This window comes from Oceanobacillus senegalensis (genome assembly GCF_900176885.1).
Taxonomy (GTDB): Bacteria; Bacillota; Bacilli; order Bacillales; family Amphibacillaceae; genus Oceanobacillus; species Oceanobacillus senegalensis.
The window spans coordinates 3,380,227-3,437,897 of record NZ_LT839648.1; the positions used below are offsets into that span (position 1 = coordinate 3,380,227).

67 protein-coding genes, 2 rRNA genes and 2 other annotated features (1 of these 71 running past the window's edge) are annotated in these 57,671 nt (G+C 38.3%); all 69 genes read right to left on the reverse strand.

Annotated elements, in window-relative coordinates; translation table 11 throughout:
• Positions 1 to 45: 45 nt before the first annotated feature.
• Entirely contained in the window at positions 46 to 1,266 is a 1,221-nt protein-coding gene (locus tag CAO17_RS16275; protein WP_085991018.1) for an ISL3 family transposase, read from the reverse strand.
• A gap of 202 nt (positions 1,267 to 1,468) precedes the next feature.
• Entirely contained in the window at positions 1,469 to 1,861 is a 393-nt protein-coding gene (gene rpsI, locus CAO17_RS16280) for a 30S ribosomal protein S9 (protein WP_085993653.1), read from the reverse strand.
• A 19-nt stretch (positions 1,862 to 1,880) separates the two neighbouring features.
• The gene (gene rplM, locus CAO17_RS16285; protein WP_085993654.1) at positions 1,881 to 2,318 is read right to left on the reverse strand and encodes a 50S ribosomal protein L13; all 438 of its coding nucleotides are present in this window, start codon (positions 2,316 to 2,318) and stop codon (positions 1,881 to 1,883) included.
• A 164-nt stretch (positions 2,319 to 2,482) separates the two neighbouring features.
• Positions 2,483 to 3,226, reverse strand: a complete 744-nt coding sequence (gene truA / locus CAO17_RS16290) for a tRNA pseudouridine(38-40) synthase TruA (protein WP_085993655.1) — start codon at positions 3,224 to 3,226, stop codon at positions 2,483 to 2,485.
• A gap of 14 nt (positions 3,227 to 3,240) precedes the next feature.
• Complete coding sequence (locus tag CAO17_RS16295; RefSeq protein ID WP_085993656.1) at positions 3,241 to 4,044, reverse strand: energy-coupling factor transporter transmembrane component T family protein; 804 nt, start codon at positions 4,042 to 4,044, stop codon at positions 3,241 to 3,243.
• Positions 4,041 to 4,910, reverse strand: a complete 870-nt coding sequence (locus CAO17_RS16300) for an energy-coupling factor ABC transporter ATP-binding protein (protein WP_085993657.1) — start codon at positions 4,908 to 4,910, stop codon at positions 4,041 to 4,043. Before CAO17_RS16300 ends, CAO17_RS16295 begins: the two co-directional genes overlap by 4 nt.
• Positions 4,886 to 5,725 carry an energy-coupling factor ABC transporter ATP-binding protein gene (locus CAO17_RS16305; RefSeq protein WP_085993658.1) on the reverse strand — a complete coding sequence of 280 codons (840 nt, stop codon included), beginning with the start codon at positions 5,723 to 5,725 and terminating at the stop codon, positions 4,886 to 4,888. The genes CAO17_RS16300 and CAO17_RS16305 overlap by 25 nt, the downstream gene beginning before the upstream one ends.
• Positions 5,726 to 5,866: 141 nt before the next feature.
• A complete protein-coding gene (rplQ, locus tag CAO17_RS16310; RefSeq protein ID WP_085993659.1) occupies positions 5,867 to 6,220 on the reverse strand; it encodes a 50S ribosomal protein L17 in 354 nt (117 codons plus the stop codon).
• Positions 6,221 to 6,266: 46 nt separating this feature from the next.
• Positions 6,267 to 7,211 carry a DNA-directed RNA polymerase subunit alpha gene (locus tag CAO17_RS16315; RefSeq protein ID WP_085993660.1) on the reverse strand — a complete coding sequence of 315 codons (945 nt, stop codon included), beginning with the start codon at positions 7,209 to 7,211 and terminating at the stop codon, positions 6,267 to 6,269.
• Between the two features lie 203 nt (positions 7,212 to 7,414).
• Positions 7,415 to 7,804: a 30S ribosomal protein S11 gene (rpsK, locus tag CAO17_RS16320; protein WP_085993661.1), complete on the reverse strand. Its 390-nt coding sequence runs from the start codon at positions 7,802 to 7,804 to the stop codon at positions 7,415 to 7,417.
• A gap of 18 nt (positions 7,805 to 7,822) precedes the next feature.
• Positions 7,823 to 8,188, reverse strand: a complete 366-nt coding sequence (rpsM, locus tag CAO17_RS16325) for a 30S ribosomal protein S13 (protein WP_085993662.1) — start codon at positions 8,186 to 8,188, stop codon at positions 7,823 to 7,825.
• 21 nt (positions 8,189 to 8,209) lie between these two features.
• Entirely contained in the window at positions 8,210 to 8,323 is a 114-nt protein-coding gene (gene rpmJ, locus CAO17_RS16330; protein WP_010095733.1) for a 50S ribosomal protein L36, read from the reverse strand.
• Positions 8,324 to 8,353: 30 nt separating this feature from the next.
• Positions 8,354 to 8,572, reverse strand: a complete 219-nt coding sequence (gene infA, locus CAO17_RS16335; RefSeq protein WP_085993663.1) for a translation initiation factor IF-1 — start codon at positions 8,570 to 8,572, stop codon at positions 8,354 to 8,356.
• Positions 8,559 to 8,885, reverse strand: coding sequence for a KOW domain-containing RNA-binding protein (locus CAO17_RS16340; RefSeq protein ID WP_085993664.1), 327 nt, complete (start codon positions 8,883 to 8,885; stop codon positions 8,559 to 8,561). Before CAO17_RS16340 ends, infA begins: the two co-directional genes overlap by 14 nt.
• A gap of 168 nt (positions 8,886 to 9,053) precedes the next feature.
• Positions 9,054 to 9,698 (reverse strand): adenylate kinase, encoded by a 645-nt coding sequence (locus CAO17_RS16345; RefSeq protein ID WP_085993665.1) that lies wholly within the window; start codon positions 9,696 to 9,698, stop codon positions 9,054 to 9,056.
• Between the two features lie 33 nt (positions 9,699 to 9,731).
• On the reverse strand, positions 9,732 to 11,024 hold the full coding sequence (secY, locus tag CAO17_RS16350; protein WP_085993666.1) for a preprotein translocase subunit SecY: 1,293 nt from the start codon (positions 11,022 to 11,024) through the stop codon (positions 9,732 to 9,734).
• Positions 11,024 to 11,464 carry a 50S ribosomal protein L15 gene (gene rplO, locus CAO17_RS16355; protein ID WP_085993667.1) on the reverse strand — a complete coding sequence of 147 codons (441 nt, stop codon included), beginning with the start codon at positions 11,462 to 11,464 and terminating at the stop codon, positions 11,024 to 11,026. The genes secY and rplO overlap by 1 nt, the downstream gene beginning before the upstream one ends.
• 31 nt (positions 11,465 to 11,495) lie before the next feature.
• Entirely contained in the window at positions 11,496 to 11,678 is a 183-nt protein-coding gene (gene rpmD, locus CAO17_RS16360) for a 50S ribosomal protein L30 (RefSeq protein WP_085993668.1), read from the reverse strand.
• Between the two features lie 16 nt (positions 11,679 to 11,694).
• The gene (rpsE, locus tag CAO17_RS16365; RefSeq protein WP_085993669.1) at positions 11,695 to 12,198 is read right to left on the reverse strand and encodes a 30S ribosomal protein S5; all 504 of its coding nucleotides are present in this window, start codon (positions 12,196 to 12,198) and stop codon (positions 11,695 to 11,697) included.
• 24 nt (positions 12,199 to 12,222) lie between these two features.
• Positions 12,223 to 12,585 carry a 50S ribosomal protein L18 gene (gene rplR, locus CAO17_RS16370; protein ID WP_085993670.1) on the reverse strand — a complete coding sequence of 121 codons (363 nt, stop codon included), beginning with the start codon at positions 12,583 to 12,585 and terminating at the stop codon, positions 12,223 to 12,225.
• A gap of 32 nt (positions 12,586 to 12,617) precedes the next feature.
• The gene (gene rplF, locus CAO17_RS16375) at positions 12,618 to 13,154 is read right to left on the reverse strand and encodes a 50S ribosomal protein L6 (protein WP_085993671.1); all 537 of its coding nucleotides are present in this window, start codon (positions 13,152 to 13,154) and stop codon (positions 12,618 to 12,620) included.
• 29 nt (positions 13,155 to 13,183) lie between these two features.
• A complete protein-coding gene (gene rpsH, locus CAO17_RS16380) occupies positions 13,184 to 13,582 on the reverse strand; it encodes a 30S ribosomal protein S8 (RefSeq protein ID WP_085993672.1) in 399 nt (132 codons plus the stop codon).
• Between the two features lie 30 nt (positions 13,583 to 13,612).
• Complete coding sequence (locus tag CAO17_RS16385; protein ID WP_047185890.1) at positions 13,613 to 13,798, reverse strand: type Z 30S ribosomal protein S14; 186 nt, start codon at positions 13,796 to 13,798, stop codon at positions 13,613 to 13,615.
• A gap of 28 nt (positions 13,799 to 13,826) precedes the next feature.
• Complete coding sequence (rplE, locus tag CAO17_RS16390) at positions 13,827 to 14,366, reverse strand: 50S ribosomal protein L5 (RefSeq protein WP_085993673.1); 540 nt, start codon at positions 14,364 to 14,366, stop codon at positions 13,827 to 13,829.
• A gap of 26 nt (positions 14,367 to 14,392) precedes the next feature.
• The gene (rplX, locus tag CAO17_RS16395) at positions 14,393 to 14,704 is read right to left on the reverse strand and encodes a 50S ribosomal protein L24 (RefSeq protein WP_085993674.1); all 312 of its coding nucleotides are present in this window, start codon (positions 14,702 to 14,704) and stop codon (positions 14,393 to 14,395) included.
• A gap of 36 nt (positions 14,705 to 14,740) precedes the next feature.
• On the reverse strand, positions 14,741 to 15,109 hold the full coding sequence (gene rplN, locus CAO17_RS16400) for a 50S ribosomal protein L14 (RefSeq protein WP_085993675.1): 369 nt from the start codon (positions 15,107 to 15,109) through the stop codon (positions 14,741 to 14,743).
• A 42-nt stretch (positions 15,110 to 15,151) separates the two neighbouring features.
• A complete protein-coding gene (gene rpsQ / locus CAO17_RS16405; protein ID WP_085993676.1) occupies positions 15,152 to 15,415 on the reverse strand; it encodes a 30S ribosomal protein S17 in 264 nt (87 codons plus the stop codon).
• 28 nt (positions 15,416 to 15,443) lie between these two features.
• Positions 15,444 to 15,641, reverse strand: a complete 198-nt coding sequence (gene rpmC, locus CAO17_RS16410) for a 50S ribosomal protein L29 (RefSeq protein WP_085993677.1) — start codon at positions 15,639 to 15,641, stop codon at positions 15,444 to 15,446.
• Positions 15,631 to 16,065 carry a 50S ribosomal protein L16 gene (gene rplP / locus CAO17_RS16415; RefSeq protein WP_085993678.1) on the reverse strand — a complete coding sequence of 145 codons (435 nt, stop codon included), beginning with the start codon at positions 16,063 to 16,065 and terminating at the stop codon, positions 15,631 to 15,633. Before rplP ends, rpmC begins: the two co-directional genes overlap by 11 nt.
• Before the next feature lie 20 nt (positions 16,066 to 16,085).
• Positions 16,086 to 16,727, reverse strand: coding sequence for a 30S ribosomal protein S3 (rpsC, locus tag CAO17_RS16420; protein ID WP_085993679.1), 642 nt, complete (start codon positions 16,725 to 16,727; stop codon positions 16,086 to 16,088).
• A gap of 3 nt (positions 16,728 to 16,730) precedes the next feature.
• Positions 16,731 to 17,072 carry a 50S ribosomal protein L22 gene (gene rplV / locus CAO17_RS16425; RefSeq protein ID WP_085993680.1) on the reverse strand — a complete coding sequence of 114 codons (342 nt, stop codon included), beginning with the start codon at positions 17,070 to 17,072 and terminating at the stop codon, positions 16,731 to 16,733.
• A gap of 18 nt (positions 17,073 to 17,090) precedes the next feature.
• Complete coding sequence (gene rpsS / locus CAO17_RS16430; RefSeq protein ID WP_085993681.1) at positions 17,091 to 17,369, reverse strand: 30S ribosomal protein S19; 279 nt, start codon at positions 17,367 to 17,369, stop codon at positions 17,091 to 17,093.
• Between the two features lie 57 nt (positions 17,370 to 17,426).
• Positions 17,427 to 18,257: a 50S ribosomal protein L2 gene (rplB, locus tag CAO17_RS16435; protein ID WP_085993682.1), complete on the reverse strand. Its 831-nt coding sequence runs from the start codon at positions 18,255 to 18,257 to the stop codon at positions 17,427 to 17,429.
• Between the two features lie 31 nt (positions 18,258 to 18,288).
• A complete protein-coding gene (rplW, locus tag CAO17_RS16440; protein ID WP_085993683.1) occupies positions 18,289 to 18,576 on the reverse strand; it encodes a 50S ribosomal protein L23 in 288 nt (95 codons plus the stop codon).
• On the reverse strand, positions 18,576 to 19,199 hold the full coding sequence (rplD, locus tag CAO17_RS16445) for a 50S ribosomal protein L4 (protein ID WP_085993684.1): 624 nt from the start codon (positions 19,197 to 19,199) through the stop codon (positions 18,576 to 18,578). The genes rplW and rplD overlap by 1 nt, the downstream gene beginning before the upstream one ends.
• Before the next feature lie 26 nt (positions 19,200 to 19,225).
• Positions 19,226 to 19,855: a 50S ribosomal protein L3 gene (gene rplC / locus CAO17_RS16450; RefSeq protein ID WP_085993685.1), complete on the reverse strand. Its 630-nt coding sequence runs from the start codon at positions 19,853 to 19,855 to the stop codon at positions 19,226 to 19,228.
• Positions 19,856 to 19,883: 28 nt separating this feature from the next.
• On the reverse strand, positions 19,884 to 20,192 hold the full coding sequence (rpsJ, locus tag CAO17_RS16455; RefSeq protein ID WP_085993686.1) for a 30S ribosomal protein S10: 309 nt from the start codon (positions 20,190 to 20,192) through the stop codon (positions 19,884 to 19,886).
• A gap of 429 nt (positions 20,193 to 20,621) precedes the next feature.
• Complete coding sequence (gene tuf, locus CAO17_RS16460) at positions 20,622 to 21,812, reverse strand: elongation factor Tu (RefSeq protein ID WP_085993687.1); 1,191 nt, start codon at positions 21,810 to 21,812, stop codon at positions 20,622 to 20,624.
• 121 nt (positions 21,813 to 21,933) lie between these two features.
• A complete protein-coding gene (gene fusA, locus CAO17_RS16465) occupies positions 21,934 to 24,012 on the reverse strand; it encodes an elongation factor G (RefSeq protein ID WP_085993688.1) in 2,079 nt (692 codons plus the stop codon).
• Positions 24,013 to 24,054: 42 nt separating this feature from the next.
• A complete protein-coding gene (gene rpsG / locus CAO17_RS16470; protein WP_085993689.1) occupies positions 24,055 to 24,525 on the reverse strand; it encodes a 30S ribosomal protein S7 in 471 nt (156 codons plus the stop codon).
• 33 nt (positions 24,526 to 24,558) lie between these two features.
• Positions 24,559 to 24,978 carry a 30S ribosomal protein S12 gene (gene rpsL, locus CAO17_RS16475; RefSeq protein ID WP_085993690.1) on the reverse strand — a complete coding sequence of 140 codons (420 nt, stop codon included), beginning with the start codon at positions 24,976 to 24,978 and terminating at the stop codon, positions 24,559 to 24,561.
• A 135-nt stretch (positions 24,979 to 25,113) separates the two neighbouring features.
• The gene (locus CAO17_RS16480; RefSeq protein ID WP_085993691.1) at positions 25,114 to 25,368 is read right to left on the reverse strand and encodes a ribosomal L7Ae/L30e/S12e/Gadd45 family protein; all 255 of its coding nucleotides are present in this window, start codon (positions 25,366 to 25,368) and stop codon (positions 25,114 to 25,116) included.
• A 119-nt stretch (positions 25,369 to 25,487) separates the two neighbouring features.
• A complete protein-coding gene (gene rpoC, locus CAO17_RS16485; protein ID WP_085993692.1) occupies positions 25,488 to 29,099 on the reverse strand; it encodes a DNA-directed RNA polymerase subunit beta' in 3,612 nt (1,203 codons plus the stop codon).
• A gap of 87 nt (positions 29,100 to 29,186) precedes the next feature.
• The gene (rpoB, locus tag CAO17_RS16490) at positions 29,187 to 32,732 is read right to left on the reverse strand and encodes a DNA-directed RNA polymerase subunit beta (RefSeq protein ID WP_085993693.1); all 3,546 of its coding nucleotides are present in this window, start codon (positions 32,730 to 32,732) and stop codon (positions 29,187 to 29,189) included.
• Between the two features lie 442 nt (positions 32,733 to 33,174).
• The gene (locus CAO17_RS16495) at positions 33,175 to 33,777 is read right to left on the reverse strand and encodes a class I SAM-dependent methyltransferase (protein ID WP_085993694.1); all 603 of its coding nucleotides are present in this window, start codon (positions 33,775 to 33,777) and stop codon (positions 33,175 to 33,177) included.
• 102 nt (positions 33,778 to 33,879) lie between these two features.
• Positions 33,880 to 34,245, reverse strand: coding sequence for a 50S ribosomal protein L7/L12 (gene rplL / locus CAO17_RS16500; RefSeq protein WP_085993695.1), 366 nt, complete (start codon positions 34,243 to 34,245; stop codon positions 33,880 to 33,882).
• 54 nt (positions 34,246 to 34,299) lie between these two features.
• Positions 34,300 to 34,800, reverse strand: coding sequence for a 50S ribosomal protein L10 (rplJ, locus tag CAO17_RS16505; RefSeq protein WP_085993696.1), 501 nt, complete (start codon positions 34,798 to 34,800; stop codon positions 34,300 to 34,302).
• Between the two features lie 88 nt (positions 34,801 to 34,888).
• Positions 34,889 to 35,035, reverse strand: a sequence feature (ribosomal protein L10 leader region).
• A gap of 49 nt (positions 35,036 to 35,084) precedes the next feature.
• The gene (gene rplA, locus CAO17_RS16510; protein WP_085993697.1) at positions 35,085 to 35,777 is read right to left on the reverse strand and encodes a 50S ribosomal protein L1; all 693 of its coding nucleotides are present in this window, start codon (positions 35,775 to 35,777) and stop codon (positions 35,085 to 35,087) included.
• Positions 35,778 to 35,994: 217 nt separating this feature from the next.
• Positions 35,995 to 36,420 carry a 50S ribosomal protein L11 gene (gene rplK, locus CAO17_RS16515; protein WP_143833774.1) on the reverse strand — a complete coding sequence of 142 codons (426 nt, stop codon included), beginning with the start codon at positions 36,418 to 36,420 and terminating at the stop codon, positions 35,995 to 35,997.
• A gap of 205 nt (positions 36,421 to 36,625) precedes the next feature.
• Positions 36,626 to 37,159, reverse strand: coding sequence for a transcription termination/antitermination protein NusG (gene nusG / locus CAO17_RS16520; protein ID WP_085993699.1), 534 nt, complete (start codon positions 37,157 to 37,159; stop codon positions 36,626 to 36,628).
• A gap of 457 nt (positions 37,160 to 37,616) precedes the next feature.
• Positions 37,617 to 37,826, reverse strand: a complete 210-nt coding sequence (gene secE, locus CAO17_RS16525; protein WP_245831861.1) for a preprotein translocase subunit SecE — start codon at positions 37,824 to 37,826, stop codon at positions 37,617 to 37,619.
• Positions 37,827 to 37,976, reverse strand: a complete 150-nt coding sequence (gene rpmG, locus CAO17_RS16530) for a 50S ribosomal protein L33 (RefSeq protein ID WP_179151978.1) — start codon at positions 37,974 to 37,976, stop codon at positions 37,827 to 37,829.
• A gap of 86 nt (positions 37,977 to 38,062) precedes the next feature.
• On the reverse strand, positions 38,063 to 38,713 hold the full coding sequence (gene sigH / locus CAO17_RS16535; RefSeq protein WP_085993701.1) for an RNA polymerase sporulation sigma factor SigH: 651 nt from the start codon (positions 38,711 to 38,713) through the stop codon (positions 38,063 to 38,065).
• 171 nt (positions 38,714 to 38,884) lie between these two features.
• A complete protein-coding gene (locus CAO17_RS16540) occupies positions 38,885 to 39,394 on the reverse strand; it encodes an NYN domain-containing protein (protein WP_085993702.1) in 510 nt (169 codons plus the stop codon).
• Positions 39,394 to 40,140 carry a 23S rRNA (guanosine(2251)-2'-O)-methyltransferase RlmB gene (rlmB, locus tag CAO17_RS16545; protein ID WP_085993703.1) on the reverse strand — a complete coding sequence of 249 codons (747 nt, stop codon included), beginning with the start codon at positions 40,138 to 40,140 and terminating at the stop codon, positions 39,394 to 39,396. The genes CAO17_RS16540 and rlmB overlap by 1 nt, the downstream gene beginning before the upstream one ends.
• 1 nt (position 40,141) lies before the next feature.
• On the reverse strand, positions 40,142 to 40,540 hold the full coding sequence (locus CAO17_RS16550; RefSeq protein ID WP_085993704.1) for a Mini-ribonuclease 3: 399 nt from the start codon (positions 40,538 to 40,540) through the stop codon (positions 40,142 to 40,144).
• Position 40,541: 1 nt separating this feature from the next.
• Entirely contained in the window at positions 40,542 to 41,945 is a 1,404-nt protein-coding gene (gene cysS, locus CAO17_RS16555) for a cysteine--tRNA ligase (RefSeq protein WP_085993705.1), read from the reverse strand.
• On the reverse strand, positions 41,935 to 42,597 hold the full coding sequence (gene cysE, locus CAO17_RS16560; protein WP_085993706.1) for a serine O-acetyltransferase: 663 nt from the start codon (positions 42,595 to 42,597) through the stop codon (positions 41,935 to 41,937). The genes cysS and cysE overlap by 11 nt, the downstream gene beginning before the upstream one ends.
• Before the next feature lie 110 nt (positions 42,598 to 42,707).
• Positions 42,708 to 42,923, reverse strand: a binding site (T-box leader).
• Positions 42,924 to 42,987: 64 nt separating this feature from the next.
• The gene (gene gltX, locus CAO17_RS16565) at positions 42,988 to 44,457 is read right to left on the reverse strand and encodes a glutamate--tRNA ligase (protein ID WP_085993707.1); all 1,470 of its coding nucleotides are present in this window, start codon (positions 44,455 to 44,457) and stop codon (positions 42,988 to 42,990) included.
• A gap of 504 nt (positions 44,458 to 44,961) precedes the next feature.
• Complete coding sequence (locus CAO17_RS16570) at positions 44,962 to 46,053, reverse strand: PIN/TRAM domain-containing protein (RefSeq protein WP_085993708.1); 1,092 nt, start codon at positions 46,051 to 46,053, stop codon at positions 44,962 to 44,964.
• Between the two features lie 161 nt (positions 46,054 to 46,214).
• Positions 46,215 to 47,588, reverse strand: coding sequence for a DNA repair protein RadA (radA, locus tag CAO17_RS16575; RefSeq protein ID WP_085993709.1), 1,374 nt, complete (start codon positions 47,586 to 47,588; stop codon positions 46,215 to 46,217).
• A gap of 163 nt (positions 47,589 to 47,751) precedes the next feature.
• Positions 47,752 to 50,184 (reverse strand): ATP-dependent protease ATP-binding subunit ClpC, encoded by a 2,433-nt coding sequence (gene clpC / locus CAO17_RS16580; protein ID WP_085993710.1) that lies wholly within the window; start codon positions 50,182 to 50,184, stop codon positions 47,752 to 47,754.
• Between the two features lie 13 nt (positions 50,185 to 50,197).
• Positions 50,198 to 51,262 (reverse strand): protein-arginine kinase McsB, encoded by a 1,065-nt coding sequence (mcsB, locus tag CAO17_RS16585; protein WP_085993711.1) that lies wholly within the window; start codon positions 51,260 to 51,262, stop codon positions 50,198 to 50,200.
• A complete protein-coding gene (gene mcsA, locus CAO17_RS16590; protein WP_085993712.1) occupies positions 51,259 to 51,798 on the reverse strand; it encodes a protein-arginine kinase activator protein McsA in 540 nt (179 codons plus the stop codon). The genes mcsB and mcsA overlap by 4 nt, the downstream gene beginning before the upstream one ends.
• A gap of 60 nt (positions 51,799 to 51,858) precedes the next feature.
• Positions 51,859 to 52,320 carry a CtsR family transcriptional regulator gene (locus tag CAO17_RS16595; RefSeq protein ID WP_085993713.1) on the reverse strand — a complete coding sequence of 154 codons (462 nt, stop codon included), beginning with the start codon at positions 52,318 to 52,320 and terminating at the stop codon, positions 51,859 to 51,861.
• Between the two features lie 190 nt (positions 52,321 to 52,510).
• Entirely contained in the window at positions 52,511 to 53,209 is a 699-nt protein-coding gene (locus CAO17_RS16600; RefSeq protein WP_085993714.1) for an MgtC/SapB family protein, read from the reverse strand.
• A gap of 526 nt (positions 53,210 to 53,735) precedes the next feature.
• Positions 53,736 to 54,461 (reverse strand): glucosamine-6-phosphate deaminase, encoded by a 726-nt coding sequence (nagB, locus tag CAO17_RS16605; protein WP_085993715.1) that lies wholly within the window; start codon positions 54,459 to 54,461, stop codon positions 53,736 to 53,738.
• Positions 54,462 to 54,789: 328 nt separating this feature from the next.
• Positions 54,790 to 54,904: ribosomal RNA gene (gene rrf / locus CAO17_RS16610) — 5S ribosomal RNA — on the reverse strand.
• A gap of 113 nt (positions 54,905 to 55,017) precedes the next feature.
• Positions 55,018 to 57,671: ribosomal RNA gene (locus tag CAO17_RS16615) — 23S ribosomal RNA — on the reverse strand (it continues 266 nt past the right edge of the window).

The window sequence follows — 57,671 nt, forward strand, 5'->3', positions numbered from 1 at the left end:
GGTTCTAAGTCAAATGTTGGGGTGGGGCTATTAGCTCCTACCCCTTTAACCTATTGAATTGGCTACGGATTTAAATTGATGGTGTAATAATACCCTTAATCTCAATCGATCATATCTCTTGAATCCAAAGGCATTTCTCTTGATAACCTTTGTTTGATTATTCAATCCTTCAATAAACCCATTACTATACCCAAAGGCAAAGCTGTTCAATATTTCAGGTTGCCAATTTTGTAGCGTCTGTATCGCTTTTTCAAATTCCTCTAAACCCGCATCTTTTACTTGCGTATAAAACTGATACAGCCCTTCTTTAACCTCTTTCATATTATCTTTTCCTATTTTCTTTGCTTCTTCAAACCAAGTTCGATAAGATTCTTTTAACCCATAAGCTGTTCTCAAATCTTCTGATAACCCTAAATATCTTTCTAAGTACCAATGTTGTTTTGCGCTAAGGGCTTCATAATGCTTATAAAATACATGCTTCATTCGCTTGCACTTTTTACGATCATAAGGGTGGAATTCTTTTTGAACTCGTCTTCGCACACGTTCGAGTGCCCAATAAATATAACGACAGAAATGAAATCGATCCGCTATAATAATAGGATTCCCCAATGCTTGTTGAACAGCTGATTTAAAGCTATGACTCATATCCATAATGACTATTTCTACTTTTTCTCCCTTTTCCTGTAGATACTTTTTCACCGTTTTTACGGACCGATCAGGAAGAATATCCAAAGGCTCACCTGTCTCACCATTACCGATAATGGTTTGATATTTACCTTTATTTGTATCGCCCTTATATTCATCGATCGCTATTACCCGTGGCAGAGCTTTAACCTCACGTAATTTACCAGCTGATACGTTATCAAAACGTCGCATAGCTGTATTGGATGACGTATGAAATTGGGCAGCAGTATCCTTGAAATTCTTCCCCTTTATCACTCGAAAACCTAACGCCTGATTCCATTCCACCGTATGTCGCTGATAACGATAGACAATATTATTGTTTTCTACAAACCTCTTTCCACACTCACACCTATAACGACGCTTACGATAAAAAATATAGGTTCTACGTTCAAACAATTTTAAATGCTGAATTTTTTGCACTCGATAATCATGAATACGCTCTGTTATCTCCCCACAAGAAGGGCATTTATGAGGTTTTTTTGGCAACTGAACATGAATATGAAAGGATCCCTCTATCTCCTCTGTTTTCGTTATTTTCATTTCTTCTAATCCAGGTAATTTCATGTTAAAATACATATACACGCAACTCCTATCCACTTGTTTCTCGTCAATTCAAGTTTAAAGGATATAGGAGCTTGCGTGTTTTTTTATGCTTAAATTTTATTAAAACCCCAACACATATTTTAGAGCCATTAAAACCCCACCCTTTATTTTAGAGCCACTTTTTTACCAATTAAAAAGACCCTCTCCACCGAAGTGAAAAGAGTCTTGAAACGTTGAAATCTTAACGTTTTGAGAATTGTGGTGCACGACGAGCGCCTTTAAGACCGTATTTCTTACGCTCTTTCATACGAGCATCACGAGTTAGGAATCCTTCACGCTTCAATGTTAAGCGATATTCAGGATCTGCTTGTAATAACGCGCGAGCAATTCCATGGCGGATAGCACCAGCTTGGCCAGTGAAACCTCCACCATCAACGTTAACTAAAACGTCATATGTTCCTTCTGTTTCAGTAGCAGCTAAAGGCTGGTTTAGAATTAGAAGTTGTGTTTCATATGGGAAATAGTCTCTTGCATCACGACCATTAATTTTAATGTTACCTGTACCTGGTACTAAACGTACACGAGCAGTTGACTTTTTACGACGACCTGTTCCATAATATTGTACTTGTGCCAAAATCATTTACCTCCTTTAATTACCCACGAAGCTCATAAACTTCTGGTTTTTGTGCTTGATGATTATGCTCAGAACCTCTAAATACATGTAGCTTTTTACCCATTCTACGGCCTAAAGGTCCTTTTGGTAGCATACCTTTAATAGTACGTTCAATCATTTCTTCCGTATATTTAGAGCGCATTTCGTTTGCAGAACGCACTCTCATTCCACTTGGATGTCCTGAGTGGTTATAATACATTTTATCGTTTAATTTGTTTCCACTTAATTCAATCTTTTCTGCATTAATGATAATTACATGATCTCCAGTGTCAGCGTGTGGTGTGTAAGTTGGTTTATGCTTTCCGCGAAGGATTGCAGCAACTTCACTCGCTAGACGACCAAGACGTTGGCCTTCCGCATCCACAACAAGCCATTTGCGTTCAATATTGTTTTCATTCGCCATGAAAGTTGTGCGCATGATATATTTCCCTCCATAATTCATAAGTCGTTTCCATTTATTTTTAATTCTTAAACATAATTAGTTTCCGGGGCTAATCATGGTTTTTAAGAAGTAAAATGCCATAAATCATAATATAACACATCAGGGTCTGTTGTCAAGTTAATCCACTATTTTTCGGTATTTTACCCGTATTGAACTTGCCATAAATATAATCCCTGTGGATCTATCGTTTTTCCTGCAAACCGGCGATCTTTTTTTTCTATTAGATCCAGAATATCACTAGGACTACGTTTACCCTGTCCTACATCTAAAAGTACACCAACCATAATTCTTACCATATTATATAAAAATCCGCTTCCACGGAATATAAACTCTATTATAGTACCATTTTTTTTACAAGATGCATGGTAAATGGTACGAACCTTATTTCCTTTCACTGTTGCCTTTGGAGATGAAAAAGTCGTAAAATCATGTGTTCCTTCTAAATATCGACAAGCAGCATTTATTTGCTCGATGTTTAATGGATATGGAAAATGGTACATATAGTTGCGCTTAAAAATATCCGGTATGTGATCATTTAAGACGTAATAATGGTATTCCTTTTCTACCGCATCATACCTAGCATGAAAATCAGTAGAGACCTTCTCTACCTTGTCTATATATATATCATCTGGCAACTGTGTATTCAAAGCCTTTTGCCAGTTTAATTCAGGGATTGTATGGAATGAATCAAAATGAATAACCTGTCCCATGGCATGCACTCCAGCATCCGTACGTCCTGAGCCTACTATACGTGTTACTTGCCCCTTATGCATTCTTGTTAAAACTTTTTCCATTTCACCTTGAATGGTACGTTTATCCGGCTGAATTTGAAAACCATAAAATGATGAACCATCATATTGTAAGGTGCATTTTAGTCTTTCCATAACAACAGCCTTTCTTACCCATAGTTTCTTGTATAAAATAATATGACTATTACAATAATAAATATAATATAAGCAACCACATCAATAGAATCTATTTTTAACTCCCTTAACTTAGATCTTCCATGTCCTCCTTGATACCCTCGTGCTTCCATGGCCATAGCAAGCTCTTCTGCGCGTTTAAATGCACTTACAAATAGCGGAACGAGTAAAGGGACTACAGCTTTAATTCGCTCTTTTACTGGGCCTGTTCTAAAGTCTACTCCACGTGATGCTTGTGCCCTTGATATTTTATCTGTTTCTTGCATTAAAGTAGGTATAAATCTTAAGGATATAGACATCATGAGGGCTAATTCATGTACTGGGAACTTTATCTTATTCAAAGGATCCAGCATATCCTCAATAGCATCCGTTATTTCAATCGGTGTCGTGGTTAGTGTCAATAGAGAGGTTACTAGTATTAGTAAAAAGAAACGTAACGATATAGCAAACCCTTGAATAACACCACCAGAATAAAACTCAAATATCCAGTAATCAAAAATCACCGTTCCTTCTTTAGTTACAAATAAATGCAAAATAAAGGTAAATATAATGAGGATCCAAACAGGAGTTAATCCTTTCAATATAAAGCGAATGGGAACCCTTGATGTAAACATACTACTTAACGCAAATAAAACTAAAATACCATAACTAGGAATATTATTTGCAAAAAAGACAATAAATACATAGAAAAAAATGATTGTTATTTTTGTCCGTGGATCCAAGCGATGTACAAACGATTTCCCAGGAACATATTGTCCAATAATGAGGGAGTTATTCACGAGGACTCAACTCCCATCAAAGCTTCCCTTATTTGAAAGGCAAGCTCTTTCATGGATTGCTTTTCATACAAAAGTGAAGTACTGTATTTTTCATTGAAACGGTTTAAAAAACTAACAATTTCGGGAACATCTAGTTGCACCTTATGTAGTGCTTCCTTTTGAGTAAATACTTCCTCTGGTTTACCCTCCATATACTTCATGCCCTTATTTAAAATAATCACATGGTCCGCATATTTTAAAGCATCCTCCATGCTATGGGTTACTAATACCGTAGTTAGTCCCTTTTCATAGTGTAATTTATAAAACATATCCATTATTTCCTTTTGACCACGTGGGTCTAATCCTGCAGTAGGTTCATCTAATACTAAAATATCGGGATTTACAGCCAAAACGCCTGCAATAGCAACACGACGCATCTGTCCACCACTTAAATCAAATGGTGAACGGTCAAGGACGTCCTGCGGTAATCCGACAGCAGGAACAATGGATTGAATGCGTTTTTCTATTTCCTCCTTAGAAACACCGAAATTGTCCGGGCCAAATGCAATATCCTTCTTAACTGTTTCCTCAAACAATTGATGCTCAGGGTACTGAAAAACGACTCCAACTCGACTACGTAATTCCTTCATGTTATTTGGTTTCTTCTCTTTCGATAACGAATAGTCCCCTATTCGAACCTTTCCCTTCGTAGGAATAGAAAGACCGTTTAAATGGCTTATTAGCGTTGATTTACCTGAACCAGTATGCCCAACAATCGCTACAAACGACCCTGATTTAATATGAAAGGATACATCCTCTAATGCTTTGTGTTCAAATGGCGAATTATGCTGATAAATATAGGTTACGTTTTCGAATTTAATGTCCATAGGTCCTCCAACAACTCTTCATGGTTTAAGGGCTCTTTCGAAATGGATACCCCAATTTTCTTTAACTCATTGGCAAGTATCGCTACAAAAGGAACATCTAGTCCAATCTCCCTTAATTCATCCATTTTAGAAAAGACATTCCTTGGTTCAGACTCCATCCATCGTTCACCCTCGTTCATAACAATTACCCGATCGGCTTGAGCAATTTCATCTAAATCATGCGTAATAGTAATGAGTGCAAGTTCTTGCTTACTCTGTAACTGGGATACAGTCTTTAATATTTCTTTACGACCATTTGGGTCTAGCATAGCAGTCGCTTCATCTAACACTAAAACCTTTGGAGATATGGCTAATACACTCGCAATAGCAACACGTTGTTTCTGTCCTCCAGAAAGACGATGTGGTTCTGTCATTCTATAGTCTTGCATACCAACTGCCTTTAACGTGGAATCGATTTGGTTGAGCATTTCTTCTCTTGGAACTCCGCGGTTTTCCATTCCAAAAGCTACATCATCCTGCACAGTTGCTCCAACAAACTGATTATCTGGATTTTGAAACACCATACCAACTTCCTTACGTATATCCCATACCGTGTCTTCTGTAACCTTTTTTCCTGCTATCAGGATTTCACCCTCTTGGGGAAAAAGCAATCCATTGATTAGTTTTGCAATGGTTGATTTTCCAGAACCATTATGCCCAATAATGGCGACCCATTCATTCTCTCCGATCTGAAATGAGACATCATTTAATACCCAGGGCCCATTCTCACTATAACGAAAGGACACATTTCTAAACTCTATTAACTTGTTCGACATATCATCGTCCCCCTGAAATCCTGGTACAGAGATTATAAATATACTATATCTAAATTAACTATGCTCTATAACTGTACAAAAAAAGGGCTTGGAATCACCTCATAAGAGATTTGAGTCCTGCCCTTGCCGCATGTTGCATCATTAAACTAATTCAATGATAGCCATTTTTGCACCATCACCTTGGCGTTCACCAAGCTTAAGTACACGTGTATATCCACCTTGTCTTTCTTCATAACGCGCAGCAACGTCATCAAATAATTTTTGAACTACATTGTTCTCATCATCCGTTTCTTTATTATAAAGAAATGCAGCTGCTTGACGGCGTGCATGAAGATCACCACGTTTACCTAATGTAATCATTTTATCGACAATAGATTTTAATTCCTTTGCCTTGGCTTCTGTTGTTTCAATGCGTTCATGAATAATTAAATCAGAAGCAAGGTTACGTAGAAGTGCCATACGGGCATCTGTTGTACGTCCTAATTTTCTAGCCATGGACTAACCCTCCCTTATTAAAGACTCTAGGTGACTGTGATATTAATCAGTCATCTTCTCGTAAACCTAGACCAAGCTCATCTAATTTAACTTTTACTTCCTCTAGGGATTTACGACCCAAGTTACGTACCTTCATCATATCTTCTTCCGATTTATTCGCAAGTTCTTGAACAGTATTAATTCCAGCACGTTTTAGACAGTTGTAAGAACGAACAGATAAGTCCAATTCTTCAATAGTCATTTCCATTACTTTTTCTTTTTGATCTTCTTCTTTTTCTACCATAATCTCAGCATTTTGTGCTTCATCTGTTAATCCTACGAAAATATTAAAATGTTCCGTAATGATTTTTGCACCTAAGGAAATTGCCTCTTCAGGACGAATACTTCCATCCGTTGCAATATCTAATGTCAACTTATCAAAGTTTGCATCTTGCCCAACACGGGTGTTTTCTACCTGATAAGTCACTCGTGACACAGGCGTAAAAATAGAATCAATTGGAATTACTCCAATTGCTTGTTCTTCTCGTTTATTCTCGTCTGCTGGACGATAGCCTCGACCACGCTCTGCTGTAACTTTCATATGCAAGTTACCTTTACTATTTAATGTAGCAATGTATAGATCTGGATTAAGAACTTCTACATCACTATCATAAGTGAAATCCCGTGCAGTAACTTTGCCTTCACCTTGAACATCAAGTTCCAATGTTTTTGGTTCATCCGAATAGATTTTCAAAGCTAATTTTTTTAGATTTAAAACTATTTGAGTTACATCTTCCACAACACCATCAATCGCTGAAAACTCATGTAGTGCCCCATCGATTTGAACGGATGTAACAGCAGCACCTGGAAGTGAGGACAGTAAGATACGACGCAAGGAGTTTCCTAAAGTGGCACCATATCCACGTTCAAGCGGTTCGACTACGAATTTTCCAAATGTAGCATCCTCGCTAATTTCAACCGTTTCAATTTTTGGTTTTTCAATTTCGATCATTAAAATAAAACCCTCCTTTAAAACGTCGAAACCCCGGCTAGACCATAGTCTAACCGAAATTCCCCAAATAGGCAGTTGGCGTTTCTGCGCTACCTTTTATTTTACGTACTGGTTTATCTTCGATGCTGTAAGTGATGTATAATCACTAATATTTAGCTATCATAACCCATTATAGACAGGGTGACAAATTCTATACGGTAAAATTAAACACGACGACGTTTTGGTGGGCGACAACCATTATGAGGAACTGGTGTTACATCCACAATAGCAGTAACTTCTAAACCAGCTGCTTGAAGTGAACGGATTGCAGCTTCACGTCCAGCTCCTGGACCTTTAACTGTAACTTCTAGAGTCTTCATACCATTTTCAATTGCGGATTTTGCAGCTGTTTCAGCAGCCATTTGTGCAGCAAATGGTGTAGACTTACGAGATCCTTTGAAACCTAACGCACCAGCAGAACTCCAGCCGATTGCATTACCTTGTTTGTCAGTAATCGTTACAATAGTGTTATTAAAGGTAGAACGGATGTGTGCAACTCCGGATTCAACATTCTTTTTCACGCGACGTTTACGTGTATTTGTTTTACGTGCCATTCTTTATACCTCCTTTTCTTATTTTTTCTTATTAGCCATAGTTTTACGTGGGCCTTTACGAGTACGTGAGTTGTTTTTTGTCTTTTGTCCACGAACTGGTAAACCACGACGATGACGAAGACCTCTGTAAGAACCGATTTCCATTAGACGCTTGATATTAAGTGATACTTCACGACGAAGGTCACCTTCAATTGTATATTGATCAACGATTTTACGAATGTTTCCTAATTCGTCCTCTGTTAAATCACGTACACGAGTGTCTTCTGAAACGCCAGCTTCTTTAAGGACTTTCTGTGCAGTTGACTTACCGATACCATAGATATACGTTAATGAAATTACTACACGTTTTTCACGTGGAATATCAATACCTGCAATACGTGCCATTAACCTTTTGCACCTCCTTGATTAACCTTGTTTTTGTTTATGTTTAGGATTTTCACAAATCACCATTACTTTACCTTTACGCTTAATTACTTTACATTTTTCGCATATCGGTTTTACAGATGCTCTTACTTTCATCAGTTTTACCTCCTTTAACATGGAGAGAGTCTATTTATAACGGTACGTAATTCGTCCTCTTGATAAGTCATATGGAGAAAGTTCAACCGTTACTTTATCACCTGGTAAAATACGAATAAAGTGCATACGGATTTTACCAGAAACATGAGCCAATATTGTATGGCCGTTCTCAAGTTCAACATTAAACATCGCATTAGGCAATGTTTCAGTTACGGTACCTTCGACTTCAATTACATCATCTTTCGCCATCGTGTAGATCTCCCTTCTTCAGTTCAGTCACAATCTCACTCATAAACTTGGATAAGGCAAATCGTAATTTCCCATTTGTGACACGACCAGTTTCTAGAAGGCTATTTCGGACTTCTGGGGAAACATAATCCATCAACTCTATATGTTGTACATTCTTTTTCTTTGGTCGATTTGTTTTTCGCTTTTCCCCATCTGCTAGTAAGACAAAACGGTCATCCAATGGTTCAATAATAATCATATGCTGACCCGCTTCACGTCCATTCAGAACACGAACAACTTGACCTACAAGCGGAATGTGAGCACCTTCGTTCAACAAGATCACCTGCACTTAGGCTATAGTTTGATTGTCACCATAAAAGGTTCATTTACCTGTGTCACTTTTATTAAAAGTCTTACATGAGTTTTCCTATATCAACACATTTATTATAACGATAAACAAAATGAAATGCATCTATTCACTGTATCTCGTAAATAACTGTGTTTATTTATCAAGGAAACCTTGAATATCTTGGAAAACTTCATCAATCTCTTGATCTCCATTTACTTTAACAAGATATCCTTTTGCATCGTAAAAATCAAGTAACGGTTGTGTTTGCTCAACATTTACGGATAAACGTGTTTTAACCGTTTCTGCTTTGTCATCATCTCGTTGGATTAATTGTGCTCCATCTTTGTCACAAACTCCCACTTCTTTAGGGGGATTAAAAATGACATGATATGCAGAACCACATGTTGGACAAATTCTACGACCAGTTAGACGCTCCACTAATTTTTCTTCCGGTACATCTACATGTATTACATGATCAATGGACTGACCTAATTCAGATAAAAGTTCCTGCAAAGCTTCTGCTTGAGCAATTGTTCTTGGGAAGCCATCTAACAAGAAACCATTATTACAATCGTCTTTACTTAAACGCTCTTTAACAATTCCGATTGTTACTTCATCCGGAACAAGCTCCCCTTGATCCATATATTCTTTTGCTTTCTTTCCGAGCTCTGTACCTTCTTTTATTGCTAATCGGAACATATCCCCTGTAGAAATATGAGGGATATTGTATTTACTATTAATTTTATCCGCCTGTGTGCCTTTACCAGCACCAGGCAATCCCATTAATATTAAGTTCATCTTTTTCCCTCGCTCTCTATTGGCAGCAGGAAATTACTTAATAAATCCTTTGTAGTGACGTTTCACTAATTGTCCTTCAAGTTGCTTCATGGTTTGCAACGCAACACCTACAACGATTAGTAAACTTGTGCCGCCGATTTGTACTGCGGTCGGTAGATTAGCAAGACCACCTAGAATAATAGGTAATACGGAAACAGCAGCCAAGAAAATAGATCCAACAAACGTTAATCGATTGATAACCCTTGTTAAATAAGTCTCCGTATTATGACCAGGTCTAATCCCAGGTATATATCCACCTTGCTTTTGTAAGTTTTCCGCCATTTGCTCTGGATTAACTTGAACAAATGTATAGAAATACGTGAAAGCAATAATTAAAGCAACATATATCACCATACCAATTGGCTGTGTGTAATCAAATATTTGTGCAATAGTTGCTGCAACTTGCCCTTCAAAGAAACTGGCAACCGTGCTCGGTGCTATAATAAATGCAATAGCAAAGATTACTGGAATAACCCCTGCAGCATTAACTTTTAATGGTAAGTGAGTTGATTGCCCACCAACCGGAGAACGATTGACAAGTTTTTTTGCATATTGAACAGGAATCTTTCTTAAAGCCTGGTTGACATAGATTACACCAACCGTAACCGCAACTGCTACCAAGGCAATTAAAGCAACTATGATTATATTGATAAACAATTGTTCTCCAGGATTGATAAAATACTGACTATACAATTGCATGACCCCATTTGGCACTGCAGCTAGTATACCAGCGAAAATTAAAATGGAGATTCCATTTCCAACACCATGTGCTGTAATTTGTTCACCTAACCACATTAAGAATGCTGTACCTGCAGTTAACACAATTGCTATAACAAGGAATTTAACAAAGTTAGGATTCTCTATTAATAATCCACCAGCAAGTGCGTTAAATCCGATAGACATTGCAATTGCTTGAATAAATGCTAATACTACTGTGAAATAGCGGGTGAACTGAGCAAGTTTTTTTCGTCCCATTTCACCTTGCTTTTTCCACTCTGTAAACTTAGGAACGACATCCATCTGTAATAATTGCATGATGATCGATGCTGTAATGTATGGCATGATCCCCATTGCAAAAATAGAAAAGTTCTGTAACGCCCCGCCACCAAATGTATTCAAAAAGCCAAATACATTTTGTTGACTATTCATGAAGTCAATAGCTTCATTATTAGTGAATGGTACAGGTATAAATGTACCTAGACGGAAGATAACCAACATCAATAATGTAAATAGTATTTTCCGTCTAATATCAGCAACACGCCAAAAATTGGAGAGTGTCCGAAACATTAGATCACCTCAGTCTTACCGCCCGCTGCCTCAATAGATTCTTTTGCAGAACTAGAGAACTTATGAGCTTTAACTGTTAGTTTCTTATCGATAGCACCTTTACCAAGCACTTTAATGCCTGCCTTAAATTTGCTAACGATACCTTCTTCTAGTAATAGCTCAGGAGTAACTTCAGTACCATCTTCAAAACGATTTAATGCTTCTAAATTAACGATAGCATATTCTTTACGATTGATATTTGTAAAACCACGTTTAGGTAAACGTTGGAATAGAGGCATTTGTCCACCTTCAAATCCAGGACGTACGCCGCCACCAGAACGAGCTTTTTGACCTTTGTGACCTCTACCGGAAGTTTTACCATTACCGGATGAAGGACCACGACCAACACGGTTTCTGTTCTTACGAGTTCCTTCTGCAGCTTTTAATTCATGCAGTTTCATTCAGGGCACCTCCTCTTTAAACTTATATTTATTAAACTTCCTTAACCTCTACAAGATGAGATACTTTCGTAATCATACCACGTACGGATGGAGTATCTTCTAAAACAACGGATTGGCGAATCTTTTTAAGACCTAACGCTTCAACAGTTTTAACTTGTTTATCTTTTCTGCCAATAACACTCCGTGTGAGGGTGATCTCTAATTTTTTAGACATAATATTTCCCTCCTTATTATCCTAACAGTTCTTCAATAGACTTTCCACGCAATTTGGCTACGTCTTCAGCACGTTTTAGCTGACCAAGACCTTCCATTGTAGCGCGGATGACATTGATTGGTGTATTTGCACCTAAGGATTTAGTAAGAATATCGCCAACACCTGCAAGCTCCAAGACAGCACGAGCTGGCCCACCAGAGATAACTCCAGTACCCTCTGCCGCGGGTTTCATTAATACTTTTCCGGAACCAAATCGTCCATGTACTTCATGAGGGATAGTAGTTCCAACTATTGGTACTCTAATTAAATTCTTTTTAGCATCATCAACAGCCTTTTTAATCGCTTCAGGTACTTCTTGTGCTTTACCAGTACCAAAACCTACATGGCCATTTTTATCACCAACAACAACTAATGCAGCGAAACGAAAATTACGTCCACCTTTAACAACTTTTGCAACACGATTTACCGCAACAACGCGTTCTTCAATGTCTAGTTTGTTCGCATCAATATTTGCTCTCATTTTTTCGGTTCCCTCCTTTTTATATTAAAATTCTAATCCTGCCTCACGGGCAGAATCTGCTAACGCTTTAACACGTCCATGATAAAGATATCCGCCACGATCAAATACAACTGATTTAAATCCATTTTCTTGGGCACGTTTAGCAATCAATTCACCGACTTGTTTTGCTGCTTCAACGTTACCAGTTGATTCAACATTAAGTTCTTTATCATTTGTAGAAGCACTTGCAACTGTTACATTTTTAACATCATCAATTAATTGTGCATAGATATGCTTATTTGAACGATATATGTTTAAACGTGGACGCTCAGCAGTACCTGTAACATTTTTACGTACACGGTTGTGTCTTCTTTTGCGAATAACGTTTTTGTCAGGTTTTGTGATCATCTAGGTCACTCCTTTCTGCTCCCTAACTAATCTTACTTAGCAGTTTTACCTTCTTTACGACGTACATATTCATCAACATAACGAATACCTTTACCTTTATATGGCTCTGGTGGACGAATCGCACGAATATTTGATGCAACAGCACCAACTAATTGTTTATCAATACCTTTCACAGTAAGTTCTGTGTTCTTAGGCACTTCAATCTCAATTCCGTCGATTGCATCTATTTCAACCGGATGTGAATAACCTGCATTAATTACAACTTTGTTGCCTTGTTTTTGTGCACGGTAACCAACCCCGATAATTTCAAGTTTTTTCTCAAAGCCTTTACTTACACCCTCAACCATGTTGTTAATCAAACTACGAGTAGTACCATGTAATGCACGGTGTTCTTTACTATCTGTAGGTCTTTCAACAGTAAGAACATTACCTTCTAAAATGATTTTCATATCACGAACTAATTCTCTTGTAAGTTGACCTTTAGGGCCTTTAACAGTAATTGTATTTCCATCAAGCTTAACTTCTACAGCTTCAGGAATTTCAATTGGTTTAAATCCTATACGAGACATTCATTGCACCTCCTCTATTTAACAATTAATTACCAAACGTATGCTAATACTTCGCCGCCAACTGCTTGAGAACGTGCTTCTTTATCTGAAAGCACTCCTTTTGAAGTTGAAACGATAGCAATACCTAGACCATTTAGTACACGAGGTACTTCATTAGCTTTAGCATATACACGTAAGCCTGGTTTACTGATACGTTTAAGACCAGTTATAACTTTCTCCTCATTTGGACCGTACTTAAGGAAAATTCGTAGAACACCTTGTTTATTATCTTCGATTACTTCATAGTCTTTAACGAATCCTTCACGTTTAAGAATATCAGCAACTTCTTGCTTGATTTTTGAAGACGGTAGTTCTAATTTTTCATGTTTAACCACGTTTGCATTACGAATACGAGTAAGCATATCTGCAATTGGATCTGTCATAGTCATTACTAAAATACCTCCTTCCCGAATTGGGGATTACCAACTTGCTTTTTTGACACCAGGAATTTGACCTTTATAGGCAAGTTCACGGAAACAAATACGGCAAAGTTTAAATTTACGAATTACAGAGTGTGGACGACCACAGCGTTCACAGCGTGTATATTCACGTACTTGATATTTTTGTGGGCGTTTTTGTTTCGCAACCATTGATTTTTTAGCCACAATTTTCCCTCCTTATTTAGCTCTTAACTTATTTTTGGAAAGGCATGCCTAACTGACTTAAAAGTTCACGAGCTTCTTCATCAGTATTAGATGTTGTAACGATAACGACATCCATACCACGAACTTTATTTACTTTATCGTAATCAATTTCTGGGAAAATTAGTTGTTCTTTAACGCCTAATGTATAGTTACCACGACCATCAAAGGCTTTTTTAGAGATCCCACGGAAGTCACGTACACGTGGAAGTGATACTCCAATTAGCTTTTGTAGGAATTCATACATGCGTTCACCGCGAAGAGTTACTTTCGCACCGATAGGCATCCCTTCACGTAGACGGAATCCAGCAATAGATTTCTTCGCACGAGTGATAAGTGGTTTTTGACCAGAAATTAATGATAGTTCTTCAACAGCATTATCTAATGCTTTTGAATTTTGAACTGCATCACCAACACCCATGTTGATAACGATTTTTTCAATCTTTGGTACTTGCATAACAGATTTATAGTTGAATTTATTCATTAAAGATGGAACGATCTCATCTTTATATTGTTGTTGTAATTGATTCATCATGTCGCCCTCCTTCCGTTAGCGTATTATTTATCTAAAGGTTCACCGGACTTTTTAGCGATTCGGACTTTCTTTCCGTCACGTACTTCGTGTCCAACACGAGTTGGCTCACCGGATTTAGGATCTATTGGTAACACATTGGAAACATGGATAGGTGCTTCAATGTTTAAGATTCCACCTTGTGGGTTTTCTTGAGAAGGCTTTGCGTGTTTTTTAATCATGTTAACTCCTTCTACAAGAACACGTTCTTTTTTAGGGTAAGCTTCGAGAATTACTCCCTCTTTACCACGATCTTTGCCAGATAATACTTTTACTTTATCACCTTTTTTGACATGCATGCTTTACGCACCTCCTTGACAAGTCAATTTATAAGCTTATAGAACTTCTGGAGCTAGAGATACGATTTTCATGAATTTAGCATCACGTAATTCACGCGCAACAGGTCCAAAAATACGTGTTCCTCTTGGACTTTTATCGTCACGTACAATTACGGCAGCATTTTCATCAAAACGAATATATGATCCATCTTTACGGCGAGCACCAGATTTACTACGTACAACAACAGCTTTTACAACATCACCTTTTTTGACAACGCCTCCTGGTGTTGCTTGTTTTACGGTACAAACGATAACATCACCAATATTAGCTGTTTTACGACCTGAGCCACCTAAAACTTTAATGGCTAACAATTCACGAGCACCAGAGTTATCAGCAACTTTTAAACTAGTTTCTTGTTGAATCATAACACTGTGACCTCCCTTCGGACATCTTGAAAATCCGACTTATTATATAATTACTGCTTCTTCTACAACTTCAACTAGACGGAAACGTTTTGTAGCTGAAAGTGGTCTAGTTTCCATGATGCGTACTATATCTCCAACTTTTGCTTGGTTATTCTCATCATGCGTTTTAAATTTCTTAGAATATTTAACGCGTTTACCATATAATTTATGGTTTTTATATGTTTCAACAACAACTGTAATTGTTTTATCCATTTTATCTGAAACAACACGACCAGTATAAACTTTACGATTATTACGTTCAGTCATATGAGGCTAACCTCCTCTCTTGAATCAATTAATTAACGTTTATTTCACGTTGACGAATAACAGTTTTCATACGCGCAATAGCTTTTCTTACTTCACGAATACGTGCAGTGTTTTCTAATTGGCCAGTAGCTAATTGAAAACGTAAATTAAATAGTTCTTCTTTTAACGATTTTACTTTTTGTTCAATTTCGGCAGTGGTTAGATCTCTAATTTCATTAGCCTTCATTGTTTTCACCACCAATTTCTTCACGTTTTACAAATTTAGTTTTGATCGGTAGTTTATGAGAAGCAAGACGCAACGCTTCACGTGCAACTTCTTCAGGAACACCTGCGATTTCAAACATAATTTTTCCTGGTTTCACGTTTGCTACCCAACCTTCAGGAGCACCTTTACCAGAACCCATACGTACTTCTAGGGGTTTTTTAGTATACGGCTTATCTGGGAAGATTTTAATCCAAACTTTACCGCCACGTTTCATATAACGAGTCATCGCAATACGAGCAGCCTCGATTTGACGACTAGTAATTCTAGCAGGTTCTACTGCTTGAACGCCGTATTCGCCGAATGATACGGAAGTACCACCTTTTGCTTTACCAGACAATTTAGCACGATGTTGTTTACGATGTTTTACACGTTTAGGCATTAACATAATACATTTGCCCCCTTCCTTTATTTTTCATTTTTAGTTGGAAGGACTTCTCCACGATAGATCCACACTTTAACACCTAACTTACCGTAAGTAGTGTCTGCTTCTGCTGTTCCATAGTCGATATCAGCACGTAAAGTGTGTAGTGGAACTGTTCCTTCACTGTAGTGTTCTGCACGAGCAATGTCCGCTCCGCCAAGTCGTCCAGATACCATTGTTTTAACCCCTTTTGCACCAGCACGCATTGCACGTTGGATAGCTTGCTTTTGTGCGCGACGGAATGAAATACGGTTTTCTAATTGACGAGCAATGTTATCTGCAACTAGTTTAGCATTTAAATCAACTTTTTTAACTTCAACAATGTTAATGTGTACTCTTTTACCAGTTAATGCGTTTAATGATTTACGTAGAGCTTCTACTTCAGAACCGCCTTTACCAATTACCATACCTGGTTTACCAGTATGGATAGTAATATTTACGCGATTAGCTGCACGTTCAATTTCAATAGAAGATACAGCAGCAATCCTCAAGCGGTTTTCAAGATATTCACGAATCTTAATATCTTCATGTAATAAGTCTGCATAGTCTTTTCCAGCATACCATTTTGATTCCCAGTCTTTAATAACGCCGATACGAAGACCAGTTGGATTTACCTTTTGACCCACTAACTATCCCTCCTTCTTTTCTGTTACAACCACTGTAATGTGGCTAGTGCGTTTATTTATTCTACTTGCACGTCCTTGAGCACGTGGACGGAAACGTTTCAATGTCGGACCTTCGTTTACATATGCTTCAGAAATCGTTAGATTATCTGGGTCCATTTCATAATTGTGTTCTGCATTTGCAATAGCAGACTTCAATACTTTCTCTACAACTGGAGAAGCACCACGTTGTGTGTGTCGTAAAACTGCAACTGCTTCACCAACGTCTTTTCCTCGAATTAGATCAACAACTAAACGAACTTTACGAGGAGCAATACGAACTGTTTTTGCAACGGCTTTAGCTTGCATGTGATAGGCCTCCTCTCATTAACGTTTTGTTTTCTTATCGTCACCAGCATGCCCTCTGTATGAACGAGTTGGTGCGAATTCACCTAATTTATGTCCGACCATATCTTCGGTAATATATACAGGAACGTGTTTACGCCCATCATATACCGCAATAGTATGACCTACGAATTGTGGAAAGATTGTTGAACGACGTGACCAAGTTTTAACTACTTGCTTTTTGTCACTTTCGTTTAATCCGTCAATCTTTTTCATTAAATGGTCATCTGCAAAAGGTCCTTTTTTCAAACTACGACCCATGGATAAACCTCCTTCCAGAAGTGTGAGACGGGTCTATCTCCCGTCTGCTATTTCCGATTATTTTTTACGTTTACGTACAATATACTTATCAGACGGTTTATTACGTTGACGTGTCTTGTAACCAAGAGTAGGTTTGCCCCAAGGTGACATTGGTGACTTACGTCCGATTGGTGCACGACCTTCACCACCACCGTGTGGGTGATCGTTAGGGTTCATAACAGATCCACGTACAGTTGGGCGTTTACCTAACCAGCGTGAACGTCCTGCTTTACCAACACGAAGTAATTCATGTTCAACATTCCCTACTTGACCGATTGTTGCACGACACGTACTAAGGATTAAACGAGTCTCACCAGATGCCAAACGAACTAAGGTATATTTCCCTTCACGTCCAAGAATTTGTGCTTCAGAACCAGCAGAACGTGCAAGTTGTCCGCCATTCCCTGGTTTCAATTCAACATTATGAATCACTGTACCTACAGGAATGTTAGCTAATGGTAGTGCATTACCTAGTTTAATATCCGCATTTTCACCTGAAAGAACTTCTTGACCTACTTGTAGTCCTTTCGGAGCTAATATATAACGTTTTTCACCATCAACATAGTTAATTAACGCAATGTTAGCTGTACGGTTTGGATCATATTCAATCGTAGCAACGCGTCCTGGTATTCCATCTTTGTTGCGTTTGAAGTCAATAATACGATATTGACGCTTATGACCGCCACCATGATGACGAACAGTTAATTTCCCTTGATTATTACGTCCTCCACGTTTGTGCAACGGACTTAAAAGGGATTTTTCTGGTTGATCTGTAGTGATTTCTCCAAAATCAGATACAGACATATTACGACGACCGTTGGATGTTGGTCTGTACTTTTTAATCGCCATCTTATTTCCCTCCTTTTGTAATTACTAGTTTTTAAGCCTCAAAGAAATCTAATTCTTTGCTATCAGTAGATAATTGAACGATAGCTTTTTTGCGATTTGGACGGTATCCACCATATCGCCCCATACGCTTAAATTTACCTTTTAAGTTCAATGTGTTTACCTTAACAACATTAACACCAAAGATTGATTCAATTGCATCTTTGATTTCTGTTTTATTTGCTTTAGGGGATACTTCAAATGTGTATTTTTTTTCCGCCATTAAGTCAGCAGAATGTTCAGTAATGACCGGGCGCTTAATAATATCACGTGGGTCTTTCATTATGCAAGCACCTCCCCTGCTTTATCAGCTGCATCTTTTGTTAAGATTAGCTTGTCATGCGTAAGCAAGTCTAAAACATTAAGTTCCTCAACTGTTAATACTTTCACGGATTGAAGGTTGTTTGCTGAACGAGCAACAACTTCATCTTTAGCAGCAGTAACAATAATTGCTTTTTCATTTACATTTAATGCGTCTAGCATTTTAATAACTTCTTTTGTTTTTGGAGTGTCAATTGAAATCCCCTCTAAAACAATTAAGCTTTCTTCTTTTACTTTAGAAGATAAAGCAGATCTAACGGCTAAACGACGCACTTTCTTAGGTAGTTTGTAGCTGTAACTACGAGGTGTAGGACCGAATACAGTTCCACCGCCTACCCATTGTGGAGAACGGATTGACCCTTGACGAGCACGGCCTGTTCCTTTTTGACGCCATGGTTTACGACCACCGCCACGTACTTCAGAACGATTTTTAACATCATGAGTACCTTGTCTTAAAGATGCTCTTTGCATAACTACCGCTTCGTGTAAAACATGTGTGTTCGGCTCAATACCAAATACTGCATCATTTAACTCGAAGTCTCCTGCGTTACTTCCATCTTGTTTCAATAGTGCTACTTTAGGCATGACATATCCTCCCTTCGTTTGTATGATTAGTTACCTTTAATCGCACTTGTTACTTTAACATAAGATTTTTTGGCACCAGGTACATTACCTTTAACCAATAATAGATTTTTCTCAGTATCTACACTTACAATTTCAAGGTTTTGAATAGTTACTTGGTTAGAGCCCATATGTCCAGGTAATTTTTTACCTTTGAATACACGCATACCGTCGATGGAACCCATTGAACCTGGCGATCTGTGGTAGTGAGAACCGTGAGTCATTGGACCACGTTGTTGTCCGTGACGTTTAATCGCACCTTGGAATCCTTTACCTTTGGAAGTTCCGGTAACATCAACTTTCTCACCAGCTTCAAAAATATCAACCTTAATTTCCTGACCTACTTCATATTCGTCAAGATTTGCGTTACGGATTTCACGAACGTAGCGCTTAGGGGCTGTGTTTGCTTTTTCAGCATGACCTTTTTCCGCTTTATTAGTACGTGATTCCTTTTTATCTGCAAAACCGAATTGTAGTGCTTTATAACCATCATTTTCTACTGTTCTTTTTTGTAGAACTACGTTTGGCTCAGCTTGGATAACAGTTACTGGAATTAATTCTCCATTGTCTGTGAATAGCTGAGTCATGCCGATTTTACGACCTAAGATTCCTTTCGTCATCCGTTACACCTCCTAGTTTAACTCTATTTTATAGTTTGATTTCTATATCTACACCAGATGGTAAGTCAAGACGCATTAACGAATCAACTGTTTTTGGTGTTGGATCAACAATGTCGATTAGACGTTTATGTGTACGCATTTCGAATTGTTCACGTGAATCCTTATATTTATGAACCGCACGTAAGACTGTATAAACTGATTTCTCTGTAGGTAGTGGAATTGGACCAGATACATTAGCTCCAGAACGTTTCGCAGTATCTACTATTTTTACAGCTGACTGATCTAAAACACGGTGATCATATGCTTTCAAACGGATTCTGATTTTTTCTTTTGCCATTATTTTCCCTCCTTTATTACGCCTATATTATTATAGACATTCTCCGTGAAAATTTCTTGGACAACCAGCCATGGCAAAGGGGCCGGGTGTGCCAACAACCTCTCACATCATCGCTTTTATGACCAACATTAATAGTATAACAAAAGCGATTGGTCAATGCAACCTAATCTTTTACGTACCTATCGGTCACACATCTAGATATTATACATAGGTAAATCAACAATTGCAAGAGTTTATAGGAATATTTTAAACATGTTAGGAATATATTTTATTAGTTACGTCCAAGTACTTAATCTGATACCACTTATTTAACGTATGTCCTCTGATAGATTGTTGTTCTGCATAGAAGACTGCGGATAAAATTTAAAAGTAACAAAAGATCAATAAAAAAACAGGTAATGCTAGTGCATTACCTGTTCAATCAAATCATTATTTAATGATCTCAGTTACAACGCCTGATCCAACAGTACGTCCACCTTCACGGATAGAGAAGCGAGTACCGTCTTCGATAGCGATTGGAGCAATTAGTTCAACTATCATTTCCGTATTATCTCCAGGCATAACCATTTCAGTTCCTTCTGGAAGATTGATAACTCCAGTTACATCTGTAGTACGGAAGTAGAACTGTGGACGATAGTTTGAGAAGAATGGAGTGTGACGTCCACCTTCATCTTTAGATAGTACATATACCTCAGCTTTGAAGTTAGTATGTGGTGTGATTGAACCAGGTTTAGCTAACACTTGTCCACGGTTAATATCTTCACGAGCTACACCACGAAGTAAAGCACCGATGTTATCTCCAGCCTCTGCATAATCAAGAAGCTTACGGAACATTTCAACACCAGTTACAGTAGTCTTACCAGATTCTTCTGCAATACCGATAATTTCAACTTCGTCACCAACTTTAACTTGTCCACGTTCAACACGACCTGTTGCAACTGTACCACGACCAGTGATTGAGAATACATCCTCAACTGGCATCATGAATGGTTTGTCATTGTCACGTTCAGGAGTTGGAACATATTCATCAACTGCAGCCATTAGGTCAACAATTGCTTGTTCATATTTGTCATCACCTTCAAGTGCTTTAAGTGCAGAACCACTGATAACTGGTACATCATCACCAGGGAAGTCATATTCAGTTAGTAGGTCACGAACTTCCATTTCTACTAATTCTAGTAATTCTTCATCATCAACCATGTCTACTTTGTTTAAGAATACTACGATTGAAGGTACACCAACGTTACGTGATAATAGGATATGTTCACGAGTTTGTGGCATTGGACCATCAGCAGCAGATACTACTAGAATAGCTCCGTCCATTTGCGCAGCACCAGTGATCATGTTTTTAACATAGTCAGCGTGACCTGGGCAGTCAACGTGAGCATAGTGACGAGTATCTGTTTCATACTCAACGTGAGAAGTCGCGATTGTGATTCCACGTTCTTTTTCTTCTGGAGCACCGTCAATTTGGTCATACGCCATTGCAGAACCTTTACCAGATTTCTTATGCATTACAGTTGTAATTGCAGCAGTTAAAGTAGTTTTACCATGGTCAACGTGTCCAATTGTTCCAATGTTAACGTGACTTTTCGAACGATCGAATTTTTCTTTAGCCATTTATAGTTCCTCCTTTAAATAAATAAAAGTTTTTTTAAAATTTATGTGTAACTAAGAAATAATGAATCATTATTTCTTAGCATTCACTACAAGTTATACTTTAGATCACTTAAAAAATCAATTATTCTCCAGCGTTTTTCTTAATAATTTCCTCAGAGATTGATTTAGGTGTTTCTTCATAGTGATCAAAATGCATAGAATATGTTCCACGTCCTTGAGTGTTAGAACGTAATGCTGTAGCATACCCGAACATTTCAGAAAGTGGCACAAATGCTTTAATTACTTGGGCATTACCGCGAGCTTCCATACCTTCTACACGGCCTCGACGTGATGTAACATCACCCATGATATCACCCATATATTCTTCAGGAACAACAATTTCAACTTTCTCAATTGGTTCAAGGATTACTGGGTTACATTTGTTCTTAGCTGCTTTCAATGCCATGGAGGCAGCTACTTTAAACGCCATTTCGTTCGAGTCAACATCATGATAACTACCATCATATAACGTAGCTTTAATATCAATTAATGGATACCCAGCTAATACACCATTTTCCATCGCTTCTTCAATACCTTGTTGAACAGATGGGATGTATTCACGTGGTACAACACCACCAACAATTTTATTTACAAATTCAAATCCTGCACCTTCTTCGTTTGGTTCAAATTTGACCCAAACGTGACCGTATTGTCCACGTCCACCAGACTGACGAACGAATTTCCCTTCAACTTCAGCTGTAGCACGGAATGTTTCACGGTATGCAACCTGAGGCGCACCAACATTAGCTTCAACTTTAAATTCACGTTTTAGACGATCAACAATGATATCCAGGTGTAGTTCACCCATACCTGATATAATTGTTTGACCAGTTTCTGTATTAGTCTCCGTCTTAAATGTTGGATCTTCTTCTGCTAGCTTACCTAATGCAATACCCATTTTATCTTGGTCTGCTTTTGTTTTAGGTTCTATAGCTACAGAGATAACAGGATCAGGGAATTCCATAGACTCTAGAATTACTAGGTTCTTTTCATCACAGAGGGTATCCCCGGTAGCAGTGTCTTTCAAACCGACCGCAGCAGCAATCTCACCAGAATAAACCGTAGAGATTTCTTCACGAGAGTTCGCATGCATTTGTAGAATACGACCTACACGTTCACGTTTATCTTTCACAGAATTCTTCACGTATGACCCTGAATCTAATGTTCCAGAATATACACGGAAGAAAGTAAGTTTACCAACATAAGGGTCAGTCATTACTTTAAATGCTAATGCAGAGAATGGTGCATTATCATCAGATGGGCGTGTTACTTGCTCTTCTGTTCCTGGTACAATACCTTCGATGTCTGCAACATCAGTTGGAGCAGGAAGATAGTCAATAACACCATCTAACATTAATTGAACACCTTTGTTTTTAAATGCTGAACCACAGAAGACTGGGTAAAATTCTACATTTAGAGTAGCTTTACGAATAGCTTGTTTGATTTCATCATTTGAAAGCTCTTCGCCCTCTAGATATTTCATCATAAGATCTTCATCTGTTTCTGCTACAGCTTCGATTAAGCTAGTACGTAATTCTTCGGCTTTATCTTTGTATTCAGCAGGAATTTCACGAGCATCAGCACGAGTACCTAAATCGTCTGCATAATAATATGCTTGCATGGAGACTAAATCAATAATCCCCTCAAACTGATCCTCCGCACCAATCGGTAACTGTACTGGATGTGCATTAGCACCTAAACGGTCAGACAAAGTGCTTGTTGAATAAAGGAAGTCTGCACCAACCTTATCCATTTTATTAATGAATACAATTCTTGGAACACCATATGTTGTAGCCTGGCGCCAAACGGTTTCTGTTTGAGGTTCTACACCAGATTGCGCGTCAAGAACGGTAACTGCACCATCAAGTACACGTAATGAACGTTCAACTTCAACTGTGAAGTCTACGTGTCCTGGTGTATCAATGATGTTGATACGATATCCTTTCCACTGAGCTGTTGTCGCAGCGGATGTGATTGTAATACCACGTTCTTGCTCCTGCTCCATCCAGTCCATTTGTGAAGCACCTTCGTGTGTTTCTCCAATTTTATGAATACGTCCTGTATAGAAAAGAATACGTTCGGTAGTTGTCGTTTTACCCGCATCAATGTGGGCCATAACCCCGATATTACGCGTCTTTTCCAAGGAGAACTCTCTAGCCATGTATTTTTCTCCTTTCTATTAGAAAGTTTACTTAGATTTCTATTACCAACGATAGTGAGCAAATGCTTTGTTAGCTTCAGCCATTTTATGCATTTCTTCACGTCTCTTAACAGAAGCACCAGTATTGTTAGATGCGTCTAGAATTTCGTTAGCAAGACGTTCTTCCATTGTTTTCTCACCGCGTAGGCGTGAATAGTTTACAATGTAACGTAACCCTAGTGCTTGACGTCTTTCTGGACGTACTTCTACCGGCACTTGGTAGTTTGAACCACCAACACGGCGTGCACGAACTTCAAGAACTGGCATAACATTTTTCATCGCTTGTTCAAAAATTTCCATTGGATTCTGTCCACTTCTTTCTTGAACAAGTTCAAATGCTTTATAAAGAATCTTTTGTGCTTTACCGCGCTTCCCATCAACCATAATTTGGTTAATCAAGCGAGTAACTAATTTTGAGTTGTACAGCGGATCTGGTAATACATCGCGCTTTGGTACTGGACCTTTACGAGGCATGAGTTATCCTCCTTTCTGAGTTGAATTTAATATTTATTTTTTCTCTTTCGGTTTTTTAGTTCCGTATTTAGAACGACTTTGCATACGTCCTTCTACACCTGCAGTGTCAAGAGCACCACGAACAATGTGGTAACGTACCCCTGGTAAGTCTTTAACACGACCACCACGAAGTAGTACAACACTGTGTTCTTGTAGGTTGTGCCCAATTCCTGGGATATAGGCTGTAACTTCCATGTTGTTTGATAAACGAACACGTGCATATTTACGTAATGCAGAGTTTGGTTTTTTAGGAGTCAACGTACCAACACGAGTACAAACACCACGTTTTTGTGGAGAGTCTTGATTAGTTAGTGACTTTTTGAAACTGTTATAACCTTTGTTAAGTGCTGGAGAATTAGCTTTTTTAGGTTTGCTAACTCGACCTTTACGTACAAGTTGATTAATTGTAGGCATTTATTTTTCCTCCCTTCTGATACAAAATTTATCAATAATCTTAATAACTAGATTATTTATATATTAATTTGTAATACCACACATCCAGGCGGTTCATTTTTTAGCAAAAAAATCTAGTGGAGATTTCCACTGTCTTCACTTATTTTTAACCGCTACTGCAGATGCGCTAACTTCAATACCACATGCAACACCAAGCTTTCTTTTGGAAGCTACGCGTTTACAAGGTATATCAAGCTCTTTCGCTAAACTAGCAACTTTTTGTGTCACATGGCTGTCAGCATCGTCAGCAATGAACACTTCACTAACTTCCCCATTCTTCATGGCTTTTAGTGATTGCTTTGTTCCAATTATCAAGTGAGCTTTAACTTGCGTCACTTTTTCATAAGACATCCATCGTATCCTCCAAAGTAACAATTATAATCGGAAGCACCTTGAATATAGTACCATCCTATTTTTTTTATGTCAATAAGCATTGCACTATTTTTTTAGTGCTTCCGATTTTTTTATCTTTATTGTACGGTTTCTGTTTCTATCTCATCTGTAAGTTCTTCCTCAGGTTTATCTAGAATTGGTTTAATGCTACGATACTGTTGCATACCAGTCCCAGCAGGAACTAACTTACCAATAATAACATTTTCCTTCAGACCTAGCAATTCATCACGTTTACCTTTAATTGCAGCATCAGTTAGAACTCGTGTTGTCTCCTGGAAGGATGCAGCAGACAAGAAGGAATCTGTTTCCAAGGATGCCTTCGTAATACCAAGTAATACCGGTTTTCCTGTAGCTGGATTACCACCATTAAGTAGAACGGATTTATTAGCATCCTTAAACTGGTGAAGTTCAAGCAAGGATCCCGGCAATACCTCAGTATCTCCTGAATCGACAACACGTATTTTACGAAGCATTTGACGCACCATTACTTCTACGTGCTTATCACCGATTTCTACCCCTTGCATACGGTATACTCGTTGAACCTCACGTAAAATGTATGCTTGAACCCCTTCTACACCTTTAACTCGAAGTAGTTCCTTAGGATCAATGGAGCCTTCTGTTAGTTCCTGACCAGCCTCTACGCTATCACCGACTGCCACTTTTAACCTCGCATTATATGGGATAGTATATGAACGTTGCTCTACGTCACCTTGGATAGTAATTTCTTGCCTATCTTTTGCTTCGGATATTTCAAGTACACTACCGAATATCTCTGTGATAACAGCTTGCCCCTTCGGATTACGTGCTTCAAATAATTCCTGAATACGCGGTAAACCTTGGGTGATATCATCACCAGCAACTCCACCAGTGTGGAATGTACGCATAGTTAACTGAGTACCTGGTTCTCCAATTGATTGTGCAGCAATAATTCCGACTGCTTCACCAACTTCAACATCCGATCCTGTTGCCAAATTGCGGCCATAGCATTTTTGACAAACACCATGCTTAGTATTACAAGTGAATGCACTGCGAATAATTACTTGCTCAATTCCGGATTCAACAATTTCCTTCGCTTGGTCTTCAGAAATCAACTCGTTTTTCTCAACAATTATTAATCCTGTTTCTGGATGTTTCACTTGTTCAAAGGATGTACGGCCGATTAAGCGGTCAATAAGTGGTTCAATTACTTCTGTACCATCTACTAGAGCACTTACTTCCAGACCACGGTCTGTTCCACAATCTTCTTCACGAATAATCACATCTTGAGCAACATCAACAAGTCGACGCGTTAGGTAACCTGAGTCCGCTGTTTTCAGAGCGGTATCTGCTAGACCTTTACGTGCACCATGGGTTGAAATAAAGTATTCCAATACGGTTAAACCTTCACGGAAACTAGATTTGATTGGTAATTCAATAATCTTACCGGCTGGGTTCGCCATTAGCCCACGCATACCAGCAAGTTGTGTAAAGTTAGACGCATTACCACGAGCACCTGAGTCACTCATCATGAAGATTGGGTTCCGATTGCTCAATGAATTCATCAACTTATCTTGAATACTGTCTTTCGTCTGAGTCCAAATTGAGATAACGCGATCATAACGCTCATCCTCAGTAATTAGACCTCGACGGAATTGTTTTAGAACCTTATCTACTTTTGCTTGTGCTCCATCTAGAATTTCTTGTTTTTCAGGTAATACAACAATATCAGCGATACCCACTGTCATACCTGCTCTAGTAGAATAACTAAAACCTAAATCCTTCATACGGTCTAGCATCTTGGAAGTTTCGGCAATCTTAAAACGTTTGAAGACTTCTGCAATAATATCACCAAGGAATCCTTTTTTAAATGGACGAACAATTTCCCTTTCCTTAATGTCCTCTTTCACATTAGTACCTGGTTCAATCAAATATTTATCTGGTGTCTTTTCTTCCAAGTTAGATTGTGTCGGTTCATTCAAGTACGGGAAAGACTCAGGTAAAATTTCATTAAAAATCAACTTACCTACTGTTGTGACTAATAATTTATTTTGTTGTTCTTCTGTGAAAGCTTGATTGTTTAAACTAGACACCTGAACAGCAACTCTTGTATGAAGATGTACATAACCATTCTGATAAGCGATCAATGCTTCATTTATATCTTTAAACACACTACCTTCACCAATAGCATTCTCTCGTTCTAATGTTAGGTAATAGTTACCTAATACCATGTCCTGTGATGGTGTTACAACCGGTTTACCATCTTTAGGATTTAGAATATTTTGAGCAGCTAGCATTAGTAGACGTGCTTCAGCCTGAGCCTCAGCAGATAAAGGTACATGAACCGCCATTTGGTCCCCATCAAAATCCGCATTATAAGCAGTACAAACTAGTGGGTGCAAACGAATGGCACGCCCTTCTACTAATGTTGGTTCAAACGCCTGAATTCCGAGCCTGTGCAATGTTGGTGCACGGTTAAGCAATACCGGGTGTTCTTTAATAACATCTTCTAAGACATCCCATACATCTGGATGTACTCTTTCAATTTTACGTTTGGCTGATTTAATATTATGAGCTAAGCCTCTCTCAACTAATTCTTTCATAATGAATGGCTTAAATAATTCTAATGCCATTTCTTTTGGTAATCCACACTGATACATCTTAAGGTTAGGCCCGACAATAATAACGGAACGTCCTGAATAGTCAACACGTTTACCTAGTAGGTTTTGACGGAAACGACCTTGTTTACCTTTAAGCATATGTGATAAAGATTTCAATGGTCTATTACCCGGTCCTGTAACAGGACGACCTCTACGCCCATTATCAATTAGCGCATCGACAGCCTCTTGTAGCATACGTTTTTCATTTTGAACGATAATACTTGGTGCACCTAGGTCCAATAGACGTTTTAACCGGTTGTTACGGTTAATAACACGACGATACAAATCATTAAGGTCAGACGTTGCGAATCGTCCACCATCAAGTTGTACCATCGGGCGAATTTCAGGTGGAATAACTGGTAAAACATCTAATATCATCCAATCTGGGTTATTACCAGAGTTTCGGAATGCTTCTAAAACTTCCAACCTCTTGATTGCCCTTGTACGTCGCTGGCCTTGTGCTGTTTTTAATTCTTCACGTAATGCATCTACTTCTTTTTCCAGATCAATATCCTGAAGCAATTTCCTGATTGCTTCTGCGCCCATTTGTGCTTTAAATGTATTACCGTATTTATCGTAATAAGCACGGAATTCTTTTTCAGAAAGCAACTGTTTCTTCTCTAATGAAGTACTTCCTGGGTCAGTAACAATATAAGCCGCAAAATAGATAACTTCCTCTAAAGCTCTTGGGGACATATCTAATACTAGACCCATTCGGCTTGGGATGCCTTTAAAATACCAAATATGAGATACAGGAGCAGCTAACTCGATGTGTCCCATACGTTCACGACGCACTTTAGATTTGGTCACTTCAACGCCACAACGGTCACAAACTACACCTTTATAGCGTACACGTTTGTATTTCCCACAGTGACATTCCCAGTCTTTAGTTGGTCCAAAAATACGTTCACAGAAAAGACCATCTTTTTCTGGCTTTAATGTACGATAGTTAATGGTTTCTGGTTTTTTAACCTCTCCATGTGACCAGGAGCGTATTTTTTCCGATGAAGCCAAGCCAATTTTCATATACTCAAAATTATTTACATCTAGCAAGGAGCCTTCCTCCCTTTTAATGTGCGTTTTTTTTCCTATATCTTAAGCTAGAGAATTGACGGATTCATCAATTCTCTAGCACATATATTATTTCTGTTCTTGCTCTTCAACTTCTAAGTTAAGCTTACTAGCCGATTGGCTGTCGTCTTCCTCTAAATCTCTCATGTCTATTTCATTTTCATCACTATTCAGCATCTTAACGTCCATTCCAAGGCTTTGCAGTTCTTTAATAAGAACTTTAAAGGATTCCGGTACACCTGGTTCAGGGACATTATCACCTTTAACAATGGACTCATAGGTCTTCACACGACCAACAATATCATCCGATTTCACTGTTAGGATTTCTTGCAGAGTATATGCAGCACCATATGCTTCAAGTGCCCATACCTCCATTTCCCCGAAACGTTGTCCACCAAACTGGGCTTTACCTCCAAGCGGCTGTTGGGTAACTAGTGAATAAGGACCAGTAGAACGCGCGTGAAGCTTATCGTCAACCATGTGTGATAATTTGATCATATACATAACCCCGACAGATACTCGGTTATCAAATGGATCACCTGTTCTTCCATCATAAAGAATTGTTTTCGCGTCTCTAGCCATACCGGCCTCTTCTAGCGTCTCATAAACATCTTCTTCTGTGGCACCGTCAAATACTGGCGTTGCAACATGAATACCCAGCATCCTAGCAGCCATACCAAGGTGAAGTTCAAAGACCTGACCAATATTCATACGAGATGGTACCCCTAATGGATTAAGCATAATATCGACTGGAGTTCCATCGGGCAAGAAAGGCATATCCTCTTCTGGAAGGATTTTTGAAATAACCCCTTTATTACCGTGACGTCCTGCCATTTTATCTCCTTCATGGATTTTACGCTTCTGTACAATATAGGCACGTACTAGTTGATTAACTCCTGGTGGTAACTCGTCTCCATCTTCACGATTAAAAATCTTGACATCTAGAACAATACCACCCGCACCATGCGGTACACGTAATGACGTATCACGGACTTCACGTGCCTTTTCGCCAAAAATAGCATGAAGTAATCTTTCTTCTGCGGATAGTTCTGTAACCCCTTTTGGTGTTACCTTACCAACCAAAATATCACCATCTGTTACCTCTGCACCGACACGTATGATTCCATTTTCATCCAAGTTCTTCAGTGCATCCTCACCGACGTTAGGAATATCTCTTGTTATTTCCTCTGGTCCTAGTTTTGTATCTCTGGATTCCGCTTCATATTCTTCAATATGAATAGAAGTATACACGTCATCTTTTACAAGTCGCTCACTCATGATGATAGCATCCTCATAGTTGTAGCCTTCCCAAGTCATGAAGGCTACTAGGACATTCTGACCAAGAGCCATTTCTCCATCTTCCATAGAAGGGCCATCCGCTAGGACTTCTCCTTTAGTAACTCTATCACCCTCACTTACAATAGGGCGTTGGTTAATACATGTTCCTGCATTAGATCGTATAAACTTCTGTAGTTTATAGCGATCGATATCACCTTGAATTTCTTTTCCGTCTACTTCAGAAATACGACGAACGTGTACTTCTCTAGCTTCTACCCGTTCTACAACCCCTTCATGTTTACAAATTAGTGCAGCACCAGAGTCTTTTCCATTCACATATTCCATACCGGTACCTACAATTGGGGCTCTAGGTTGAATCAATGGTACTGCTTGTCGTTGCATGTTCGCACCCATTAACGCACGGTTGGAGTCATCGTTCTCCAAGAACGGGATACATGCAGTCGCGGCCGAAACAACCTGTTTTGGAGATACGTCCATGTAGTCAATTTTTTCACGGTCAACCACAGTGTTTTCTCCGCGGAAACGAGCTATTACTTCCTCATGTTCGAATGTAGAGTCTTCCTTAAGTGGAGCGTTAGCCTGGGCAACAATATAATTATCCTCTTCGTCTGCTGTTAGATAATCGATTTTGTTCGTTACTCTACCAGTCTCCGGGTCCACTCTTCGATAAGGTGTTTCAATAAATCCAAATTCATTGACTTTTGCAAAGGATGACAGTGAGTTAATTAACCCAATGTTCGGTCCCTCTGGTGTCTCAATTGGACACATACGACCATAGTGTGAATAGTGAACGTCACGAACCTCAAAACCAGCACGCTCACGAGTCAGACCACCTGGGCCTAACGCTGATAGACGACGTTTATGTGTCAACTCCGCCAATGGGTTTGTTTGGTCCATGAACTGCGATAACTGGGAACTTCCAAAGAATTCCTTGATTGATGCAATAACAGGTCGAATATTAATTAACTGCTGTGGTGTAACGCTTGATGTGTCTTGGATAGACATTCTTTCGCGAACTACACGTTCCATACGAGAAAGACCTATACGGAATTGATTTTGCAACAATTCACCTACGGAACGAAGTCTACGATTACCTAAATGGTCGATATCATCCGTATTTCCCACTTCATGTAAAAGATTGAAGAAATAGCTTATGGAAGATAAAATATCCGCAGGTGTTATATGTTTGATATCTTTTTCAACATTTCCATTACCGATTACATTCAGTACTCTTTCCCCACTTGAGTCGGTTGGATCAACAATTTTAACTGTTTGAAGGGTTATTTCATCTTCTAAAACACCATCATGTGGTTGATAAGCACCTGTTCCCAGCATATCCTCCTTACGATCCAAGTATGGAATTAACTTATTTAAAAGTTTTCTTTCCAACTTATCGCCTTTTTCTGCTAAAACTTCTCCTGTTTCAGGATCAACAAGAGTCTCTGCTAGCACTTGGTTAAACAAGCGATTTTTGATATTAAGCTTCTTATTCATTTTATAACGACCTACATGCGCTAAATCATAACGTTTAGGGTCGAAAAATCTAGAAATCAGCAAGCTCTTTGCGTTTTCTACTGTTGGTGGTTCACCAGGACGTAAACGCTCATAAATCTCTAATAATGCTTTTTCTGTTGTTTCCGTATTATCTTTTTCTAATGTATTTTTAAGGTATTCATTTTCACCGAGTAATTCAATAATTTCTTGATCCGTACCAAATCCTAATGCACGTAACAATACAGTGATTGGTAGTTTACGGGTTCGGTCAATTCTTACATGAGCTACGTCTTTAGCATCTGTTTCAAATTCCAACCATGCACCACGGTTCGGGATAACAGTAGCTCCAATACCTCTTTTTCCGTTTTTATCAATCTTGTCGTTAAAGTAGACACTAGGCGAACGTACTAACTGCGATACAATAACTCGCTCTGCACCATTAATGATAAACGTACCCGTGTCCGTCATTAACGGAAAATCACCCATGAACACTTCTTGCTCTTTCACTTCACCAGTTTCATTATTAATCAAACGAACCTTCACTCGAAGCGGAGCATTATACGTAACATCTCTTGACTTTGATTCATCAACATCATACTTCGGTTCACCTAAAGTATAATCCACAAACTCAAGTGACAAATTACCTGCAAAGTCTTCAATAGGAGAGATGTCTTTAAACATTTCTCTCAACCCTTCTTCTAAGAACCAATCATATGAAGAAGTTTGGATTTCTATTAAATTTGGTAGCTCTAAAACTTCACTAATACGTGCATAGCTCCTACGCTTTCGGTGCCGTCCATACTGAACTAGTTGACCTGTCAACTGCTTCACCCCTTAAATAATACGTTATACGTTTTGTAGAAAAATCAATCCTACTTATTTAAAAGAAGGTATATTTATTTAAAGGCATCTGCCAGCTTAACTGAAGAATGCCTTTTATAACAAAGTTGTTTAAAAGCTTTACTCCCTATTTATGTAAAGACATTTCAAAACTAGGATTGCTAAACCGTCTAAAACAAATGCTATAAAGCACATCCATTTGTTTCTTCTATTATTTTATAAATAATAGTTTACAGATTTAACTGATAAACGTTATAATAAGAGAAATGATAGAAATCTTTCGAACAGAAAATTTCATTCCTCTCGATTTTAACAGTTTTTCCTTTCATCAATGAAATATACATGGTTATTTCATAAAGATTCTACTTGACAAAAGAATCCCATTGTTAGCATTTTCCTATCTTATCATAAGAGTTATGTTTGGTCAAACATTTTTGGCTCGAATAATATAGTAACCCTTATCTCTTGCCATTATTTCTACTTCATTAAACAAAGCTTCTAATTTCAATTTCGCTGAAGGTGCACCTTGCTTCTTTTGAATAACAACCCATAATTCCCCATCAGGTAATAACGCTTCTTTAGAATCCTCCAGCATTTTATGAACCACTTTTTTACCAGCTCTTATCGGTGGGTTAGTTAATATAGCAGCAAATAACCTGCCTTCCACACTTAAAAAACCATCACTTTTGATAATTTCAGTATTCATCAGTTGATTTTGCTTCGCATTTTGTTTTGCTAAATCTAACGCTCTACTATTAACATCAACCATTATTATAGTACGATTTTGGAAACTTTTCGCCAAAGCTAGGCCAATTGGCCCGTATCCACACCCTAGATCCAAGAAATCACCGGATACTTTCGGCTCACGAAATGTTTCAATCAATAATCTAGAGCCATAATCTACTTCATTTTTTGAAAAAACTCCAACATCACTAGTAAATGTCAATTCATTACTTCTTAAATGATATTTCCATGTTTTAGGCGAACTTTTAGAATGAGGTTGTTCTGAAAAGTAATGCTCTGTCATATTAGCACCTACTTTACATTGAATTATAGAGGAAATCTCTTGGTAGTTGAAAAGAGCTCAACCGAAATTCGGGCGAGCTCTATTATTTCATGTGAATCTTAATTATTTAACTTCTACTGTAGCGCCTACTTCTTCTAACTTACCTTTAAGTTCTTCAGCTTCTTCTTTAGAAGCACCTTCTTTAACTGCTTTAGGCGCGTTATCTACTAAGTCTTTAGCATCTTTCAAACCAAGGCCAGTGATTTCACGTACTGCTTTTACAACTTTAATTTTAGAAGCTCCAGCACTTTCAAGTACTACATCAAATTCAGTTTGTTCAGCAGCATCTTCTCCACCTGCAGCTCCACCTGCAACTGCAACTGGTGCAGCAGCTGTTACTCCAAATTCTTCTTCAATTGCTTTAACTAAGTCGTTTAATTCTAAAACAGTCATCTCTTTAATTGCGCCAATCATTTCTTCTTTAGTCATGATATATTTCCTCCTAATTTAATATTATTTATATGGTAATTTACCGAACGCCTATTAAGCGCCTTGTTCTTCTTTTTGTTCCGCAACAGCTTTAGTTGCATAAGCAAAGTTTCTGATTGGTGCTTGCAATACGCTAAGCAACATAGAAACCATACCTTCGTAGTTTGGAAGATCAGCAAGCTCTTGGATTTGCTCAAGTGTTGCTGTTTTTCCTTCAATTACTCCACCTTTTAATTCTAAAGCTTCATGTTCTTTACTGAAGTTCTTTAGAATTCTAGCAGGTGCCACTGCATCATCATTACTAAAAGCAATCGCAGTTGGACCAACAAATACATCACTTAAATCAGTTAGTTCAGCAGCTTCAACAGCACGGCGAGCCATTGTGTTCTTGTAAACTTTAAATTCTACACCTGCTTCACGTAATTCTTTACGTAATTCAGTAACCTCACTAACATCAAGTCCACGGTAATCTACAACAACTGTAGTCTTACTATTACTGAATTTATCAGTAATCTCCTCAACTAGTTGTTTCTTTTGTTCGATAACACTAGACATTGTTCCACCTCCTAGTTATTTTTGTATACCGTATGAGCTATCCCTCTAAAAAAACAGGATCATGGTTAATCCGCTAACCATTATCATTCCGAGCATAAATAAAGCTCCCAAGTCCGCAGACAAGGGAGCTTTATATTCAAACATAGATAGTTTATCAATCGTTTGTCTATAAGAACCTCGGTAGGATGATTAAGCTATTTGCCCCTACTGTCTACGGTATAACGTATTCTTTTATTACAACAAAAGTTAGTATACCTAACTAGAATTAAAATGTCAATACCTAATTAAAGGAAATCTGAAACGTTAACTTTGATTCCTGGTCCCATTGTAGTTGCAATAGAAACATTCTTTACATATGTTCCTTTAGCAGCTTGTGGTTTAACTTTAACAATTTGTTCTGTTAAGGCATTGAAGTTTTCAACTAATTTCTCATTATCAAATGAAATTTTTCCAATTGGCACATGGATGTTAGATGATTTATCAACACGATACTCCACTTTACCTGCTTTGATTTCATTTACTGCTTTTTCAACATCAAATGTAACTGTTCCAGTTTTAGGGTTAGGCATTAAACCTTTAGGTCCTAAAACTCGTCCTAATTTACCAACTTCAGCCATCATGTCTGGAGTTGCCACAACAACATCGAATTCAAACCAACCTTGGTTGATTTTGTTGATGTAATCTGATTCACCGACAAAGTCTGCTCCTGCAGCTTCTGCTTCTTTTGCCTTTTCACCTTTAGCAAATACTAAAACACGTTGCGTTTTACCAGTACCATGCGGTAAAACCATCGCTCCACGAATTTGTTGGTCAGCTTTTTTAGGGTCTACTCCCAATCTAAAAGCTACTTCAACTGTTTCATCAAATTTAGCTTTAGCTGCTTCTTTCGCTAAGTTAACAGCTTCTGTAATATCGTACGATTTATTACGATCAACAAGCTTTACCGCCTCTTGATAATTTCTACCTTTTTTAGCCATTTTTATTTCCTCCTCTATTGTGGTTATAACGGTAATACCTCCCACTTATAAAAGCACGTAAGCTTTTATAAAGCATGAATGAAATTAATCATCTCATGAAAAAGGTTGCGATTCATGGCAATTCTTTCGCAACCTATACCGTATTAAATTGAACCAATAATAAGCATCAGCACCTAGCGGCTTACCAGCCACAAAATAGGTGCCTCCACTTTTTGAATTAGTCTTCAATAGTAATTCCCATACTTCTTGCTGTACCTTCAACCATACGCATCGCCGCTTCAACGTCAGCTGCATTTAAGTCAGGCATTTTTGTTTCTGCAATTTCTTTTACTTTATCGCGTTTAACTGTAGCGACTTTATTACGGTTTGGCTCACCTGATGCAGTATCAATACCAGCTGCTTTTTTAAGCAATACAGCTGCAGGTGGAGTTTTAGTAATAAATGTAAATGAACGGTCTTCAAACACCGTGATTTCTACAGGAATAATCATACCCGCTTGGTCTTGTGTACGAGCATTAAATTCTTTACAGAATCCCATAATGTTAACACCTGCTTGACCTAGTGCTGGTCCTACCGGTGGTGCTGGGTTTGCTTTACCAGCTGGGATTTGTAATTTAACTACTTTAATTACTTTTTTAGCCACGAGACACACCTCCTTAAAGTCCGTGATGTGGTAATAGGGGATTCTATATTCTCCCCTCCCACTCATATTTAAACACCCAATTAATTATGAGCGCGAATAACATAGGAATTTTATCATGAATATAAAAATAATGCAAGTTCTTGCTGAAACATTTCAATCTAAGTAGAAAATGATTAATGAATTACTAAAACAATATATTAGCAATCTATAATTTTTCGATTTGTGAAAAGTCAAGTTCCACTGGAGTTTCACGACCAAACATATTTACATGAACTTTAACTTTTTGCTTATCCATATCAATTTGCTCTATCGCCCCCGTGAAATCCGCAAAAGGCCCTTCCTTCACGCGAACATTTTCTTTAACTTCAAAATCAAACTCAACTCGCGAAGATTCCATACCCATTTGTCTTAGTAAATTTTCCACTTCTTCCGGTAGTAGTGGTGTCGGTTTTGAACCATGTCCACTTGATCCCACAAACCCGGTCACCCCTGGTGTATTGCGCACCACATACCAAGAGTCATCAGTCATGACCATTTCTGTTAAGACATAGCCAGGGAAAAATTTCTTTTTAACTACTTTCTTTTTCCCATTCTTAATTTCCGTCTCTTCTTCTTCTGGAACAATGACACGGAAAATCTTATCCTCCATCCCCATCGTTTCCACTCGTTTCTCTAAATTCATCTTCACTTTATTCTCATATCCAGAGTACGTATGTACGACATACCATTTTTTCTCCATTAAAGCAGGGCTAATTATCGCCCTTTCCCTCCCTTTTTAAAGAGTAGATTTCAAGATTTATTCAAAAGACTCTTTTCGAATATTGTAGTTGTATTTTTCTTTATACTTGAAAAAAGCTCACCAATTTGGTTTGGATAGATAGTACGTTAATACCTTTACGTGTATTTCCCGCAGGAGTCCATTGCCCCCGCTTCAATCAATTACCTCCTTATAGAAGAATAATACACAAGGAGTCTCGGCAGCCCGTTCACGGAAAGCATTATGTATTTCCGTAGCGGTATTCGTATATAGCTAATGAACATTATATATAAAGCACGAAAACAACATCCAATTCCGAAAATAGTCAACCATTATTTTTTTGCAATTTAAAAAACCCGATTTTAACGGGTTTTTGCAGAAAAGGAATATTTATTTACATTATAGCATAATTATATTGAATTTATTCAACCAACGTTTATTATAGTAAGTTTAATCCTGCCGAGATAATTTGATCAACAACAAAAAAGAATATTGCCATAAACACGACAGACGAAATAACAATAATCGTGTAGTTAGTCAATTCTTTACCCTTAGGCCAACTTACCTTTTTCATTTCTTTTGAAACATCTTTTAGGAATTTAATCAAAGTTGTACCCCCAAACTCTACCAAATGTGCTGTTGGATTCATTTATTTTGTCTCGCGATGCAATGTATGTTTTCCACATATCTTGCAAAATTTACGTACTTCTAATCGAATAGATTTTGTAGACACATTTTTGTTCGTAGAGTAGTTTCTACTTGAACATATTGCACACGCTAGAGTTACCTTTTTACTCATCATTTCACCCCAAATATAAGAGGTTTACCTAATTAATGTAGCACGTCCTTATATACCATGTCAATATACTAAAAAATTAGAGTATATTAAAATTTAATACCATCCACTTCTAACAATTGCTCAAGTTTACGCTTTACTCGCTGTAGAGCATTATCAATTGATTTTACATGTCTATTTAGTTCCATAGAAATTTCCTGGTATGTGCGACCGTCCAAATATAAATGAAGCACTTTCTTTTCCAAGTCACTTAGTACATCCGATAACTTCATTTCCATATCGCCCATCTTTTCCCTATTTATTAATAACTCCTGTGGATCAATTGCTTTTGAGCCTGCAATTACATCTAGTAACGTTCGATCTGATTCTTCATCATATATTGGTTTATCTAATGAGACATAGGAATTGAGCGGGATATGCTTTTGCCTGGTAGCTGTTTTAATCGCTGTGATAATTTGTCGGGTTATACACAGTTCTGCAAACGCTTTAAAGGAAGAGAGCTTGTCCCCATCATAGTCACGGATTGCCTTGAACAGACCAATCATACCTTCTTGTACGATATCCTCTTTATCCGCTCCGACTAAGAAGTAGGTTCGTGCCTTAGCTCTTACGAAATTTCTATATTTTTGTATTAAATAGTCCAGAGCATGACTATTTCCTTGATGTATCAATTCTAAAATTCTCTCATCATCAAGTAAACGTATGCTATTTGTTTCTTCACTAATCTGCTCGATGTTCAAGAAGAAAGCCCCCTAACCACGCACTGCACTTTAAAAATCATTATACATACGGAACAAACTACCGTCAATACAATAATACACCGATTTTTAAAAAATATCGAAAAAACAAATAATTAATTTGACCATCCGATAAAAATCAACAATATTTGATAAAAGTAGAGAAAAGAAAATTTACTTTTCTCCTCTCCTCATCTTTTCAAATTTCTTCAAAATAGCTTCATCAAGTTCAATTTTCCTTGGAGATTTAATTTGTTTCGTATTTTCAATATCCTCGTTAATTTGACGCTGAACATCTTTTAGTTCAATTAATAACTCCCGAGCAGACTTACGTAATGCGCCCTGCCCAAAAATAGTACGCTGTTCTGCATAATCAGAAGTCGCAACATAGACCTGCGTTTTTACGTTTTTTAATTTTTTTACTAACTTTTCAATACATTCATCTGCTGTTTCCCTTTCCTTTGTATAAATTATCTCAACATTGAATTCATGTAATTTGTTTTCAATTCCTCGTACATAGTAAGCATCAAATACAATGATAACACGTTGTCCGGAGTAAGATTGGTATTCAGCCATTCGTTCAATTAGTCGATCACGTGCCTGACCGATATCCTTATCTTTCAGACGTTTCAGTTCCTCCCAAGCACCTATAATGTTATAGCCATCTACCACAAGAATAACCATTACTGTTCACCTAGTGGGACCCTTTTCCGGTATACTTCATAGAGTAACAAACTACATGCAACAGAGGCATTAAGGGATGAAACCTTACCTCTCATCGGTAAACTGACTGTCCAATCACATTTTTTCTTTACTAGTCTACTAATTCCCTTTCCTTCATTTCCAATAACGAGAGCGATTGGTAAAGTACCATCAAGCCGACGATAATCCTCTGTCGCTTCCGCTTCCGTACCGACCACCCATATATTTTTCTCCTTCAATTCATCAATGGTATTTGCAATATTGGTTACCCGGGCTACTGGAATATGTTCCATCGCACCAGCCGCTGTTTTGGCAACTGTTGCAGTTAAACCAACTGATCGACGCTTTGGAATAATCACTCCATGAGCACCAGTAGCATCAGCCGTTCTTAAAATAGATCCTAAGTTATGCGGATCTTCCAGCTCGTCCAAGATAATAAAAAACGGTTGTTCTCCTTTATCTTTCGCATATTGAAATAGATGATCTAGTGAAGCATATTGATAAGAGGCAACGTAAGCAATAACTCCTTGGTGATTCTCATTTGTTAATTGATCCAGTTTTGACTTTGGAACCTTTTGAAGAATGGTTCCCGCTTGCTTAGAAAGATGTTGGAATTTACCATGTGTACTCTGGTTCATTTGTTCTGAAATTAACACCTTATTTACTGATCTTCCGGATTTAAGGGCTTCTATGACCGGGTTTTTTCCAATAATCATATCATTATCCATTTTATTCACTCCTTTCCTCGATAAATTGTACAGCCTTATCTAAAAGCTCCTGCAATCTTTCTTCATTTCCCATTAAATAATGATAGCCAATTAATGTTTCAAACGCTGTACTATACCGATATGTTTGTACACTAATATTTTTAGGAATGGAGCCGGACTTTGCATTCCTGCCTCTTGCAACAATCCGCTCCTCTTCTTTCGTTAGAATTTTCTCTTCAAGCCAACTACGTACGACCTTTGCTTGCGCTTTACCAGAGACGAAGGTTACAGCATTTTTATGCAAATCATTTGGTTTTACCTGTCCTTTTCTCAGTAAATGCTCCCGAATATGCACTTCATAAATAGCATCTCCCATATAAGCAAGGCTTAAGCTTTTCATTTGCTTTACATCTAATCCCATCTTAATTGCCTCTTTTCCAGCGCACTCCTTGTGGTGTATCCTCTAGAATAATTCCCTTTTCCTTAAGCATATCCCGAATTTCATCTGCACGATTAAAATTGCGGTTTTTCCTAGCTTCATTTCGCTCAACAATTAATGCCTCTATATCCTCATCTAATAAATCATTTTCTTCTTTTATATCAATTCCTAAGATTGCTAGTAAGGACTGAAGCGTCTCTTGATAGGCGTCAATGACTTTGGTAGACGTTTGCTTTTCTTGTAAATAAACATTTGCTTCCTTCGCTAATTCAAATAAAACCGATATGGCATTAGCTGTATTGAAGTCATCATCCATTTCTTTTTCAAATTGCTTTTTAATCTCATCTATTTTTTGAATCCACTCATTTTGATTATCCACCAAGTCCATACTGGTATCCTTACGATGTTCTAAATTTTGATAAGCTGTCTTAATTCTTTCTAAACTATTCTCAGCGCTCTTAAGTAGTTCCTCCGAAAAATTTATTGGATTTCGGTAATGCACACTTAACATAAAAAATCGTAAAACTTGTGGATTGTGGTTCGAAATCAAATCTCTTGTTAAAACAAAATTACCAAGCGATTTCGACATCTTCTCATTATTAATATTAATATATCCATTATGCATCCAATAATTTGCAAAGCTTTTTCCATTCCTTGCCTCTGATTGCGCGATTTCATTTTCATGATGTGGAAATGTTAAGTCCTGCCCACCAGCATGTATATCAATAGTATCCCCGAGATATTTTTTAGCCATTGTAGAACATTCAATATGCCATCCTGGGCGACCTTTTCCCCAAGGAGAATCCCATGAGATTTCCCCTTCTTTTACGTTTTTCCATAAGGCAAAATCAAGAGGATCTTCTTTTTTCTCTCCAACTTGAATTCGAGCACCGGAACGTAATTCATCAATAGATTGATGTGATAACTTACCATAGCCCTCAAACGCACGAGGTCTAAAGTAAACATCACCTTCAGCTTCATAGGCATACCCTTTTTCAATCAATACCTCTATAAAGTGAATAATATCATCCATGGTATCCATTACCCTTGGATTATGTGTTGCTTTTTTAACCCCCAATGCACCAACATCTTCTAAATAAGCTTGAATGAACTTATTCGCTATGTCAGGAACTTCCTCTCCAGCTTCATTTGCTACTTTAATAATTTTATCATCCACATCGGTGAAGTTTAGTACATAATCTACATGATATCCTTTATACTCAAAAAACCTTCTCACCGTATCAAATACAATGGCAGGGCGCGCATTTCCGATATGAATATAGTTATATACGGTTGGCCCGCATACATACATACTTACCTTACCCTCGACTAGTGGTTTAAACTCCTCTTTCTCATGTGTTAATGTATTATAAATGCTAATTGCCATGTTCTGATTTCCCTCCAGTTAATCTCGTGATTTCTGCTTTCAAATCTTCTATTTCCTTTTGCATTTGTTCAAAACGTTCTGAGATCGGATCTGGCATTTTATGATGATCTAAATCCCTTCGTATCTTTTTGCCATTTTGCACAACTATTCTTCCAGGAACTCCTACTACCGTACAATTATCAGGTACATCCTTTACGACAACTGCTCCGCCTCCAACTTTAGAATTCTCACCTATCGTGATGGAACCAAGTACTTTAGCTCCAGTTGATACCAGAGCATTATCTTTTATAGTTGGGTGCCTTTTCCCCTTCTCATTACCGGTTCCTCCTAATGTAACCCCTTGGAAAATAGTTACATTATCTCCAATTTCACATGTTTCTCCGATAACTACTCCCATTCCATGGTCTATAAAAAAGCGCCTTCCAATTTTCGCTCCGGGATGAATTTCAATTCCTGTAAAAAATCTGCTAATTTGTGAAATTACCCTAGCAATAAAGAATAGCCTTTTCTTATAGAAAGCATGTGCAATACGATGTGACCATATGGCATGCAACCCAGAATACGTAAGAAAAACCTCCACATACGTCCTAGCAGCTGGATCTTGCTCAAATACAACATCCATATCTTCCTTCATCCTTTTAAATATCCCCATAAGGTGGTCTCCCTCCTCCTCTGAATAGTTAACAATATTAACTGTTCGTCTTAAATCAACGAGATTCTTATTTCTATCTATAAAAAAGGCGCCTCAGTGTAATTTAATTACACAGAGACGCCTTTATGCGCGGTTCCACTCTGTTTGGGGATTTCTCCTCCCAACTTATGCTCTCTTAACGGTAGAGTACCGCTGTTATGTACTAACCCTTTCCATAACAGACTCCGAGGGGCACTTCAAAAACAACGCTTAAAATCACTTCCAGCCAAGGTGACTCTCTCTGTATAAGCTAATTACTTTTTACTTTCCCTCTTCAGCGTTCTCCTTCTTAAAACGATTGTATGGTTCTTTTGCTTATACTATATTACATTATCATTCAAATGTGAATAATTAAGCTCCTAATTTTTTTAATAACGTATCGAGTCTTGACACAACTAATTCTTTACCTAATAATTCAATCGCCATTGGTAGTTCTGGTCCATGCATTTGTCCAGTTGTAGCAACACGTATAGGCATAAATAGTTTTTTACCTCGATGCCCTGTTTCTTTTTGTGTTGCTTTAATTTGTGCTTTAATGGAATCCTTCGTAAAGTCATCCAAATGAATTAATTTATCCGTAAATACCTGTAAAACCTCTGAAACCTGTTCCCCTTCTAATACATCTTTAGAGGCTTCATCTAGTACCACTTCTTCTTTGAAAAATAACTCCGTTAATTCCACAATCTCTTGTCCATAACGCAATTGTTCATGATATAGCTTAATAACATTCTCTGTCCATTCACGTGTATGTTCATCCATATCTTCCGGAACCCTGCCAGCTTCTATTAAGAATGGCATAGCTAGTTCAACAATTTTTTCAGAATCTGTCGCTTTAATATATTCGTTGTTCATCCATTTTAGCTTATGTTGATCAAAAATAGCAGCAGAAGTAGACAGTCTCTCTGGATCAAAAATATTAATTAACGTTTTTTTATCAAATATTTCCTCTTCCCCAACAGGAGACCATCCTAATAGAGAAATAAAATTGAATAACGCTTCTGGTAAATATCCTAGGTTATTATATTGCTCAATAAATTGTACAATATGGTTATCACGCTTACTTAACTTTTTACGGTCTTCATTTAAAATAAGGGTCATATGTCCAAACTTAGGTGGCTCCCAGTCAAATGTATCATAAATCATCATCTGTTTAGGCGTATTAGATATATGCTCTTCACCACGTAAGACATGGGAGATACCCATTAGATGGTCATCAATGGCAACTGCAAAATTATATGTTGGAATTCCGTTCTTTTTCACAATAACCCAATCACCAAAATCGCTAGACTCAAATGTAATTTCCCCACGAACCATATCATTAAAGGTATATGTTTTATTTTCCGGAACTCGGAAGCGAATGCTTGGTTTACGACCTTCGTCTTCAAAAGCTTTACATTGATCCTCCGTTAGATCGCGATGTGCACCGGAGTATTTAGGAACCTGGCCATTTGCACGTTGTTCTTCTCTTTCCGCTTCTAGTTCTTCTTCTGTCATATAGCATTTATAAGCAAGACCTTTTTCTAACAGTTCATCAACATACTTTTGGTAAATTTCTAATCTCTCTGTTTGGCGATATGGACCATAATCTCCACCTATATCTGCACCTTCATCCCATTCAATACCAAGCCATTTTAGATATTTAAGCTGGCTTTCCTCTCCACCTTCGACATTTCTCTTCTCATCCGTATCCTCTATACGAATAATAAATTTCCCATCAAAGTGTTTAGCATATAAATAATTAAACAATGCTGTTCTAGCATTTCCAATATGTAAGTATCCAGTTGGGCTTGGAGCATATCGTACGCGAACATCATTTGCCATGTTGCTATCCCCTTTCTCATAATTAAAATACCGCTACGGAAATACACTACACTTTCCGCGGGCAACTGTTGAGCCCTCCGAAACGCTAACGCAATGCAGGGTCTCACTGATGCCTCTCTTCTCGCAGGACAAGGAGCACCACAGAAGCGAAACATCATACACAGAAAATGCGGATGCATTTTCAAAGAGTCTCTGTATTTCCTACGCTGGTTTTGCGTTTTGCATTATTTCAAATGGTTAAGCAGAAATCATCGGAGACTCAACAAGTCAATTTATGCATATTTTAGTTCAACTTTGTACTAAAAAACAACAAAATATACGAAAAGAGTCAAAGATTAGGAGTTAATGTTAATCCTAAAGAGAATAAGCCTTATCTACAAAGTTTTACTATATACTGAAATTTACTCAGGAACACCCTAATCTTAAAAGTACTTATTTGAATTAAAAAGTGATAACATTTTTTGTTATCACTTTTTAATGTTTCCTCTATAAGTTATACCCTTTTTATAATGCTTTTTCAAGTAATTTTGGCTTTGCAAAAATCATACGACCAGCTGATGTTTGTAAAACACTTGTAATTAAAACCTCAATTGTTTTACCAATATAATCTTTTCCTTCTTCCACAACAATCATTGTTCCATCATCTAAGTACGCCACACCTTGATTCTGTTCCTTACCGTCCTTTATTACTTGCACAACAAGCTCCTCGCCAGGCAATACTACTGGTTTCACTGCATTTGCTAAGTCATTAATATTTAGTACACTTACGCCCTGAAGGTCACAAACCTTATTTAGATTAAAGTCATTTGTTACGATTACTCCGTTAATTACCTTAGCCAATTTAATTAATTTACTGTCGACTTCATGAATTTCTTCAAAATCACCTTCATAGATTTCTACATTGATAGGTAGCTCTTTTTGAATCCGATTTAACACATCCAATCCACGACGACCACGATTTCTCTTTAGTGCATCAGATGAATCAGCAATATGCTGCAATTCACCAAGCACAAACTGAGGAATAACAATTGTACCTTCTAAGAAATTTGTTTGACAAATATCAGCAATTCGTCCATCAATAATAACACTAGTATCTAGTATTTTTACTCTTGGCTGGCTTGTTTCTGAATCCTCGTCATCAATAGCTCTTCTTTTTTCTTTTTTCGTTGTTTTCAATAAGTTAACGAATTCATCTCTTCGCTTAAACCCAACTTGAAACCCGAAATATCCTAATAAAATCATTATAAAGAGCGGTAATACTTGGGATACAATTTCAATATTAATATCTTGTAATGGCATGTTAATAAAGTAAGCAATAACTAAACCTAAAATCAAACCTAAACTACCAAAGAATAAATCTACTGCCGGAATCTTAATCAGTGCATCTTCAATCCACCTTAGAAAGTCGACAATATATCCAGCTACCCAATAGGAAATTAGAAAGAAAATAATAGCACCTATTACCATGCCTAAATATGGGGACGCCACCCAACGTACATCTGTCAAATCTAATAAATGAATAATGTCAGGTACGTATAAAAAACCGACTGTACCTCCAAGAATAACAAAAAATAGATTGACAATTATCTTTAACAATCCTTTCACCTCCTAATATTTATTATTGCCGTTCATTCAATAAATAACCCTAATAATTATAAAAATACCTATAATATCACTTAAATGATAGCACATAACCATTGAATATTCAATTTAGAAAGTTTTCAATTTTCTTATAAATGTTATTTTTATTTAATAAATTAATGTTCTACACCTATATTTAAAGCATCTTGAACTGTATCAATCCCAACCACCTCAATATCTGACGGCGGGGTCCATCCATCCAAGTTATTTTTAGGACAAATAACACGTTTGAACCCTAACTTAGCCGCTTCTTGAACACGTTGTTCAATCCGTGATACTCGCCTTATTTCACCAGTTAAACCAACTTCGCCTATAAATATATCATCCGGTTTGGTTGGTCGATTTCGGAAACTAGACGCTATACTAACTGCTATAGCTAAATCAATTGCAGGTTCATCTAACTTTACACCACCAGCAACCTTAATATAAGCATCTTGATTTTGTAACATTAATCCTACACGTTTCTCTAGCACAGCCATTAATAATGGGACACGATTATGATCTACTCCTGTAGCCATTCTTCGTGGATTACCGAAGCTTGTAGGTGAAATTAATGCTTGAATTTCCACAAGCACTGGTCTCGTCCCTTCCATAGATGCAACAACCGTTGAACCTGCTGTTCCATGAGATCGCTCCTCTAAGAAGATTTCAGACGGGTTCATTACTTCCCGTAATCCTTCCTCCTTCATTTCAAATATACCCATCTCATTTGTAGAACCAAAGCGGTTTTTAACACCACGCAATATGCGATATGTATGGTGCCGCTCACCTTCGAAATATAAAACTGCATCCACCATATGCTCAAGCATTCTAGGCCCCGCTATAGCGCCTTCCTTCGTTACGTGGCCTACAATAAAGATTGGGATATTATTTGTTTTAGCGAGTCGCATTAACTCACCTGTACATTCACGAACCTGTGACACACTACCTGGAGCGCTCGTTACTTCTTCTTTAAAAATGGTCTGAATCGAGTCAATTACCACAAATGCCGGTTTAATTGTTTCTATTTGTCTACCGATATCAAATAAATTTGTCTCCGATAAAACATAAAGTAAATCTGTTTTTATTCCTAAACGATCAGCTCTCAATTTAGTTTGGCGTGTTGATTCCTCACCAGATACATAAAGTACCGGTAGCTCCTTTTTAGCTAATTGTGAGGAAATTTGTAAAAGCAATGTTGATTTTCCAATTCCAGGGTCTCCTCCAATTAACACAAGGGACCCCAGCACAATCCCACCACCAAGAACACGATTTACCTCCTGCATGCTTGTGGTGATCCTTGGTTCTTCCTGTGATTCTATCGCTGTTATACTTTCTGGTTTGCTTATTGTTTTAGACGATCCATTAAATATATGTTTTCCACGAACTGTTGATGCTTCTGTTTCTTCAATAAGTGTATTCCAACTATGACAGCCAGGACATTTCCCCATCCATTTAGCGGACTCATAGCCGCATTCTTGACATACAAATTTTGTCTTCCGTTTTGCCAAATTAGCTCGTTCCCTTCCCTCTCTATTGTAACTTATTTGGTTCTAGTATAGGTTACAGATTCCTATCATTTAGACCAATACATACCGTATTTTTGCCACAAATGTATATTTAGGAAAAGCTAGAAGAATAATCTCTTCTAGCTTGATTTGTGAAATCTATACATTATTTGGAAAGGATAATAAAATCACCTTTATTATTTAAACCTATTTTCACTTTTTCACCTTGATTTACGGTTCCTTTTAATAATTCCTCAGACAGTAAGTCCTCTATATTCTTTTGGATGGATCTTCTTAATGGCCTTGCACCATATTCAGGGTCAAACCCTTCGTTTGCAATTTTTTCTATTGCTTTCTCAGTAAGGGTGAAATCAATTTCCTGCTCTTGTAATCGTTTCTGCAATTCTTCAACCATTAGTGTAACAATGTCTTTCATATGCTTTCTCTCAAGAGAGTGGAAAACAATTGTCTCATCAATACGGTTCAAGAACTCAGGACGGAATGCCTTTTTCAACGCACCCATTACTTTTGATTTCATGTCCTTATGATCCTGTTCAGCATCGTCCATTGTAAACCCTACATACTTATTACGTTTTAACTCACTTGCACCAACGTTGGACGTCATAATAATGATAGTATTTCTGAAATCAACCAAACGACCTTTAGAGTCCGTTAAACGTCCATCCTCTAACACTTGTAGTAAAATATTAAATACTTCAGGATGGGCTTTCTCTATTTCATCTAAAAGCACTACAGAATAAGGCTTTCTCCGTACCTTTTCTGTAAGCTGGCCGCCTTCTTCATGACCTACATATCCCGGTGGTGACCCAACAAGTCTGGAAGTAGCGTGTCGCTCCATATATTCGGACATATCTACACGAATCATAGCATTTTCATCAGCAAACATCACTTCTGCTAATGCCCTAGCTAATTCGGTTTTACCTACCCCTGTTGGCCCTAGGAAGATGAAGGAACCAATTGGTCTTTTTGGATCCTTTAATCCTGCACGTGCTCTTCGTATCGCCTTGGATATTGCATTAACCGCTTCTTCTTGTCCGATAACACGATTATGCAAGATAGTTTCCATGTTCAGCAGACGATCACTCTCATCCTTCGTCAATTTAGATACAGGTACACCAGTCCAATTCGATACAACACTAGCGATATCTTCCATCGTAACCTCGGAGTCCATTTGCCCTTGTTTTTCTTTCCATTCGTTTTTCGTTTTTTCTAATTCCTCGCGATAACGCTGTTCCGAGTCACGTAATGATGCTGCTTTTTCAAATTCCTGACTTTGAACAGCCGCATCCTTTTCTTTCCTTACCTCTTCCAACTTCTGCTCTAATTCTTTTAAATTTGGTGGAACCGTGTAAGAACGCAAGCGTACTTTGGATCCAGCCTCATCAATTAAGTCAATTGCCTTATCTGGCAGAAAACGATCTGTAATATATCGATCAGAAAGTGTTGCCGCTGCTTCCACAGCCTCATCTGTGATAGTAACACGGTGATGCGCTTCATAACGGTCACGTAAGCCCTCAAGGATCTTGACCGTTTCCTCTACGGTTGGTTGATCCACTTGAATTGGCTGAAATCTACGCTCTAATGCAGCATCTTTTTCAATATACTTACGATACTCATCTAAAGTCGTTGCACCGATACATTGTAATTCACCACGTGATAAGGATGGTTTAAGAATGTTGGATGCATCAATAGCACCTTCTGCTCCACCAGCGCCAATTAATGTATGAAGCTCATCAATGAAGAGAATAATATTACCTGCTTGGCGGATTTCCTCCATAACCTTTTTCAACCGGTCTTCAAATTCACCTCGGTATTTTGTCCCAGCTACTACTGTCCCCATATCAAGTGTCATGACACGCTTATCTCTTAACGTTTCAGGGATTTCATTATCTACAATTTGTTGAGCTAGTCCTTCTGCAACAGCTGTTTTACCTACACCAGGCTCCCCGATTAAGACAGGATTATTTTTTGTTCTTCTACTAAGTACCTGAATAACACGCTCTATTTCTTTAGAACGCCCTATAACCGGATCAATTTTTCCGTCTCTAGCACTTTGAGTTAAATCTCTTGCTAATGAATCAAGTGTTGGTGTATTTGCATTAGATTGCTGGCCCCCTCTTCCTTGACGACCTGCTTGTGATTCATTACTACCTAGTAATTGAAGGACTTGCTGCCTTGCCTTATTGAGACTAACCCCAAGGTTATTTAGTACCCTAGCTGCAACCCCTTCTCCTTCACGTATTAGACCAAGCAAAATATGTTCAGTACCCACATAAGAGTGCCCTAATTTTCTTGCCTCATCCTGGGATAACTCTACAACCTTTTTAGCACGTGGTGTATAGTGGATGGACTGCATTGGCTGTTTTCCAACACCAATTAACTTTTCTACCTCTTCTTGAATTTGACTAATCTCTAAGCCTAAAGACTGTAATGCCTTTGCAGCAATTCCTTCCCCTTCTCGAACAAGGCCTAAAAGAATATGCTCTGTGCCAATATTATTATGACCCAGACGAACAGCTTCTTCCTGGCTTAAAGCCAATACTTTTTGTGCTCTCTCAGTAAAACGTCCAAACATCATAATTGCTTCCCTCCTATTTCTCTAACTTTAATCGTTCACGGATGAGTGATGCCCTAAGTACATCACGTTCTTTTGGTGTTAGTGTTTTTTTTGCATAATGCTGTAAGAAACCAGGTTGTATGAGCACCATTAGTTCATTAAGTATGCTTCTTGATGTATCTTTAATGATACCTAAATCTATTCCTAATCGCACATTAGATATGCAACTGGATGCCTCTTTTGATTCGATAACTCTACTATACGCCAATACTCCATAGGAACGAAAAACTCGATCCTCCAATGCAATAGGGGATTCCCTCATAATCATATTTCTAGCTTCTCTTTCATGCTCTATTAATTGATTGACGACACTTTCTAAATCCTCTACTATGTCTTGTTCCGATTTACCAAGGGTTATCTGGTTAGATATTTGGAATATATTACCGAGCGCTTCACTACCTTCACCATAGATACCCCTAACAACTAATCCTAATTGATTAATTGCTGGCATCATTCGATTCATTTTCCTTGTCATTACTAATGCAGGAAGATGCATCATAACAGAAGCTCGCATTCCCGTACCAACATTCGTTGGACACGTCGTTAAGTAACCTCTCTTTTCATCGAATGCATAGTTTACTTTTTCCTCGAGCCAATCATCTATTTCAAACACTTTTTCTAAAGCATAGCGTAACTGTAAACCAGGTAAATATAGTTGAATTCGTAAATGGTCTTCTTCATTCACCATAATCGATACTTGCTCATTTTCAGATATTAATGCTCCTGATTCATTTGTATGCTTTGTTAAATTTGGGCTAATTAAATGCTTCTCTACGAGGACTCTATTTTCAATGGAAGATAAATCCCTCATTGGTATAAATTCAAAATTATTGTAATGCTGAAAGGACTGGTTACCGAATTCTCTTTGGAAAAAATGACGGAGTTCCTCCAGCTTTCCTTCCTCAGCAATTACTGGATATGGAACATCCGCAATATTTCTTGCTAGCCTAATTCTACTACTTAAAATAATGTCACTATCTGGTCCTTCATCACGCATCCATGGACTAATTGCATCATTCATAAAATGTTCTAATGTCATGAATTATCACCTGTTTCTGACTTCCTAAGGATCTTTTCAAGTTCTTTTATTTTATCCCTAACCTCTGCAGCTTCCTCAAACTCCTCTTTTTCAATTAACTGTTGTAGTTCGACTCGATAGTTTTGTAGGCGCCGTTTCATTTGTATATCATCACCAGCGCGCTTCGGTATTTTTCCAGAATGTTTCGTATTACCAGCATGAACCCTACGAAGTATTGGGTCTAGTTTATCTGAAAATGTATCATAACAAGTTGCACAACCAAACTTACCAACCTGTTTAAATTGGCTAAAGGTCATACCACACTGTGGACATTGTAAGTCTTTCACCTGTTGAAAAGGGGCACTTTCCATTTTAGAAGTATCGAAATTAAATAATCCAGTCAATAGATTATGGAGTGAATAACCATCCTCTGGATAGTTTACATAGCCCTTTTCCTTGGCACAAACTTCACAAACACGAATTTCGGTTTTTTTCCCGTTAACAACCTTTGTAAAATGGAGAGTTGCGGGACGTTCATGGCACTCTTGACATTCCACTTGAGTTTCCCCCTTTATCTACGTAGTTACAATTTATTCCCTATCAGTTCAAAACTAAAACTAAAAATACTTTAATTGCATTAACATAGAAGTTAAAATTCTAGATCGAATCTCATCCCTCAATGGTAAGTTAAATGCAAGAGTATTCCTATCAATAGCTCCTAACATAATTTTTGCTTCTCGCTCGGAAATAATTTTTTCCTCTTGCAATCGGTCTAAAATATCCGTAGCAGATCGCTGGGAGATAGCTGGATTAATCATTTCGATAATTTCATCTATTAGTTCTGTCTTGTCCTTATGTCGGACTTTCATGATACGGATATATCCTCCACCTCCGCGTTTACTTTCAACAATATAACCCTTTTCAAGTGTAAACCTCGTATTTATCACATAATTAATTTGTGATGGCACACATTGAAACTGATTTGCAATCTCACTACGTTTAATTTCAATTGCATTTTGCCCTTTTGATTGTAGGACCTTTTTCAAATATTGTTCAATTATATCCGAGATGTTACTCATAAAACCATCCCTTCTTCTTGCTGTATATGTCTTTTTAACAAATAAGGTGTATCTTTGACTTTGACTATCTTTGACTTTGATTTTATTATACGCCATTAAATGGGAGATGAAAATACCTTTTATATATTTTAGACAAAAATAGTGGAAACAAAACCCAACTTTTATTTAATAAAAATATCCTAAAGCCAATTTAGTAATTTAACTTGGAAATGCTTCTTATCCCCTCTAGTTTTGAAATTTCTCCATATAAATAAGCTAAATTTATCTTTCTATTCTTCTCCATTCTAATATAGACGACGCGAATATCGTTTTTATCAGAGGTTACTTCAATGCTTTTTATCCGTAAATGAGAATGTTCAAAGAGTTCAACCAAACGGTATACTTTTGTTTCTTCATTAAGCTTTATTTCTAACGTATGATAGTTTCTCGTTTTAGGAAACAACCTTTCAAAATTATTTAGTAATACAAGACTAACTAATATAATTAAAGTTGCTAACAAAGCTGCACCGTACATTCCTAGTCCAACAATTAGTCCCAGTCCTGCAACTGTCCAAATCGAGGCAGCAGTAGTTAATCCTCGAATAGTTCCGCCATACACAATAATTGTACCTGCACCAAGAAAACCTATTCCACTTATAACATAAGACGGAATACGAGCAGGATCAAAGCGAACATTTTCATAGGTATCAATAAGGGAGGTAAACCCATAAATCGACATTAACATCATTAGACAGGAACCAACACCTACTAATATATGTGTACGAAAACCTGCTGAATGATTATTCAATTCTCTCTCAAAACCTATTAGTCCTGATAACACAAGAGCTATGAATAACCGTAATGAAATAACTGTAAAATCATCTCCAAATAATAGCTGTATATAATCCATACATTTTACACCCCAATATTAAAAATAAAATGATGCTATAAATCATTTAAGTAAAATAGGTTATGTCTTAGAAATTATGCGAGAGTTATATCTTTTATGATTTTTTTGACTGACTGGGAAAGGTAATTAAAAGCTTTTAATATAGTTATCAGTGGAAGAATTTATGATGTGAATCAAGGATGAAGTAGTTTTGATGTACTAAATGCTACTATTAATTTCGATAGAATAAAATCCCCTCTCTATGTCTAACCATTATATCACCTAGTAGTGGTACTTTCTATTAAGATAATGATATGTATGGGAGGAATGATAAGCCAGAAGAAGTAGTAGTAAAAGTAAGCGTAGAGCAAATAGAGGAAGGTAGCCTGTTTTAAAAGCAAACTATTTTCCTGGGCTGTATTACTACCCCTTAATCTGCGATAGATTGTTTCATTCCAGAGTCACCTTTATAACATTTACACTTAAACGATTATTATCAAAAAAGGTTGCCCTAAACCTTACAGGCAACCACATTCATAAATGTTATTTACTTATTTTCCTTAACCTCACTCATAGCAGCTTCATCTACAACAATCGTCACATTTTTGTGCCTTCTCAATACAGATGCTGGGAAATCTTCATTAATTTCACCCTCCAACAAACGTGCAACAGCATGAGCCTTGCTATGACCAGAGATGAGAAGTAGGATTTCTTTGCTATCCATGATGGAGTCAATTCCCATAGTTATAGCCTTCGTCGGAACTTCCTCCATAGAATCAAAGAATCGGGAATTTGCTTGACGAGTGGATACATCTAATTCCACAATATGTGTACGACTTGTAAAAGCCGTCCCTGGCTCATTAAAACCAATGTGTCCATTTACGCCTATCCCAAGAACTTGTACATCAATTTGACCTGCTTCACGAATGGCCTCCTCATAATCATGGCATTCCTTTTCTAAATTCGTAGCAGAACCATTTGGCACATGCACTTTATCCATCTCTATGTCAACATGGTTAAATAATTTATCATTCATATAATAATAATAGCTATTTGGGTTTTTCCTATCCAGACCCACATACTCATCTAAATTAAAAGTGACCACATTTCTAAATGAAACTTTCTTTTCAATCAAACGATGGTATAAACCTTCTGGAGTGGATCCCGTTGCAAGTCCAAGCACTGGTTTTTGTAGGTTTTCCATTTTATTCATTAAAAAGTCACAAGCATAATCGCTCATTTCCGCATAATCCATCACTTTAATAATATTCATTTGCAATACTCTCCTTTATATGCGATATCAACATGATAAATAGTTTATTTTACGTTTACTAACCTGATTAAGAGCTTCTTAGTGCTTTCATGTTTATTTTTTACATACTGTATGAACAATCAAATAAACGGATTACTCGATTAGTTATCAATCATTGAGTGTATTTTTACGCCCCCTTAAACCACTATTGTGATAAAGTACACCACTACATCAGTATAGAGCCCATTTTATGCATATAATAGAAAACAAAAGGGACCTAAGTTAGATTACCTTAGGTCCCTTCTCATAGTAGTGAATATATATTCGTTCTACTATTTTATAAAAGTCTGCCTGGCGGCGTCCTACTCTCGCAGGGGTTAACCCCAACTACCATCGGCGCTGGAGAGCTTAACTACTGTGTTCGGCATGGGAACAGGTGTGACCTCTCCGCCATCGCTACCAGATAATACTTATTCATAAGAACAAGTTATATTATATGCATTTTTGACAAAAAGTGCAAGGGTTTTTTATACCCTAAAAACTAAATAAGAGGTAATCACTGACATCCTTTAAGAAGTTAGTTAAGTCCTCGATCGATTAGTATTCGTCAGCTCCACGTGTCACCACGCTTCCACCTCGAACCTATCTACCTCATAGTCCCTGAGGGATCTTACTCACTTAGAAGTGATGGGAAGTCTCATCTTGAGGGGGGCTTCATGCTTAGATGCTTTCAGCACTTATCCTTACCATACGTAGCTACCCAGCTATGCTCCTGGCGGAACAACTGGTACACCAGCGGTATGTCCATCCCGGTCCTCTCGTACTAAGGACAGCTCCTCTCAAACTTCCGGCGCCCACGACGGATAGGGACCGAACTGTCTCACGACGTTCTGAACCCAGCTCGCGTACCGCTTTAATGGGCGAACAGCCCAACCCTTGGGACCGACTACAGCCCCAGGATGCGATGAGCCGACATCGAGGTGCCAAACCTCCCCGTCGATGTGAACTCTTGGGGGAGATAAGCCTGTTATCCCCGGGGTAGCTTTTATCCGTTGAGCGATGGCCCTTCCATGCGGAACCACCGGATCACTAAGCCCGACTTTCGTCCCTGCTCGACTTGTAGGTCTCGCAGTCAAGCTCCCTTCTGCCTTTACACTCTGCGAATGATTTCCAACCATTCTGAGGGAACCTTTGGGCGCCTCCGTTACCTTTTGGGAGGCGACCGCCCCAGTCAAACTGCCCGCCTGACACTGTCTCCGAACCGGATCACGGTCCTGGGTTAGAAGGTCCATACAGCCAGGGTGGTATCCCACGGATGCCTCCACGTAAGCTGGCGCTCACGCTTCTGAGGCTCCCACCTATCCTGTACAAGCTGCACAGACATTCAATATCAGGCTACAGTAAAGCTCCACGGGGTCTTTCCGTCCTGTCGCGGGTAATGCGCATCTTCACGCATAGTATAATTTCACCGGGTCTCTCGTTGAGACAGTGCCCAAGTCGTTGCACCTTTCGTGCGGGTCGGAACTTACCCGACAAGGAATTTCGCTACCTTAGGACCGTTATAGTTACGGCCGCCGTTTACTGGGGCTTCGGTTCTAAGCTTCGGACCAAAGGTCCTAACTCTTCCCCTTAACCTTCCAGCACCGGGCAGGTGTCAGCCCCTATACTTCGCCTTTCGGCTTCGCAGAGACCTGTGTTTTTGCTAAACAGTCGCTTGGGCCTATTCACTGCGGCTCTATCTCTATAGAGCACCCCTTCTCCCTAAGTTACGGGGTCATTTTGCCGAGTTCCTTAACGAGAGTTCTCCCGCTCACCTTAGGATTCTCTCCTCGCCTACCTGTGTCGGTTTGCGGTACGGGCACCTGTGATCTGGCTAGAGGCTTTTCTCGGCAGTGTGAAATCCGGAACTTCGGCTATAGTTGCCTCCCCATCACAGCTTGAAATGGCCAGACGGATTTGCCTATCTGACTTTCTCACTGCTTGGGCGCACACGTCCATCGGTGCGCATTCCTTATCCTACTGCGTCCCCCCATCACTCATAACGATCACGAGGTGGTACAGGAATATCTGCCTGTTGTCCATCGCCTACGCCTTTCGGCCTCGGCTTAGGTCCCGACTAACCCTGAGAGGACGAGCCTTCCTCAGGAAACCTTAGGCATTCGGTGAAAGAGATTCTCACTCTTTTTTCGCTACTCATACCGGCATTCTCACTTCTAAGCGCTCCACCAGTCCTCACGGTCTGACTTCACAGCACTTAGAACGCTCTCCTACCATTGTCTAAAAGACAATCCACAGCTTCGGTGATACGTTTAGCCCCGGTACATTTTCGGCGCAGAGTCACTCGACCAGTGAGCTATTACGCACTCTTTAAATGATGGCTGCTTCTAAGCCAACATCCTGGTTGTCTAAGCAACTCCACATCCTTTTCCACTTAACGTATACTTTGGGACCTTAGCTGGTGGTCTGGGCTGTTTCCCTTTCGACTATGAACCTTATCACCCATAGTCTGACTCCCAAGTCTAAGTAGCTGGCATTCGGAGTTTGACTGAATTCGGTAACCCGATGAGGGCCCCTAGTCCAATCAGTGCTCTACCTCCAGTACTCTTTCCTTGAGGCTAGCCCTAAAGCTATTTCGGAGAGAACCAGCTATCTCCGTGTTCGATTGGCATTTCACCCCTACCCACACCTCATCCCCGCATTTTTCAACATACGTGGGTTCGGGCCTCCTGTCAGTGTTACCTGACCTTCACCCTGGACATGGGTAGATCACACGGTTTCGGGTCTACGACCGCATACTCATTCGCCCTGTTTAGACTCGCTTTCGCTGCGGCTTCGTGTCTTCCACTTAACCTTGCATACGATCGTAACTCGCCGGTCCATTCTACAAAAGGTACGCCGTCACGCGTAAATGCGCTTCGACTACTTGTAGGCACACGGTTTCAGGTACTCTTTCACTCCCCTTCCGGGGTACTTTTCACCTTTCCCTCACGGTACTGGTTCACTATCGGTCACTAGGGAGTATTTAGCCTTGGGAGATGGTCCTCCCGGATTCCGACGGAATTCCACGTGTTCCGCCGTACTCAGGATACACTCCGGAGAGAATTCTCTTTTGACTACAGGGCTGTTACCCTCTTTGGCTCATCTTTCCAGATGGATTCGTCTAAAGAATTCCTTTGTAACTCCATGTGGAGTGTCCTACAACCCCAGAGAGCAAGCTCTCTGGTTTGGGCT

Bases quoted from the DNA above. Each gene is read 5' to 3' on its own strand.
- rpmD (WP_085993668.1), bottom strand. From the start codon at position 11,678: ATGTCTAAAAAATTAGAGATCACCCTCACACGGAGTGTTATTGGCAGA.
- rpsQ (WP_085993676.1), bottom strand. From the start codon at position 15,415: ATGACTGAACGTAATAATCGTAAAGTTTATACTGGTCGTGTTGTTTCA.
- secY (WP_085993666.1), bottom strand. From the start codon at position 11,024: ATGTTTCGGACACTCTCCAATTTTTGGCGTGTTGCTGATATTAGACGG.
- rpsM (WP_085993662.1), bottom strand. From the start codon at position 8,188: ATGGCACGTATTGCAGGTATTGATATTCCACGTGAAAAACGTGTAGTA.
- secE (WP_245831861.1), bottom strand. From the start codon at position 37,826: ATGAATCCAACAGCACATTTGGTAGAGTTTGGGGGTACAACTTTGATT.
- CAO17_RS16600 (WP_085993714.1), bottom strand. From the start codon at position 53,209: ATGGATTATATACAGCTATTATTTGGAGATGATTTTACAGTTATTTCA.
- CAO17_RS16345 (WP_085993665.1), bottom strand. From the start codon at position 9,698: ATGAACTTAATATTAATGGGATTGCCTGGTGCTGGTAAAGGCACACAG.
- rplN (WP_085993675.1), bottom strand. From the start codon at position 15,109: ATGATTCAACAAGAAACTAGTTTAAAAGTTGCTGATAACTCTGGTGCT.
- gltX (WP_085993707.1), bottom strand. From the start codon at position 44,457: ATGGCAAATGATGTTCGCGTACGATATGCTCCAAGCCCAACTGGATAC.
- CAO17_RS16550 (WP_085993704.1), bottom strand. From the start codon at position 40,540: ATGGGATTAGATGTAAAGCAAATGAAAAGCTTAAGCCTTGCTTATATG.
- rpsS (WP_085993681.1), bottom strand. From the start codon at position 17,369: ATGGGTCGTAGTTTGAAAAAAGGACCTTTTGCAGATGACCATTTAATG.
- rplR (WP_085993670.1), bottom strand. From the start codon at position 12,585: ATGATCACAAAACCTGACAAAAACGTTATTCGCAAAAGAAGACACAAC.
- rplE (WP_085993673.1), bottom strand. From the start codon at position 14,366: ATGAATCAATTACAACAACAATATAAAGATGAGATCGTTCCATCTTTA.
- tuf (WP_085993687.1), bottom strand. From the start codon at position 21,812: ATGGCTAAAGAAAAATTCGATCGTTCGAAAAGTCACGTTAACATTGGA.
- rplC (WP_085993685.1), bottom strand. From the start codon at position 19,855: ATGACGAAAGGAATCTTAGGTCGTAAAATCGGCATGACTCAGCTATTC.
- infA (WP_085993663.1), bottom strand. From the start codon at position 8,572: ATGGCGAAAGATGATGTAATTGAAGTCGAAGGTACCGTAACTGAAACA.
- rpmJ (WP_010095733.1), bottom strand. From the start codon at position 8,323: ATGAAAGTAAGAGCATCTGTAAAACCGATATGCGAAAAATGTAAAGTA.
- rlmB (WP_085993703.1), bottom strand. From the start codon at position 40,140: ATGGATAATGATATGATTATTGGAAAAAACCCGGTCATAGAAGCCCTT.
- CAO17_RS16595 (WP_085993713.1), bottom strand. From the start codon at position 52,320: ATGAGTAACATCTCGGATATAATTGAACAATATTTGAAAAAGGTCCTA.
- rplW (WP_085993683.1), bottom strand. From the start codon at position 18,576: ATGAAAGACCCACGTGATATTATTAAGCGCCCGGTCATTACTGAACAT.
- rpsK (WP_085993661.1), bottom strand. From the start codon at position 7,804: ATGGCACGTAAAACAAATACACGTAAACGTCGCGTGAAAAAGAATGTT.
- rplP (WP_085993678.1), bottom strand. From the start codon at position 16,065: ATGTTAATGCCTAAACGTGTAAAACATCGTAAACAACATCGTGCTAAA.
- rplV (WP_085993680.1), bottom strand. From the start codon at position 17,072: ATGCAAGCTAAAGCCGTTGCAAAAACAGTTCGTATTGCTCCTCGTAAA.
- cysE (WP_085993706.1), bottom strand. From the start codon at position 42,597: ATGGGGATATTTAAAAGGATGAAGGAAGATATGGATGTTGTATTTGAG.
- rplA (WP_085993697.1), bottom strand. From the start codon at position 35,777: ATGGCTAAAAAAGGTAGAAATTATCAAGAGGCGGTAAAGCTTGTTGAT.
- rplD (WP_085993684.1), bottom strand. From the start codon at position 19,199: ATGCCTAAAGTAGCACTATTGAAACAAGATGGAAGTAACGCAGGAGAC.
- rplF (WP_085993671.1), bottom strand. From the start codon at position 13,154: ATGTCTCGTATAGGATTTAAACCAATTGAAATTCCTGAAGCTGTAGAA.
- CAO17_RS16300 (WP_085993657.1), bottom strand. From the start codon at position 4,910: ATGGACATTAAATTCGAAAACGTAACCTATATTTATCAGCATAATTCG.
- rpmG (WP_179151978.1), bottom strand. From the start codon at position 37,976: ATGAGTAAAAAGGTAACTCTAGCGTGTGCAATATGTTCAAGTAGAAAC.
- cysS (WP_085993705.1), bottom strand. From the start codon at position 41,945: ATGGCAATTAGCATTTATAATACATTAACACATGAGAAAGAGGAGTTT.
- rpmC (WP_085993677.1), bottom strand. From the start codon at position 15,641: ATGAAGGCTAATGAAATTAGAGATCTAACCACTGCCGAAATTGAACAA.
- nusG (WP_085993699.1), bottom strand. From the start codon at position 37,159: ATGGAGAAAAAATGGTATGTCGTACATACGTACTCTGGATATGAGAAT.
- truA (WP_085993655.1), bottom strand. From the start codon at position 3,226: ATGGAAAGACTAAAATGCACCTTACAATATGATGGTTCATCATTTTAT.
- CAO17_RS16305 (WP_085993658.1), bottom strand. From the start codon at position 5,725: ATGTCGAACAAGTTAATAGAGTTTAGAAATGTGTCCTTTCGTTATAGT.
- rpsG (WP_085993689.1), bottom strand. From the start codon at position 24,525: ATGCCTCGTAAAGGTCCAGTACCAAAGCGCGATGTATTACCAGATCCG.
- CAO17_RS16480 (WP_085993691.1), bottom strand. From the start codon at position 25,368: ATGTCTTATGAAAAAGTGACGCAAGTTAAAGCTCACTTGATAATTGGA.
- rpsE (WP_085993669.1), bottom strand. From the start codon at position 12,198: ATGAGAGCAAATATTGATGCGAACAAACTAGACATTGAAGAACGCGTT.
- fusA (WP_085993688.1), bottom strand. From the start codon at position 24,012: ATGGCTAGAGAGTTCTCCTTGGAAAAGACGCGTAATATCGGGGTTATG.
- rplQ (WP_085993659.1), bottom strand. From the start codon at position 6,220: ATGGCTAGAAAATTAGGACGTACAACAGATGCCCGTATGGCACTTCTA.
- rplJ (WP_085993696.1), bottom strand. From the start codon at position 34,800: ATGTCTAGTGTTATCGAACAAAAGAAACAACTAGTTGAGGAGATTACT.
- rpsJ (WP_085993686.1), bottom strand. From the start codon at position 20,192: ATGGCAAAAGAAAAAATCAGAATCCGTTTGAAAGCATATGATCACCGT.
- rplL (WP_085993695.1), bottom strand. From the start codon at position 34,245: ATGACTAAAGAAGAAATGATTGGCGCAATTAAAGAGATGACTGTTTTA.
- nagB (WP_085993715.1), bottom strand. From the start codon at position 54,461: ATGAATATTATTAAAGTGATGGATTATGCGGAAATGAGCGATTATGCT.
- CAO17_RS16495 (WP_085993694.1), bottom strand. From the start codon at position 33,777: ATGACAGAGCATTACTTTTCAGAACAACCTCATTCTAAAAGTTCGCCT.
- rplB (WP_085993682.1), bottom strand. From the start codon at position 18,257: ATGGCGATTAAAAAGTACAGACCAACATCCAACGGTCGTCGTAATATG.
- rplX (WP_085993674.1), bottom strand. From the start codon at position 14,704: ATGCATGTCAAAAAAGGTGATAAAGTAAAAGTATTATCTGGCAAAGAT.
- CAO17_RS16315 (WP_085993660.1), bottom strand. From the start codon at position 7,211: ATGATCGAAATTGAAAAACCAAAAATTGAAACGGTTGAAATTAGCGAG.
- rpsH (WP_085993672.1), bottom strand. From the start codon at position 13,582: ATGACTATGACAGATCCAATTGCAGATATGCTTACTCGTATTCGTAAT.
- rplO (WP_085993667.1), bottom strand. From the start codon at position 11,464: ATGAAACTGCATGAATTAAAAGCTGCAGAAGGAACTCGTAAGAACAGA.
- mcsB (WP_085993711.1), bottom strand. From the start codon at position 51,262: ATGACATTAGAACATTTTATGAATGATGCAATTAGTCCATGGATGCGT.
- rplM (WP_085993654.1), bottom strand. From the start codon at position 2,318: ATGCGCACAACTTTCATGGCGAATGAAAACAATATTGAACGCAAATGG.
- CAO17_RS16540 (WP_085993702.1), bottom strand. From the start codon at position 39,394: ATGGTTATTCTTGTGGTAGATGGCTATAACATTATAGGTGCTTGGGAG.
- clpC (WP_085993710.1), bottom strand. From the start codon at position 50,184: ATGATGTTTGGACGTTTTACTGAGAGAGCACAAAAAGTATTGGCTTTA.
- rpsL (WP_085993690.1), bottom strand. From the start codon at position 24,978: ATGCCTACAATTAATCAACTTGTACGTAAAGGTCGAGTTAGCAAACCT.